Source organism: Arthrobacter sp. HS15c, from assembly GCF_040812005.1.
In the GTDB taxonomy this organism is placed as follows: domain Bacteria; phylum Actinomycetota; class Actinomycetes; order Actinomycetales; family Micrococcaceae; genus Arthrobacter.
Genome location: NZ_JBFOHM010000007.1, coordinates 115,343 through 173,013 on the forward strand (window position 1 = coordinate 115,343; position 57,671 = coordinate 173,013).

53 protein-coding genes and 1 tRNA gene (2 of these 54 running past the window's edge) are annotated in these 57,671 nt (G+C 64.9%); 15 read left to right on the top strand and 39 right to left on the bottom strand.

The genetic code is table 11. The annotated features are described in order from the left end of the window. The 4 genes in view from ABV518_RS13065 to ABV518_RS13080 are tightly spaced (at most 39 nt apart) and all read right to left on the bottom strand, a layout consistent with a single transcriptional unit that may run on beyond the window. Positions 1 to 363: the 5' portion of a rhomboid family intramembrane serine protease gene (locus tag ABV518_RS13065; RefSeq protein ID WP_367767507.1), read on the bottom strand. Its footprint begins 243 nt before the window's first position; 363 of the gene's 606 nt are visible here — the first part of the coding sequence; the start codon lies at positions 361 to 363; the stop codon falls past the left edge of the window. A gap of 9 nt (positions 364 to 372) precedes the next feature. Then, a complete protein-coding gene (ilvA, locus tag ABV518_RS13070) occupies positions 373 to 1,611 on the bottom strand; it encodes a threonine ammonia-lyase (protein ID WP_367767508.1) in 1,239 nt (412 codons plus the stop codon). A 3-nt stretch (positions 1,612 to 1,614) separates the two neighbouring features. Next, positions 1,615 to 2,985 carry an AI-2E family transporter gene (locus tag ABV518_RS13075; protein ID WP_367767509.1) on the bottom strand — a complete coding sequence of 457 codons (1,371 nt, stop codon included), beginning with the start codon at positions 2,983 to 2,985 and terminating at the stop codon, positions 1,615 to 1,617. 39 nt (positions 2,986 to 3,024) lie between these two features. Further along, positions 3,025 to 3,984 carry an aldose 1-epimerase family protein gene (locus ABV518_RS13080; protein WP_367767510.1) on the bottom strand — a complete coding sequence of 320 codons (960 nt, stop codon included), beginning with the start codon at positions 3,982 to 3,984 and terminating at the stop codon, positions 3,025 to 3,027. 139 nt (positions 3,985 to 4,123) lie between these two features. Here ABV518_RS13080 and ABV518_RS13085 point away from each other — a divergent pair, with 139 nt between their 5' ends. From ABV518_RS13085 to galK, 3 genes are read left to right on the top strand one after another with little or no spacing between them, the layout of a single operon-like run. Further along, positions 4,124 to 5,005, top strand: a complete 882-nt coding sequence (locus ABV518_RS13085; protein WP_367767511.1) for a DeoR/GlpR family DNA-binding transcription regulator — start codon at positions 4,124 to 4,126, stop codon at positions 5,003 to 5,005. Then, a complete protein-coding gene (galT, locus tag ABV518_RS13090; protein WP_367767512.1) occupies positions 5,002 to 6,165 on the top strand; it encodes a galactose-1-phosphate uridylyltransferase in 1,164 nt (387 codons plus the stop codon). Before ABV518_RS13085 ends, galT begins: the two co-directional genes overlap by 4 nt. After that, the gene (galK, locus tag ABV518_RS13095) at positions 6,162 to 7,349 is read left to right on the top strand and encodes a galactokinase (RefSeq protein ID WP_367767513.1); all 1,188 of its coding nucleotides are present in this window, start codon (positions 6,162 to 6,164) and stop codon (positions 7,347 to 7,349) included. The genes galT and galK overlap by 4 nt, the downstream gene beginning before the upstream one ends. Before the next feature lie 106 nt (positions 7,350 to 7,455). Here the strand turns inward: galK and ABV518_RS13100 are convergent, their stop codons facing one another. Beyond that, positions 7,456 to 8,376 (bottom strand): Bax inhibitor-1/YccA family protein, encoded by a 921-nt coding sequence (locus tag ABV518_RS13100; protein ID WP_367767514.1) that lies wholly within the window; start codon positions 8,374 to 8,376, stop codon positions 7,456 to 7,458. Between the two features lie 501 nt (positions 8,377 to 8,877). On the opposite strand from ABV518_RS13100, the gene ABV518_RS13105 reads away from it, so the two are divergent. Genes ABV518_RS13105 through ABV518_RS13120 form a run of 4 tightly spaced genes read left to right on the top strand, consistent with a single transcriptional unit; the run spans position 8,878 to position 12,949 of the window. Continuing rightward, entirely contained in the window at positions 8,878 to 10,161 is a 1,284-nt protein-coding gene (locus ABV518_RS13105) for a branched-chain amino acid ABC transporter permease (RefSeq protein WP_207307715.1), read from the top strand. Between the two features lie 9 nt (positions 10,162 to 10,170). Then, positions 10,171 to 11,139 (top strand): branched-chain amino acid ABC transporter permease, encoded by a 969-nt coding sequence (locus ABV518_RS13110; protein WP_367767516.1) that lies wholly within the window; start codon positions 10,171 to 10,173, stop codon positions 11,137 to 11,139. Continuing rightward, on the top strand, positions 11,136 to 12,182 hold the full coding sequence (locus ABV518_RS13115) for an ABC transporter ATP-binding protein (protein ID WP_367767517.1): 1,047 nt from the start codon (positions 11,136 to 11,138) through the stop codon (positions 12,180 to 12,182). Before ABV518_RS13110 ends, ABV518_RS13115 begins: the two co-directional genes overlap by 4 nt. Further along, positions 12,179 to 12,949, top strand: coding sequence for an ABC transporter ATP-binding protein (locus ABV518_RS13120; RefSeq protein WP_131132693.1), 771 nt, complete (start codon positions 12,179 to 12,181; stop codon positions 12,947 to 12,949). Before ABV518_RS13115 ends, ABV518_RS13120 begins: the two co-directional genes overlap by 4 nt. A gap of 162 nt (positions 12,950 to 13,111) precedes the next feature. Here ABV518_RS13120 and ABV518_RS13125 read toward each other — a convergent pair whose 3' ends face one another. From ABV518_RS13125 to ABV518_RS13240, 24 genes are all read right to left on the bottom strand, one after another. Beyond that, positions 13,112 to 14,464: an ABC transporter substrate-binding protein gene (locus ABV518_RS13125; protein ID WP_367767518.1), complete on the bottom strand. Its 1,353-nt coding sequence runs from the start codon at positions 14,462 to 14,464 to the stop codon at positions 13,112 to 13,114. Between the two features lie 224 nt (positions 14,465 to 14,688). Beyond that, positions 14,689 to 14,762: transfer RNA gene (locus ABV518_RS13130), tRNA-Leu, on the bottom strand. A 20-nt stretch (positions 14,763 to 14,782) separates the two neighbouring features. Next, the gene (locus ABV518_RS13135) at positions 14,783 to 15,727 is read right to left on the bottom strand and encodes an N-acetyltransferase (RefSeq protein ID WP_367767519.1); all 945 of its coding nucleotides are present in this window, start codon (positions 15,725 to 15,727) and stop codon (positions 14,783 to 14,785) included. 138 nt (positions 15,728 to 15,865) lie between these two features. Next, positions 15,866 to 17,362 carry an FAD-dependent oxidoreductase gene (locus ABV518_RS13140; protein ID WP_310167542.1) on the bottom strand — a complete coding sequence of 499 codons (1,497 nt, stop codon included), beginning with the start codon at positions 17,360 to 17,362 and terminating at the stop codon, positions 15,866 to 15,868. 49 nt (positions 17,363 to 17,411) lie between these two features. Then, positions 17,412 to 18,785 (bottom strand): S8 family serine peptidase, encoded by a 1,374-nt coding sequence (locus ABV518_RS13145; protein WP_367767520.1) that lies wholly within the window; start codon positions 18,783 to 18,785, stop codon positions 17,412 to 17,414. A gap of 76 nt (positions 18,786 to 18,861) precedes the next feature. After that, entirely contained in the window at positions 18,862 to 19,809 is a 948-nt protein-coding gene (locus ABV518_RS13150) for an exopolyphosphatase (protein WP_367767521.1), read from the bottom strand. Next, entirely contained in the window at positions 19,806 to 20,477 is a 672-nt protein-coding gene (locus tag ABV518_RS13155; RefSeq protein WP_367767522.1) for a DUF501 domain-containing protein, read from the bottom strand. Before ABV518_RS13155 ends, ABV518_RS13150 begins: the two co-directional genes overlap by 4 nt. Positions 20,478 to 20,502: 25 nt before the next feature. Then, entirely contained in the window at positions 20,503 to 21,168 is a 666-nt protein-coding gene (locus ABV518_RS13160) for a septum formation initiator family protein (RefSeq protein WP_367767523.1), read from the bottom strand. A gap of 158 nt (positions 21,169 to 21,326) precedes the next feature. Next, complete coding sequence (gene eno, locus ABV518_RS13165; protein ID WP_131132700.1) at positions 21,327 to 22,607, bottom strand: phosphopyruvate hydratase; 1,281 nt, start codon at positions 22,605 to 22,607, stop codon at positions 21,327 to 21,329. Positions 22,608 to 22,737: 130 nt separating this feature from the next. Next, positions 22,738 to 23,337, bottom strand: a complete 600-nt coding sequence (locus ABV518_RS13170; RefSeq protein ID WP_367767734.1) for a MazG nucleotide pyrophosphohydrolase domain-containing protein — start codon at positions 23,335 to 23,337, stop codon at positions 22,738 to 22,740. Positions 23,338 to 23,401: 64 nt separating this feature from the next. Further along, on the bottom strand, positions 23,402 to 24,544 hold the full coding sequence (locus ABV518_RS13175) for an adenosine deaminase (protein ID WP_367767524.1): 1,143 nt from the start codon (positions 24,542 to 24,544) through the stop codon (positions 23,402 to 23,404). Positions 24,545 to 24,584: 40 nt separating this feature from the next. After that, positions 24,585 to 25,313, bottom strand: coding sequence for a DedA family protein (locus tag ABV518_RS13180; protein WP_367767525.1), 729 nt, complete (start codon positions 25,311 to 25,313; stop codon positions 24,585 to 24,587). A gap of 179 nt (positions 25,314 to 25,492) precedes the next feature. Next, positions 25,493 to 26,152 (bottom strand): DedA family protein, encoded by a 660-nt coding sequence (locus tag ABV518_RS13185; RefSeq protein ID WP_367767526.1) that lies wholly within the window; start codon positions 26,150 to 26,152, stop codon positions 25,493 to 25,495. A 5-nt stretch (positions 26,153 to 26,157) separates the two neighbouring features. Next, positions 26,158 to 27,471, bottom strand: coding sequence for a thymidine phosphorylase (locus ABV518_RS13190; RefSeq protein ID WP_367767527.1), 1,314 nt, complete (start codon positions 27,469 to 27,471; stop codon positions 26,158 to 26,160). A 2-nt stretch (positions 27,472 to 27,473) separates the two neighbouring features. Next, positions 27,474 to 27,887 carry a cytidine deaminase gene (locus tag ABV518_RS13195; protein WP_367767528.1) on the bottom strand — a complete coding sequence of 138 codons (414 nt, stop codon included), beginning with the start codon at positions 27,885 to 27,887 and terminating at the stop codon, positions 27,474 to 27,476. Further along, a complete protein-coding gene (locus ABV518_RS13200) occupies positions 27,884 to 29,212 on the bottom strand; it encodes an ABC transporter permease (RefSeq protein WP_367767529.1) in 1,329 nt (442 codons plus the stop codon). The genes ABV518_RS13195 and ABV518_RS13200 overlap by 4 nt, the downstream gene beginning before the upstream one ends. After that, complete coding sequence (locus tag ABV518_RS13205; RefSeq protein WP_367767530.1) at positions 29,209 to 30,582, bottom strand: ABC transporter permease; 1,374 nt, start codon at positions 30,580 to 30,582, stop codon at positions 29,209 to 29,211. The genes ABV518_RS13200 and ABV518_RS13205 overlap by 4 nt, the downstream gene beginning before the upstream one ends. Then, entirely contained in the window at positions 30,575 to 32,179 is a 1,605-nt protein-coding gene (locus ABV518_RS13210; protein ID WP_367767531.1) for an ABC transporter ATP-binding protein, read from the bottom strand. The genes ABV518_RS13205 and ABV518_RS13210 overlap by 8 nt, the downstream gene beginning before the upstream one ends. 176 nt (positions 32,180 to 32,355) lie before the next feature. Further along, entirely contained in the window at positions 32,356 to 33,462 is a 1,107-nt protein-coding gene (locus ABV518_RS13215) for a BMP family protein (RefSeq protein WP_367767532.1), read from the bottom strand. Between the two features lie 319 nt (positions 33,463 to 33,781). Then, complete coding sequence (locus ABV518_RS13220; RefSeq protein WP_367767533.1) at positions 33,782 to 34,804, bottom strand: NADP-dependent oxidoreductase; 1,023 nt, start codon at positions 34,802 to 34,804, stop codon at positions 33,782 to 33,784. Beyond that, positions 34,801 to 35,232 (bottom strand): organic hydroperoxide resistance protein, encoded by a 432-nt coding sequence (locus ABV518_RS13225; protein ID WP_131132711.1) that lies wholly within the window; start codon positions 35,230 to 35,232, stop codon positions 34,801 to 34,803. Before ABV518_RS13225 ends, ABV518_RS13220 begins: the two co-directional genes overlap by 4 nt. A gap of 46 nt (positions 35,233 to 35,278) precedes the next feature. Next, on the bottom strand, positions 35,279 to 35,713 hold the full coding sequence (locus ABV518_RS13230) for a MarR family winged helix-turn-helix transcriptional regulator (protein ID WP_367767534.1): 435 nt from the start codon (positions 35,711 to 35,713) through the stop codon (positions 35,279 to 35,281). A gap of 127 nt (positions 35,714 to 35,840) precedes the next feature. Then, complete coding sequence (locus tag ABV518_RS13235) at positions 35,841 to 37,049, bottom strand: amidohydrolase (protein ID WP_367767535.1); 1,209 nt, start codon at positions 37,047 to 37,049, stop codon at positions 35,841 to 35,843. Between the two features lie 89 nt (positions 37,050 to 37,138). Continuing rightward, positions 37,139 to 38,272 (bottom strand): mannose-1-phosphate guanylyltransferase, encoded by a 1,134-nt coding sequence (locus ABV518_RS13240; protein ID WP_367767536.1) that lies wholly within the window; start codon positions 38,270 to 38,272, stop codon positions 37,139 to 37,141. A gap of 256 nt (positions 38,273 to 38,528) precedes the next feature. Between ABV518_RS13240 and sdhC the strand changes: the two genes are divergently transcribed. The 6 genes from sdhC to ABV518_RS13270 all read left to right on the top strand — a co-directional run bounded on the left by sdhC (position 38,529) and on the right by ABV518_RS13270 (position 46,982). After that, entirely contained in the window at positions 38,529 to 38,909 is a 381-nt protein-coding gene (gene sdhC, locus ABV518_RS13245) for a succinate dehydrogenase, cytochrome b556 subunit (protein ID WP_082576094.1), read from the top strand. A gap of 3 nt (positions 38,910 to 38,912) precedes the next feature. Continuing rightward, a complete protein-coding gene (locus ABV518_RS13250; RefSeq protein ID WP_367767537.1) occupies positions 38,913 to 39,383 on the top strand; it encodes a succinate dehydrogenase hydrophobic membrane anchor subunit in 471 nt (156 codons plus the stop codon). Between the two features lie 104 nt (positions 39,384 to 39,487). After that, the gene (gene sdhA / locus ABV518_RS13255) at positions 39,488 to 41,287 is read left to right on the top strand and encodes a succinate dehydrogenase flavoprotein subunit (protein WP_367767538.1); all 1,800 of its coding nucleotides are present in this window, start codon (positions 39,488 to 39,490) and stop codon (positions 41,285 to 41,287) included. A 1-nt stretch (position 41,288) separates the two neighbouring features. Continuing rightward, entirely contained in the window at positions 41,289 to 42,071 is a 783-nt protein-coding gene (locus ABV518_RS13260) for a succinate dehydrogenase iron-sulfur subunit (protein ID WP_131132717.1), read from the top strand. A 90-nt stretch (positions 42,072 to 42,161) separates the two neighbouring features. Next, positions 42,162 to 42,932 carry a S9 family peptidase gene (locus ABV518_RS13265; RefSeq protein ID WP_131132718.1) on the top strand — a complete coding sequence of 257 codons (771 nt, stop codon included), beginning with the start codon at positions 42,162 to 42,164 and terminating at the stop codon, positions 42,930 to 42,932. A 129-nt stretch (positions 42,933 to 43,061) separates the two neighbouring features. Then, positions 43,062 to 46,982 carry a galactose oxidase-like domain-containing protein gene (locus ABV518_RS13270; protein WP_367767539.1) on the top strand — a complete coding sequence of 1,307 codons (3,921 nt, stop codon included), beginning with the start codon at positions 43,062 to 43,064 and terminating at the stop codon, positions 46,980 to 46,982. A 10-nt stretch (positions 46,983 to 46,992) separates the two neighbouring features. Here ABV518_RS13270 and ABV518_RS13275 read toward each other — a convergent pair whose 3' ends face one another. From ABV518_RS13275 to ABV518_RS13310, 8 genes are all read right to left on the bottom strand, one after another. Beyond that, positions 46,993 to 48,051, bottom strand: a complete 1,059-nt coding sequence (locus ABV518_RS13275) for a YihY/virulence factor BrkB family protein (protein ID WP_367767540.1) — start codon at positions 48,049 to 48,051, stop codon at positions 46,993 to 46,995. 37 nt (positions 48,052 to 48,088) lie between these two features. Beyond that, positions 48,089 to 48,664 carry a 2'-5' RNA ligase family protein gene (locus tag ABV518_RS13280; RefSeq protein ID WP_367767541.1) on the bottom strand — a complete coding sequence of 192 codons (576 nt, stop codon included), beginning with the start codon at positions 48,662 to 48,664 and terminating at the stop codon, positions 48,089 to 48,091. Positions 48,665 to 48,698: 34 nt separating this feature from the next. Then, entirely contained in the window at positions 48,699 to 49,811 is a 1,113-nt protein-coding gene (trpS, locus tag ABV518_RS13285) for a tryptophan--tRNA ligase (protein WP_367767542.1), read from the bottom strand. Between the two features lie 17 nt (positions 49,812 to 49,828). Beyond that, positions 49,829 to 50,662: an exodeoxyribonuclease III gene (locus ABV518_RS13290; RefSeq protein WP_367767543.1), complete on the bottom strand. Its 834-nt coding sequence runs from the start codon at positions 50,660 to 50,662 to the stop codon at positions 49,829 to 49,831. A gap of 10 nt (positions 50,663 to 50,672) precedes the next feature. Continuing rightward, positions 50,673 to 51,236, bottom strand: a complete 564-nt coding sequence (locus ABV518_RS13295) for a hypothetical protein (protein WP_131132723.1) — start codon at positions 51,234 to 51,236, stop codon at positions 50,673 to 50,675. A 133-nt stretch (positions 51,237 to 51,369) separates the two neighbouring features. Beyond that, complete coding sequence (locus ABV518_RS13300) at positions 51,370 to 52,203, bottom strand: ABC transporter permease (RefSeq protein ID WP_367767545.1); 834 nt, start codon at positions 52,201 to 52,203, stop codon at positions 51,370 to 51,372. Continuing rightward, on the bottom strand, positions 52,200 to 53,051 hold the full coding sequence (locus ABV518_RS13305) for an ABC transporter permease (protein WP_367767546.1): 852 nt from the start codon (positions 53,049 to 53,051) through the stop codon (positions 52,200 to 52,202). The genes ABV518_RS13300 and ABV518_RS13305 overlap by 4 nt, the downstream gene beginning before the upstream one ends. Continuing rightward, complete coding sequence (locus ABV518_RS13310) at positions 53,044 to 53,973, bottom strand: ABC transporter ATP-binding protein (RefSeq protein WP_367767736.1); 930 nt, start codon at positions 53,971 to 53,973, stop codon at positions 53,044 to 53,046. The genes ABV518_RS13305 and ABV518_RS13310 overlap by 8 nt, the downstream gene beginning before the upstream one ends. Positions 53,974 to 54,200: 227 nt before the next feature. Between ABV518_RS13310 and ABV518_RS13315 the strand changes: the two genes are divergently transcribed. Further along, a complete protein-coding gene (locus ABV518_RS13315; protein WP_367767547.1) occupies positions 54,201 to 54,641 on the top strand; it encodes a CHRD domain-containing protein in 441 nt (146 codons plus the stop codon). Positions 54,642 to 54,729: 88 nt separating this feature from the next. Here the strand turns inward: ABV518_RS13315 and ABV518_RS13320 are convergent, their stop codons facing one another. Beyond that, positions 54,730 to 55,623, bottom strand: a complete 894-nt coding sequence (locus ABV518_RS13320; protein WP_367767548.1) for a bifunctional methylenetetrahydrofolate dehydrogenase/methenyltetrahydrofolate cyclohydrolase — start codon at positions 55,621 to 55,623, stop codon at positions 54,730 to 54,732. Between the two features lie 8 nt (positions 55,624 to 55,631). Continuing rightward, a complete protein-coding gene (glyA, locus tag ABV518_RS13325) occupies positions 55,632 to 56,930 on the bottom strand; it encodes a serine hydroxymethyltransferase (RefSeq protein ID WP_367767549.1) in 1,299 nt (432 codons plus the stop codon). A 275-nt stretch (positions 56,931 to 57,205) separates the two neighbouring features. Between glyA and purU the strand changes: the two genes are divergently transcribed. Further along, positions 57,206 to 57,671 carry the 5' portion of a formyltetrahydrofolate deformylase gene (purU, locus tag ABV518_RS13330; protein WP_367767550.1) on the top strand. Its footprint extends 395 nt past the window's final position, so 466 of the gene's 861 nt are visible here — the first part of the coding sequence; the start codon lies at positions 57,206 to 57,208; the stop codon falls past the right edge of the window.

A 57,671-nucleotide genomic window follows, 5' to 3' on the forward strand; every position in this document is an offset into this window, starting at 1 on the left:
GCCGTCGCCGATCAGCCAAACTGTCAGCCCGGAACCCAGCCAGCTGAATGCCAGCGCCGTCACGAACACCCTCAGTCCGGACAGAAATACCAGGAATCCGAAGATGATCAGCGGCAGGGTGTTTGAGAGCAGGTGGTTCAGGCTCGCGTGCAGCAGGGGGAACGTGAAGATGTCCAGGAGCCCGTCCAGGCTCCGCGGCCGCAGTCCGAACGTCCTGTTCAGCGAATGGAGGGTCAGCATATTGACGATCTCGATCACAAACAGGGCGACGACGAATCCGCCCACCACCAGGATCCCGCCCTTGGCGCGGGACGCCGTCGTTTCGCGGCTTCTTGGCCTTCCGTCCCCCAGTGCATCAAGCATGACTGCCCCTTAATGCACCACGATGGGCTGGAAGCCCTCGGCCCGGAGTGCTCCGAGGACCTGCTCGCAGTGCTCATGTCCCTTGGTTTCAAGATTCACGGTGATGGACACGTCTCCCATACTGATGGAGCCGCCTACCCGCGTGTGGTCGAGCCCTGTCACGTTGGCATCGTTCTCGGCGATGATCCTGGCGATGGTGGCCAGGGAACCCGGCCTGTCATCCAGCATCATCCGTACGGTCATGTAACGGCCGGCGGCGGACAGGCCGCGCTGGATGACCTTCAGCATGAGCATGGGGTCGATGTTGCCGCCGGACAGGATTACCGCCGTGGTACCGGGATTCTCGATCTTGCCATCCATCAGGGCGGCAACCCCGACGGCGCCGGCGGGCTCCACCACCAGCTTGGCGCGTTCGAGCAGGAAAATCAGCGCGCGGGCCAGCGAATCTTCGCTGACTGTGACCACATCGTCGACCAGCTCGCGGATGATGCTGAACGGCAGCTGGCCGGGCCGGCCCACGGCGATGCCGTCGGCCATGGTGGAGACCTTCTTCAGCGGAACGAGGGCATCGGCCGCCAGCGACGGCGGGTACGCGGCTGCGTTCTCCGCCTGGACGCCAATGATGCGGATTTCCCGTCCCAGTTCACGGGCACGGGCCTTCACGGCTACCGCGACGCCGGCCAGCAGGCCACCGCCGCCAACGCCCATGAGGATGGTGTCGACGTTGGGGACCTGCTCAAGGATTTCCAGGCCGATGGTGCCCTGGCCTGCCACCACGTCCACGTTATCGAAGGGGTGGACAAAAACGGTTCCGGATTCATTCGCGTAGCGCTGCGCCTCAGCCAGCGCCTCGTCAACATTATGGCCGTGCAGGATCACCTCCGCGCCGTGGCTGCGGGTAGCTGCCAGCTTGGGGAGAGCCACACCCAACGGCATGTAGATGCGTGCCTTGATGCCGAGGCTTTTGGCCGCAACAGCCACACCTTGGGCGTGGTTGCCGGCGGAGGCCGCAACAACCCCGCGCTTCTTTTCCTCCGGGGACAGCCGCGCCATCCGGACATAGGCTCCCCGGACCTTGAATGATCCGGCCCGCTGCAGGTTTTCACACTTGAAAAAGACTTCCCCGCCCACCATGGTGCCGAGGGCACGCGACGATTCCACAGGTGTCCGGGTAATAATCCCCTCAAGCAGCTTCTGCGCCTCCAGGACATCGTCCAGCGTGACGGGAAGGGTTTCGAGGATGTTCACGGACTATTCTCCTTTGACGGATTCTGCTCCGGTGCCCTGGCCTGCGGTGCCGGCCTGGGCCTCCGGATTGTGTGCGTTTGTGCTGGCTGCAGCTTCCTTGCCGCTCCTGGGCTTGCGGCCGGGCAGTCGGACATCCTTGAAGGTGTTGTCCTCGCCGGCGCCAACCGTCACCGGCCCTCCGGGGGTTGCCAGCACTTGTTCATGTTCCCACGTTCTGCCGGCGATGTAGCGAATCGCCGAGTTTGCTACAGCCAGGATGGGGACGGAGAACAGGGCACCGGGGATTCCGGCGAGGTAGGAACCGGCCGCCACGGCCAGGATCACGGCGACGGGATGCAGGGCCACGGCCTTGCCCATCACGAGCGGCTGCAGGATATGGCTTTCCAGCTGCTGGACGAGCAGCACGATTCCCAGCATGACGAGGGCATTGACCCAGCCGTTGGCCACGAGAGCGAGAAGCACAGCCACGGCTCCGGTCACCAGGGCGCCGACAATGGGGATGAAGGAGCCCATGAAGACCAGAACACCCAGCGGGAGCGCCAGCGGAACTCCGATGATGGCGGCACCCACTCCGATTCCCACGGCGTCCACAAAAGCCACGAACATCTGGATACGGGCATAGCTGACCATGGAAGCCCAGCCCTTGCGGCCTGCCCCAAAGGAGGCGGCGCGGGCTTTCCTCGGCAGCAGCCGGACCAGGAACGCCCAGATCCGGTCACCTTCAAGGAGGAAGAAGATCAGGACAAACAACGCGAGGACAAGTCCGGCGGCAAAGTGACCGGCAGTACTCCCAAAAGACAGGGCGCCGCTCAGGATGCTGCTGCTGTTGTTCTGCAGCGCGGCTGTTGCCTCCTGCAGATACTGGTCGATCTGGGCAGCAGAAAGGTGAAGCGGCCCATCCGCAAGCCACCCCTGGATCTGCTGGATCCCCGCCAGTGCCTCGCTCCACAGCTCGCTGAACCCGGCCACAAGCTGCCGTCCCACCAGCGCCAGGGACCCGCCAATGAGCCCGAGGAAGCCCAGGACGGTGATGGCCACGGCGGCGCCGTTCGGAAGGCGGCGGTTCCTGAGCCAGCCGACGATGGGGCTGAGGAGCCCGGCCAGCAGGGCCGCAACCATAACAGGAATGATGAGGAAACTGATCCGGCTGAGGAGCCAGATCAACGCGCCCCCCACCAACAGGATCAGTCCCAGCCGCCACGCCCATGACGCCGCGATGCGGACACCGTAAGGGATGTCGCGGTCCAGTTCGCGGTCCGCCAGCACGCGCAGCGGCGGGACAGCGTCGGGACGGCCTGCAGCGTCTGCCGCGGGCCTGCCTTGCTGTGGGATGGCGGATCGGTGGGTCGGGGTGGCGTCCTCGGCTGGCGTCATAGCCTAATACTTCCCCAGCCGCGGGGTTATGGGAAACCGCTACCCGGCATGTCCCACGGTGGCGTCAATCCCCCAGGCCATGGTGAAGCTGTCACCCGGTGAAAGCCAGCGGAGTCCGTCACCGGAGTTGAACGCATTGGCAGGTCCCGTCATGGGCTCGATCGCCACGGCCCGCGCCCTGCCGGGGAACTCCGTGGTGACGAAGACATGGACGTAGCCGCACGTTTCGTCCTGCCACAGGCTGACCCCGCGGCCGTCCGGGGCGGTCAGCGTGTGGCGGGCCACCCCGCCGTCGAAGGTTAGGTCCGTCAGGGCGACGTCGATGTCCAGGTTTCCCACCCGCCGGCCCGCCCGGAGGTCCGTGTCTGCGCTGACCGGTTCCGCGCTGCGTGGAATCAGCCGCTCATCGGCGACAAGCCGGGTGTCTGCGGACACCGTCAGCAGCAGTTCGTCCAGGTCCGTGTCGCCGAGCCGGAGGTAGGGGTGGGCGCCCAGGACGAAGGGGGCAGGCGCCTTGGAATCATTGGCCAGTGTTTGCCGGACCACCAGGCCGAGGTCCTCGGCCAGCAGGTACTGCACGCGGTGCCGGACCAGGAACGGGTAGCCATGCTGGGGGAAGACCGTCGCTTCGAGGGTGACGGAGTACTGTGATTCGTCCACCAGGCTGTAGGCGGCGTTCCGGAGGAGTCCGTGGCTCGCGTTGTTCCGGGAAACCTCGGTGATGTCCAGTTGCTGTTTCTTGCCGTCGAGGTACCAGGCACCGTCCTCCACCCTGTTGGCCCATGGGGCGAGGGTGATGCCGGCGGCTCCGGGGGAAATCTCACCGTCGCCGTAGGTCTCGGTCAGCTGCACACCGGCCCTGCTGTAGAGCCTCAGGCCGGCGGCCAGCTCGGTAATGACGGCGAGCGCGTCACCGCGCCTGAGCTCGTACTGCCGCCCGCTGGCGTACGCCCGGAACTCGGAGGGGGCGCTGGTATCCGGGATTGAACCATTTGTCATGGGCACCACCGTACATGGCGCTGTGCCAGCAGTCCCAACACCCGGAAATTGTTATCTTTTGTTTGAAACTATTCTTTTTTGAGCGAAGCATGCAACAATTGTGAGGACGACGGCGACGCACGGCAGGAAGGAGGATCTGATGCTCGCGGCACAACGGCAACACCTGATCCTCCAGGAGGTCCACAGCGAGGGAACAGTGCGGGTGGCCACCCTGGCTGCGCGCCTGGACGTCTCCGAAATGACCATCCGCCGGGACATCGATGTCCTCGACGCCGGCGGATTCGTCCTGCGCGTCCATGGCGGAGCGGCCAGGACGGACAGCTTCAGCGCACTGGAACCCGGGTTTGCCAGCAAGTCCACACGGGGGCTGCCCGCCAAGGCTGCCATCGCCGCAGAAGCCCTGAGCCTGGTCCGGCCCGGAATGACTCTGCTTATCTCGGGCGGCACCACCACGTTTGAACTGGCCCGGATGTTGCCGCGGAACTTCGATCTGACCGTAGCCACCAACTCGGTCATGGTGGCCAACTCGCTCGCCGCTGCTGATCCCGCCGGGGAGGACGGGGGCATCCGCACTCTGGTACTCGGCGGGGAACGGACACCATCCGAGGCGCTCGTGGGGCCACTGACCGTCCGGGCAGTCAGCACCATTTCCGCCGATCTTTGCTTTATGGGCGCCCACGGGCTGGATCCCCACGCCGGACTGACGTCGCCCAACCTCCTCGAAACCGAGGTCAACGCCGCCATGGTCAAAGCATCCGGAAAGCTCGTTGTCCTCGCGGATTCCAGCAAGTACGGCCTTATTGGCCTGGCCGGCATATGCCCACTGTCCGCCATCCACACGCTGGTGACGGACAGTGGACTCAGCCCGGCCTCCGAGGCTGCCCTCCGACAAGACATTCCCGAAGTCCGGAAGGTAAGGATTCCAGACGGCCGGGACCGGCCTGCGGAACCAGCCACCGCCCACGCGGACCGCGACACACGGCAATCCCAGCCACCAGCACCCAAAGGAAAAACTCTATGACAGGTATCACCAGCACCAAGCTTTCCGACGGCCGGGAGCTGATCTATTTCGACGACGCAGCAACGCCGAAGCCGCGCACCGCGGAAACCACAACTGACCGCCGGCCCCTGCCGGAGCGTGGCGAGCCAGGCGAAGTACGGTTCGATGCCCTCACGGACGAATGGGTGGCCGTGGCCGCCCACCGACAGGCCCGAACGCACCTGCCGCCTGCGGACCAGTGCCCCATCTGCCCCACCACAGCGAACAATCCCTCAGAGATACCAGCGCGGGACTACGACGTTGTGGTGTTTGAAAACCGGTTCCCCTCCCTGGGACCCGCCGTGGGACCCGTATCGGACGCCCCTGAATGGGGAACCACCGGCCCGGCGTACGGGCGCTGCGAAGTGGTGTCATTCACCCCGGACCATACCGGATCGTTCAGCGGACTGAGCGAGGCCCGGGCGCGGACAGTGGTGGAGGCGTGGGCACACCGCACCGAAGCGCTCAGCAGCCTGGCGGGAATCAAGCAGGTGTTCCCGTTTGAAAACCGTGGTGCTGACATCGGTGTGACCCTTCACCACCCCCACGGGCAGATCTACGCGTACCCGTACGTCACACCCAGGGCAGGGGTCCTCGGCGCCGCGGCACGGAAGTTTTACGATAAGTCGGACGGGCGGCAGACCCTCACGGGGTCGCTGCTGCGGTCCGAACGGGAGGACGGGAGCCGGATGGTGATGGAGGGTGAAAACTTCAGCGCCTACGTTCCCTTCGCCGCCCGCTGGCCGCTCGAGATCCACCTGGTGCCGCACCGGCAGGTGCCCGACCTGGCTGCCCTGAGCGGGGAGGAAAAGGACGAACTGGCGCACGTGTACCTGGATCTGCTCAAACGGCTCGATGCCCTTTACCCCACTCCCACACCGTACATCTCGGCATGGCACCAGGCCCCGCTCGATGACCTCCTGCGCCCTGCCAGCTACCTGCACCTCCAGTTGACGTCACCGCGCCGGGCGGCTGACAAGCTCAAGTACCTGGCAGGATCCGAAGCCGCGATGGGCGCCTTCATCAACGACACCACCCCCGAAAGCGTGGCAGAGCGGCTCCGCGCCGTGACCGTCCCGGAGTCCGCACCCGCCACTACAGCCCTCCCCCTGGGGGCCCTATCTGAAGGAGCACACGCGTGAGCGCCGCACCCGATCCGCTGACAACACAGGCACCGCCCAGCGCGGCGGACCTTGCCGCCCGCTTTGAGCGGGAGTTCGGCAGGCTTCCCGACGGCGTCTGGCAGGCACCGGGCCGCGTCAACCTGATCGGCGAACACACCGACTACAACGAAGGCTTCGTGCTTCCGTTCGCGATCGACAAGACGGCCCGCGTGGCCATCGCAGCCAGGGCGGACTCCGCGATCCGGCTCCTGTCCACCTACGGGGACCAGGGCGTCGTCAGTGCCGACCTCGGCACCTTGGACGCCGCTGCTGCCAAAGGCTGGACGAAGTATCCGCTCGGTGTCATCTGGGCCCTGCAGGAGCGCGGAATCGCAGTTCCGGGCCTGGACCTGCTGCTTGATTCCAATGTCCCCCTCGGCGCCGGCCTTTCCTCATCCCACGCCATCGAGTGCGCGGTCATCTCAGCCCTCAACGACCTGACGGGCGCCGCGCTCGAACCCGAAGAAATGGTCCTCGCCACCCAGCGGGCGGAAAACGACTTCGTTGGCGCCCCCACGGGCATCATGGACCAGTCGGCGTCACTGCGCGGCTCCAAGGGTCACGCAGTGTTCCTTGATTGCCGCGATCAGAGTATCCAGCTGGTTCCCTTTGAAGCCGAGCCTGCCGGCCTGGTGATGCTGGTGATCGACACCAAGGTCTCCCACTCCCATGCCGACGGAGGTTACGCCTCCCGCCGGGCCTCCTGCGAACTGGGTGCCGAGGTCCTGGGCGTCAAGGCGCTCCGCGACGTCCGGGTGGACGATCTCGAAGAAGCCGCCGGGCTTCTGGACGGGGTCACCTACCGGCGTGTACGCCACGTGGTGACCGAAAATGACCGTGTGCTACAGACGGTCGAGCTGCTGGCGAGCGAGGGACCTGGCTCCATCGGCGCCCTGCTGGATGCCAGCCACGCCTCTATGCGGGACGACTTCGAAATCTCCTGTCCGGAACTTGACCTGGCCGTAGCGGCGTCGCGTGCCAACGGGGCGATCGGCGCCCGGATGACCGGCGGCGGCTTTGGCGGGGCGGCCATTGCGCTCACCCCGGTGGACGTAGAGAACCAGGTGCGCGCCGCCGTCGAACGCGCTTTCGCGGAGGCCGGATACAAGGCACCTGACATCTTCACTGTCACTCCGGCCGCCGGAGCAATGCGCCTTTCGTAGGGCGCCTCCAGACACAAGAGGAGAGGGTCCCCGCCGGTGCAATATGCACCAGGCGGGGACCCTCTCCTTTGTGTTGGAATGACGACGGCGGACGCCGGCTTGGGTGCTAGTCGTCGCCGCGCAGGATGGCGAGCAAACGGATGATCTCGACGTAGAGCCACACGAGGGTGACGGTCAGGCCAAACGCTGCGGTCCAGGAGAAGCGCTGCGGAGCGCCGCTCTGGACGCCGGCCTCGATGCTGGTGAAGTCCATGACCAGGGAGAACGCGGCCAGGCCGATGGCAAGGATGCCGATGGCCACGCCAATGATGCCGCTGCGCAGACCGAAGGGCTCAGTGGTCAGGCCCGTCATCATCATGACGAGGTTAACCAGGGAGAACAGGGCATAGCCGGCCAAAGCGATCATAAAGAACTTCATGGCCTTGGGGGTAGCCCGGACCTTGCCGCTCTTGAACAGGAGCAGCGTCACGGTGAAGACGGACAGCGTGCCGATGACAGCCTGGAGCCCAACACCGGGGTACATGGTGTCCAGGACGCGGGTCAGTCCGCCGAGGAAAAGACCCTCGAGGCCTGCATAGGCCAAGATCAGGGCCGGCGACGGCTGCTTCTTGAACGTGTTGACGAGCGCCAGGACGAAGCCGCCCAGGGCGCCGACGATCATCAGCAGGCTCGCGAGTCCCATGCTGACAAACAATGTCACTGCGGCACCGACGAGCAGCACTCCGAGGCAGGCGGCCGTCTTGACGATGACGTCGTCGTAGGTCATCCGGCCGGTGTCCGCGGGACCCGCAGCCGGCTGGTTGTACATCTGCTGCAACTGCTCGTTGGTCATGTTTTGCTGGGCGTAGCCGCCCTGGCCGTCCATGACCTGGCCGGGCGCGCGGCCATACGACTGCTGCCCGTAGGGCTGGCCATAGGGCTGCTGGCCGTAAGGCGCCTGCCCGTAGGGCGCCTGCGGGACAGGCGGCGCCTGCGTTGCTCCACGGAAATTCTTTCCGTTGAAGATCGGGTTTCCGCCAAGTGCCATTGCTGGTGTCCTCCAAGTAAGGGGTCGGTGTTGAACCTTATGATTCACGTTACCAATTTCCACGGACTGGCGCCGCCAAAAGTTCCCCGCCGTTGTGGCCGCAACCCAACTGTGACATGGGGCGTTGCCTTCCGGACACGTCCCCTCGCCAATCGCCGCCAGCCAACTGTTAAGAAATACCGGGGATCAACAAAAGTTTCTTTAGGAATGCTAAAGATGGGCGGGTGCGCCGCTACACAGTTGTTATCCGATCGCGACCCCGCGGCCGCTTTTGGCGGCATTTATTGCGCCCTGGGCGCTGTAACATAAGGCCAAGCCGGGTGACGGAAATCACAGATTGACAGCGTTTCCCGATGTCAGTACCGCATCACTGTCTGTCCCGGCTACGTTCGCAGCGGTTGCAATGGCGCAGCCGAGACCACCCCCAAGTGGAGGTTTTTCAATTTGAGAAGTACATCCAAAGGCCTGCCGCACCGGCGGCGCGCCGGATTGCTGAGAATGATGGGGGCCATCTCTGCGTCCGTCATGGCAATCCTGCTCGTCGTTGCACCGGCATCACTGGCCACTTCCCCGTCACCGACACCATCCCCGTCGAATACGACTTTCCAGAACAACATCAGCGGGTTCCTTCGGGATGACACCCGGGCACCGCTTGCAAATGTTACGGTCACGGCCAAGAGCGGCGACTTCACCGGGACCACGAAGTCGGCTGCGAACGGCTCGTGGAACATCGGAGTCCCCGAACAGGGTACGTATGAAATCGAGCTGGATGAGTCCACCCTGCCGGAAGGGATCAAGCTGGCCGATGGCCAGGAAAACCCCCGCTCAGTGACCTTCAGCCAGACGTCGAACCTTTCAGTCATTTTCGCTTTCGGCAAAGGCATTGTCGTCCAACAGCAGGACTTCGGACAAAACCTCCTGAACCGCCTCGTGGCGGGTCTTAGCTTTGGCCTCTTGCTGGCCTTGGCGGCAGTGGGGCTATCGCTCATATTCGGCACCACCGGCCTGACAAACTTCGCCCATGGCGAGATGGTCACGCTCGGCGCGGTCCTGGTGTTTACGTTCAACGCGGTTGGAATGCCCTTCTGGCTGGCCATCGTTTTGGCGCTGCTTGGCGGCGGCCTCTTTGGCTACGTCCAGGACGCGGGGCTGTGGAAGCCGCTGAGGCACCGTGGCACCGGGCTGGTCCCGATGATGATTGTCAGCATCGGTCTCGCTTTGGCCGTGCGGTACATCATCCAGTTCAACTTCGGTGGCGCCACGCAGCAGCTGCCGTTCGCACAGAGTCCGGAAATCCAACTGGGCCCGGTGTCCATCTCCCCCAACAACCTCTGGTCACTGGTCATCAGTGCCGTCGTCATCGCCATCCTCGGCGTTATCCTGCTCAAGACCCGGCTCGGCAAGGCAACCAGGGCAGTGGCTGACAATCCCGCCCTGGCAGCCGCATCCGGGATCGACGTGGACAACGTCATCCGCATCGTCTGGGTGGCCGGCGGCATGCTGGCGTCCCTGGGCGGCATTCTCTGGGCCTACTACCGCCCCGGCGTCACGTTCGACATGGGGTCACAGCTCCTGCTGCTCATCTTTGCCGGCGTCACCCTCGGCGGCCTCGGAACCGTCTGGGGCGCACTGATCGGGTCCATCATCGTCGGCATCTTCGTCGAGCTGACTACCGTCGTCGGCCTTGCTGCAGACCTCAAATATGTGGGAGCACTTTTCATCATGATTGTTGTCCTCTTGTTCCGGCCCCAGGGCATCCTGGGCCGTCGCGAGCGCGTGGGTTAGGAGACGGACATGGACTTTGGATTCATCCTTGCCAGCGCCTTCGGCGAAATTTTCACTCCAACAACCGCAGCGTACGCACTTGCCGCGCTGGGCCTGGCCGTCCACTTCGGCTACTCCGGGCTGCTGAACTTCGGGCAGGCCGGTTTTATGGCGGTCGGCGCCTACGGCTTCGCCATCTCGACGCTCACCTTTGGTGTCCCGTTCTTTGTGGGGCTGCTCATCGCGGTGGTCTGCTCTGCCATCTTCGCCCTGCTGCTGGGCATACCCACACTCCGGCTGCGGGCCGACTACCTCGCCATTGTCACCATCGCGGCGGCAGAGATCGTCCGCTACATCGTCACCACGAACCAGCTCACCGATGTCACCGGCTCAGCCGACGGACTCGCCGCCTTCGAGATCGGGTTCTACGCCATGAACCCGTTCCCCGAGGGGTCCTACCTGGGGATGAACAATCGCGATTTCTTCATCCGCGTGGTCGCCTGGAGCGTTGTGATCATCTGCTGCCTCCTGGTGTGGCTCCTGATGCGGAGCCCCTGGGGACGCGTCCTCAAGGGCATCCGCGAAGATGAGAACGCGGTCAGGTCCCTGGGAAAGAACGTGTACTCCTACAAAATGCAGGCCCTGATCATCGGCGGTGTCCTTGGCGCCCTGGCAGGCATGGTCTTTACACTCCCCCGCGGGTCGGTGCAGCCAGCCAACTACGGCACCGAACTCACCTTCTTCCTCTACACCTGCCTGCTCCTCGGCGGGCTGGGCACCGTCCTGGGCCCCGTGGTCGGCGCCATGATCTTCTGGGTGGTGCTGTCGCTGACCCAGGGAATCCTCTACGGCCTGATCGAATCCGGGGCAGTCACATGGCTCAACACCGTCCAGGCCGGGCAGTTGCGTTACATCCTCGTAGGCATCGCCCTGATGCTGCTGATGATTTACAGGCCCCAGGGCGTCTTTGGTAATAAAAAGGAGCTGGCGTTCGCATGAGCAAGCACAGCGAAAATCCTGCCGCGGGTTCCGCGGAGGACAACGTCGACTACATGACCGACCAGCGGCCCATCGCCCTCGGCGAAACCGCACCCGGCTGCAAGAAACGCGATCCCATCGTGGTGGCCGAAAACGTCACCCGCAGCTTTGGCGGCATCAACGCCGTGGACGTGGAGTACCTCGAAATCCCGCGCCATAAAATCACGGCGCTGATCGGCCCCAACGGCGCCGGCAAAACAACGCTCTTCAACCTGTTGACCGGCTTCGATACCCCAAACTCCGGGAAGTGGCAGTTCGAAGGCAACAGCCTGGCCGGAGTCTCCTCGTACAAGGTGGCCCGAATGGGCATGGTCCGCACCTTCCAGCTCACCAAGGTGATGGGCAAGCTGACGGTCATGGAGAACATGCGCCTCGGCGCGTCCAACCAGCCCGGCGAAAGCCTGTCCAAAGCCCTCTTCAAGAACATTTGGGGCGTCAGGGAAAAGGAGATCACTGCCCAGGCTGAAGTACTGCTGGAGAAATTCAAGCTGGACGCCAAGAAGGACGACTACGCCGCGTCGTTGTCGGGAGGGCAGCGAAAGCTCCTCGAGATGGCCAGGTCGCTGATGGTGCGTCCCAAGCTGGTGATGCTGGACGAACCAATGGCCGGGGTCAACCCTGCGCTCACCCAGTCACTCCTGGACCACATCAAAAACCTCAAATCCGAGGGGATGACGGTGCTGTTTGTTGAGCATGACATGCACATGGTCCGCCATATCGCCGACTGGGTGGTGGTCATGGCCGAGGGCAAGGTGGTGGCCGAAGGCCCACCCGGCGATGTTATGAAGAACCCCGCAGTCATCGACGCCTATCTCGGCGCCCACCACGACGTTGACCTCGGCGATGCCGAGGGCATCAAGGAGCTCGAGGCTGAACTTGAGGCTGACGAAGAATCGATCGTGGGCACGGAAAATGCCGGCATCATTGCCGTCGATGTTGTGGCGCCGGAACTCAAGCAGGAGGACCGCGAAAAGCCCGGATTCAAAGAAAGGGGCACGGAATGAGCGCCACTAGCACGGCTCCGTCCGCACAGCCAGCACCCACTGATGACGCAGTCGTCACCGTTAAGGACCTTGTGGCCGGATATCTCCCGGGCGTGAACATCCTCAACGGCTGCAGCATCGAAGCCCGCAAGGGTGAACTGATCGGCATCATCGGCCCCAACGGCGCCGGCAAGTCCACGCTGCTCAAGGCCATGTTCGGCCTGGTGAAGGTCCACTCCGGCACTGTTGTGGTGCGCGGGCAGGACATCACCGGGTTGAAAGCCAACAAGCTCGTCACCAAGGGCGTGGGATTTGTACCTCAGAACAACAACGTTTTTGCGGCGTTGACGATTGAGGAAAACATGCAGATGGGCATGTTCCAGCGGCCCAAGGACTTCGCGGAGCGGTTCGACTTTGTCACCAGCCTCTTCCCTGAACTCGGGAAGCGCCGGGCCCAACGTGCGGGCTCACTGTCCGGCGGTGAGCGCCAGATGGTGGCAATGGGCCGGGCACTCATGATGGACCCGGCAGTCCTGCTGCTCGATGAGCCCTCCGCCGGGCTCTCCCCCGTCAAGCAGGATGAAACGTTCCTTCGCGTGCACGAGATCAACCGGGCCGGCGTGTCAGTGATCATGGTGGAACAGAACGCGCGCCGCTGCCTCCAGATCTGTGACCGCGGCTACGTCCTTGACCAGGGACGGGATGCCTACACAGGGACGGGCAGGGAACTCATGAAGGACCCCAAGGTCATCCAGCTCTACCTGGGGACCCTGGCCGACCAGGACTAGTTCCACCCGCCCTGCACAAAAGGGCCGCTGCCGGCGAATGATGCCGGCAGCGGCCTTTTCTGTTCCGGCCGGGCACCGGGGTGGGTCCGGCCAAGCTGTGGACAGCAGGAAGCCCCCGTCCGGTGGATCGGACGGGGGCTTCTTGCTGTCTGCGGAGGCGGCTTACAGCTTGCCGAACTCCGACTTGACCGGCTTGAGGGTGTTCTCGGCGGTGTACTCGTAGATGCCGATGTACGCCTCCGTGGGATCACCGGCGTCGGAGAACGTTACTGGGCCGGACTGGCCGTCATAATCGATGTCCTTGCCGTTCCGGAGGAGAGTGACGCACGACGGGTACGTGGTGCACTTCTCGCCACCCAGCGACACCTCCTTCAGCTTCGCGGCGATGTCCACGCCCTTGACGCTCTTGGCCGACTCTGCGGCCAGGGCAATCAGGTTCACGGCGTCATACGATTCGCCGCCGTAGGTGAAGTCCTTCAGTGCGGGGTCCACCGTCAGAAGTTCCTTGGTGAAGGACTCAGCGGCGAACGTTCCGGGGAACGTGCCGTGCGCCCCGGTCATGGTTCCGGGCTGGAGGACCTTGCTGTAGTCCGACGTGTTGCCGTCCACAAGGAAGAGCTGGCCCGACTTGACGCCCTTGCCCGTGATCAGCGGCAGGATGCTCTTGGCCTCATCAAAGGAGATGAGCACGATGGCGTCCGGCTTGGCTGCCACGACCTTGTCGATCTGGCTGCTGAACTGCGTGTCGCCGGTGTTGTACAGCTCTTCTGCCACAACCTGGCCGCCTGCTGCTTCAAAGGCCGCCTTGACGTTCTTCGCCAGGCCCGTGCCGTAGGCGTCGTTCAGGACGATCATGCCGACCGTCTGGGCGCCACAAGTGGCCATGAAGTTGCCGAGCACCTTGCCCTGGAGCACGTCAGAGGGAGCGGTCCGCCAGTAGAGTCCCTTGTCATCCCAGGTGGTGAAGTCCGGGGACGTGTTGGCCGGCGAGAAGTGGACTACTCCAGCGCCGGTGATCTGGTTGATTACGGTCTTGGATACCGAGGAGGACGCTGCGCCGACAATCGCGTTGACGCCCATGCCGAGCAGCGCCGTGGTGGACTGCGTGGCAATGTCCGTCTTGGTGTCGCCGGAGTCGCGGTGGGTGACCTCAATCGGCTTGCCGAGCACGCCGCCCGCAGCATTGATTTCCTTCTTCGCGAGCTCAACGCCCGCAATTTCGGGCGGCCCGAGGAAGGCGAGGTTGCCGGTGGTCGGCAGCAGCGAGCCGATCTTCAGGGGTTCGGGGCTATTAGTGGTTGAAGCCGGGACGGCTCCGGTGGGAGCAGCGGCGGCTGACTTGCTGGCACCGGCACCGTCTCCCGCCGGGCAGGAGATTGCGCCTGCAGGGGCGGTGGTGGTTTCCGTCGAGCTCGGCGTGGAGGTACCACCACAAGCTGTAGCCAGAAAGGCGACGCCGACGCTAAGCGCTGTGAGCTTTGCGAGACGGGGTGCCGCCGGGGAAAGTGAAATCATTGACAATCTCCTGGATCGAAAGGTGCGAACGGCCTTTGACGCGGATGATCAGGTGTTCCTGATTTAACTTTCAAGCTAGTGCATATCCCAGACGGATATAAGTGACTGAGGTCACATCCTTATAACAGTCGTTGCATATGCGAAATCTCCGGACCGGCGGATCCGTTGAGGTCAAGGACGACACGCGATCCCGCGCAACAAAGAGCAGCGGGTGGAAGAATTTGTGCCCCAGGCGAGACTCGAACTCGCAACACGCGGATTTTAAGTCCGCTGCCTCTGCCAATTGGGCTACTGGGGCGCCCGGTCAATGGTATCCCGTCACAGCCGGTCGAACGGTGCGGCATACCGGAATTTGCCGTGGACCCCGCCGGGCCACACCGCCAGAGGCAGGAGCTGGAAGTTATCGGACCAGACTTCCTCGGGTGGCAGCACACCCAGGGAGGTGGCCGGCACAAAACCGAAGCGCGGATAGTACTCAGTGCTTCCCAGAAGTGCGATGCCGCTCTCCCCCGCCGCATTCGCCCGCGAGATGGTTTCGTTCATCAGGGCGCTCCCGATGCCGTGCCGCTGGAGCCTGGGTGTTACGCCGATCGGCCCCAGCCCCAGCAGCTCATGCCCGTCCGCCCAGCCGCGCGTACTGATCACATGGCCCACCACTTCGCCGTCGAGCACGGCCACAATGCTGAACTCCGGCAGGTACTCCTCGCAGTGGAACAACTGCCGGAGCAATGCCACTTCCACGGGCTCCCCTTCCGCCGGCAGGCCAGTGGCAGGCGAGATGGCAAAAGCATCGGCAGTCAGCGCCAGGATGGCGGCGCGGTCTGCCTCCGTCTCGTTACGCAAGAGCAGCTCCGGCCGGGGCTGGTTCCGGCTTTCCGCCTGCAGCTCGGCCAGGACCTCGACGGCGCGGGCAGCGTCCGCGACCGGTACCAGCAGGTGGTCATGATGGAATCCGGCCAGCACGTTGCAGCTGATATGGGCATCGGTCAGGGCTTTTCCGACGGCGGCGGTCAGGCCCACTGCCTCGAGTTCCGAATGCACCTGCAGGGTGATCCACGCTGCCACGAAATCATAGGCAAGGCCCAGGCGGTCCGCTTCTTCCCTGGGCAGGACGACGGTGAGGCCTTCAGCCTCACGTACGGCGGCTTCGATACCGGCCGCGAGCGGCCTGCCGTGGGGCCACAGGACGTAGACATACTCCCCCTCCCGCAGGACGGGGTGGATCGAGGCCAGCAGGGTCTGGAGGTTCTTTTCACCGGTCATGGTGCCAGTCTAGGAGGGCGGACCGTCCGCGCCGCGAGGGCACTCCGGGGAGGCTGCCCAACGCAAACGGCGGCCATCCCCCACAAGGGGACAGCCGCCGTCGGGCGTTAGAGCTGCAGGCCGGGCGGTACGCTGGCCTTACTTTGCGTCAGCGGTGACTGACTGCTTGGGGTCAACCTTTGTCTTCTCAGCAGTTCCGGGAGCCCCCGGCGTCGGCGCGTCGGCCGGCGAACCCGCAGGCGCAGCAGGTGCGGCAGCGGGCTTGGGAGCCGGGGAGGCTGCTGCCACGAACGCACCACGCGGGTTGTCGAGGTCGATCAGCTGGGTGGTGTCGCGGCCCGCGAAGAAGCTGATGATCCAGTTGAAGATCACGCGGAACTTGCGCTCGAACGTGGGCATCGCCATGCCGTGGTAGCCACGGTGTGCCAGCCAGGCCAGCGGGCCCTTGAGGCCGATGCTTCCGACGAGGTTGATGTTCGCGACACCCTTCCATTCGCCGAAGCCGGCCACGGCACCCAGGTTCTTGTGCTTGTAGTCCTTCAGCGGCTTGTCCCAGCGGGAGGCCCACAGGTTTTTGGCGAGGCGCTTGGCCTGGCGGAGGGCGTGCTGGGCGTTCGGGACGCAGGTGCCGTCCGGCAGGCCACTTCCGGTGAGGTCCGGCACGGCTGCGAGGTCGCCGGCAGCCCAGGCGTTCTCGACGATTCCCTCGTCCCCCGCGATGCGGAGGTCGGGAAGGGTGCGGATGCGGCCGCGCGGCTCGAGCGGGAAGTCGGTGGAGCGGACCATCGGGTTGGCCTGCACGCCGGCAGTCCAGACCAGGGTGTCTGCTTCGAAGTCCTGCGCCGGGGTCTTGTCCGGGAGGTTGATGAGCTTGATGGAGCCCTCGGCGTTGTCCAGCGAAGTGTTCAGGAGGACCTCGATGCCGCGGCTGCGGAGGTGCTCCACAACCCATTCAGCCTGCTTGGCCGTGACCTCGGGCATGATGCGGCCCATGGCTTCGACCAGGACGAAGCGGACTTCCTCCTGGCTGATGCGCGGGTTGTTCTTGACCGCGGCGCGGGCCAGGTCTTCCATCTCGGTGATGCATTCGATGCCGGCAAAGCCGCCGCCCACCACCACGAAGGTCAGTGCCTTGGCGCGTGCCGCAGGATCGGTGATGGTGGAAGCAGCTTCAATGCGCTCCAGCACCTTGTTGCGAAGGGCCACGGCCTCTTCGATGGTCTTCAGGCCGATGCCCTTGTCCGCCAGGCCCTTGATGGGGAAGGTGCGGGTGATGGCGCCAGCGGCCATCACAACGTCGAAGTAGGGAATCTCGAAGTTCTCGCCGCCGTCCGCAGGGGCCACAACGGCGGTGCGGTTGGCGTGGTCGATCGAGGTGACGCGGCCCTGGATCAGTTCAGTCTGCTTGAGGTGCTGGCGGTGGGAGACCACTGCATGGCGGGCCTCGATATTGCCGCCGGCGACCTCGGGGAGGAACGGCTGGTAGGTCATGTAGGGCAGGGGATCCACGAGGGTGACGATGCCACCGGCATTCGCGATCTTCTTCTGCAGTTTGAGTGCTACGTACAGGCCGACGTACCCGCCGCCGACGACGAGTACCCTGGGACGGTCCTGGAGCTCTGGGGTGGTTGCCATGATTTAAGGATACAGCACTTTGTGAAAATCTTCACTAACTACATCCGGGCTACGTTTTACCGCCTGAATCGACGGCGTCGAGGACTCCTGTATCGGGCTCTTCATGGGCGAGGCGGGGATTGCGGGCCGCCCGCCTCAGCTGGATGGCGGCTGCCGCAATGATCACGATGAACAGCACTGCGAAGCCGATGACGACGGCGGCGCCGAAGGCAGTGTCACGCTGAGACGGAGCCTCAGCAGCGGGCACTGTGGCCTCGGGCAGGGTGGGCACGGCGCTGGGAATGTCTGTGGTGGGGACCGGGGCAGGCGTTGACAGGTTTCCGCGGCGATGGACCCGGATCCAGTCCGAGATGGAGCCCAGCGGGTTGCTGCCGGCCTCCGGAACGGAATCCTTCAGCGCGGCTTCGGCATTGAGGACGCCGAAGCCGTAGAGCGGGTCCTTGCCCGGTGCGCCGGCATCCTTGGCAGTGGTGACGATGCGGTTGATGACCTGCTTGGCGCTCATCTCCGGCCACTTTGACCGGATCAGTGCCGCGACACCGGCCACGATGGGCGTGGCTCCGGACGTGCCGGCCCATTCGGCGTAGCCGCCGCCGGGCAGCCCGCCGAGCAGGTTTTCTGCCGGGGCGGCGACGCCGATGCTGATTCCCTGCGAGGACGAATCGACGCTCGCCACACCTTTGCGGTCCAGCCCGGCAACAGTCAGAACGCCAGGAATCGTGGCAGGGGCACCCACCTGGATGTTGCCGCCCACCCGGTTGCCGGCGGCGGCCACAATGACCACGTCCTTCTGCTCGGCGTACAGGAATGCCGCATCCCAGCTCTGTGGCCACTGGGGCGTGGTGCTGCCCAGCGAAATGTTGATGACCTTGGCACCGTTGTCCACGGCCCAGCGGACCGCTTCCGGGATCTGGTCCTGGTCGCTCTTCCCGGCCGGGTTCGCCGAACCCAGCCACGTCGAGACAGACAGGATCTGCGCTTCGGGGGCCACCCCCACCATGCCGTCAGGTCCTGCGCCGGACGGGGCCGGGCTGGGACTGGCCGTGGCGCTTGCCGGCTGGTGGCCGCGGCCGGCCAGCATGGTGGCCACCAGCGTGCCGTGTTCCGGTTTGCCGCCGATGCTCTTCTGCCCGTCCGGACTTCCGGATCCCGAGGCATCGAATCCGCCGGCGACGGCCCCTTTGAGGTCCGGATGCTGTCCGTCCACGCCGCTGTCGATCACGGCAACCTTCACGCCGGCGCCCTTGGAGACCTCCCAGGCCTTCGTGATGCCGGATTCGGCAAGCCAGTACTGCTTGTCACGGTCCGCGTCAGCTTGTGCCGCGGGCGCCACGGCGAGGCCTGTGACGAGGCTTCCTCCGGCCAGGGTCATCGCCAGGAGAGCGGAGGCGGTCCGGCGGAGCCGGGCTGTTGCTCTGGTCATTTGGGGTCCCCTGGTCGGTGGCATGAACTCGGGCCGCTCGCAGCGTCTGACTGACACTGCCGGGCTGGTGTGCCGCTCAGCTGATGCTCAGGGCAATACCGTCAAGAATATCGTGTTCGCTGGCGGTGGCCGTGACGATCCGGCCGCCGCTGAGCCCGCCGAGCCGTTCCAGGATGCGCCGCCACACCAGGCCGCCGGCGCCGATTACGTCCACCCGGCCCGGATGCATGTAGGGCAGTGCGGCCCGCTCCGCCCTGGGCATTTCCAACAGGTCGGTGGCGGCCAGGCGGATGTCGTCGATGGACAGCTCGGTGCCGTGGATGGAATCCGGGGAGTACTCCGGGAGGCGCATTGCGTGGGCAGTGATGGTGGTGATCGATCCGGCCACCCCGACGACGGCGGTGGCACGTTCGAGCGGAACGTCCAGGCCCGCACTGGTGATGGCGGCGTCGACGTCGGCTTCCGCGGCGGCGATCTGTTCGGCCGTCGGCGGGTCCTGCCGGAGGTGGCGTTCGGTCAGCCTGACGCAGCCGACGTCGACCGATCTGGCCGCGGTGACGCCGTCAGCGGTGCCGAGCACAAACTCGGTGCTTCCGCCGCCCAGGTCAACCACCAGCACCTGGTTCCCGTCAAGGATGGGCAGGACGCTGCTCGCGCCGGCGAAGGACAGCGCTGCTTCTTCGTCGCCGGTGATGACTTCGGGTTCGACGCCAAGGAGGTTGCGGATTCCGTCCACGAAGACCTGGCGGTTGCGGGCATCCCTGCTGGCGGAGGTGGCCACGAACCGCACCTTGGCGGCGCCGTGCTCGCGGATCAGGCGGGCATAGTCCGCCGTGGCTGCGAAGGTCCGTTCCAGCGCGGCAGGGGCGAGTTCACCGGTGGCGTCCACGCCCTCACCCAGTCGCACCACGCGCATTTCACGGACCACGTCGGTAAGCTTCGCCGACCCGTTGCTGCGGTCGATATCGGCGATCAGCAGGCGGATGGAGTTCGTGCCGCAGTCGATGGCGGCGACGCGGCTCATAACGCCGCCTCCGCAGTGCCTGCGGACTTCCGGACCGGCGCGGGCCGGCCAACGATGCCGGGCAGCCCCTGGGGTCCGTGCCTGCTCAGGTCCCTGGACGGGGCCTCTCCCGCAGTGTCCCAGGCGCCGTCGCAATAGCAGCGCTCAGCCGTCCACCATTCGCTGATGTCCGCGATGGCCTCATCACCGAGCGGGTTAACTCCCGGGCCGGCCGCCAGCGAGTGCCCCACCAGGACGTGCAGACATTTGACGCGGGTTGGCATGCCGCCGGCGGAGATGCCGTCGATCTCAGGGACGGCGCCCACTCCCGAGCGCTCCCCGATGGCCGCCCTGGCCGCCAGGTACTCGTCGTGTGCGGACCGGTAGGCTGCGGCGAGGGGTTCATCCGCGGCCAGCCGCTCATTCATGTCGTTCATGAGCCCGGCTGCCTCCAGCCGGGAGACGGCCGAGGTGATCACCGGATGCGTCAGGTAGAACGTGGTGGGGAACGGTGTGCCGTTGGCAAGCCGCGGGGCGGTGGCTGCGACGAGCGGGTTGCCGCAGACGCAGCGCGCCGGGATCTCCACAACATCGCGGACGGGCCGTCCCAGCTGGCGGCTGAGTACTTCGAGATCGTGTGCTGATGGCTGGCGGGACTCCTCCGGCGCAGTTGCCGTGTTTTCTTCCACTGGCGCGGCCATCCTTCCTATCGGTTCAGTCTGTGGCCGCACGCCTGATGGACTCCCACAGGGAATCCACCCACGGCAGATCGGCGGGGTCTTGTGCTGCAACACCGGACTGGCTGCTGCTGGTACCGGCCGGCAGGTCGCTGCCGAATACCCAGTAGCCGGTCTCACCCGGCATAACCATGTTAATGCGGTCGCGGGCCTGCTGCTTCACGTAGTTGGGGTCCTGCCACCGTGACACCTGTTGCCGGAGGCTGTCCTGCTGCGCCTGGCTCGCCGCGATATCGGCATTGAGGGCGTCGATTTCCGCCTTTTTGTCGAAGAAGATCTTCACCGTGGGGGCCAGCATGATGGTGATCGCAATCATCACCACCGCCAGCGCAAGCATCCGGCCGGAGAAGGCCTTGGCGGGAACCGGGTGGCCGTCGTCGAGGGCGTTGTCGTGGACGGCGTTCCTGGCGGGGCCGCCTTTCTGCGTCCCGTTCTTGGTGGAAGCGGCGGCGCCGCTCCCCCGTGTCTTGGCGGCCGGCGTCGTGGTGGCCGGTTTGGGCCCGCCGGAGCCTTTTGACGCGGCGGCTTTGTCCTTGGCACCGCCGAAATCGGCCCGGATGACGTCGGCGGCTTCCTTGGATGGCTCCGGTGTGGCGTTCGGCCTGTTGGCGGCCCTGGGAACTTTGGGACGGCGGGTAGCCATGACACTCCTGAAACGTGCGGCCTGCCTGGGCAGCAACTGTCTGCGCTGAATTAACCGCGTCCGGACAAAGCCGTGCAGGCTAAACAGCTTGGCGAAAACAAAAAACCGGCGGCTATGGTCTTTCAACCATAGCCACCGGTCAGTTGTTTGCGCGGCTACTAGCCCTTGAAACGCGGGAACGCGCTGCGGCCGGCGTAGCGTGCGGCGTCGTCGAGTTCCTCTTCGATGCGCAGCAGCTGGTTGTACTTGGCAACACGCTCGGAACGGGCCGGGGCGCCGGTCTTGATCTGGCCGGCGTTGGTGGCCACCGAGATGTCGGCGATGGTGGTGTCCTCGGTCTCGCCGGAGCGGTGTGAGGTGATGGTGGTGTAACCGGCACGCTGGGCCAGGCTGACGGCGTCCAGGGTTTCGGTCAGTGAACCGATCTGGTTGACCTTCACCAGCAGCGAGTTGGCGGTCTTGGTGTCGATGCCGCGCTGCAGGATGGACGGGTTGGTGACGAAAAGGTCATCGCCAACGAGCTGGACCTTGTCGCCGATGGTGTCGGTGAGGGTCTTCCAGCCTTCCCAGTCGTTTTCATCCAGCGGGTCCTCGATGGAAACCAGCGGGTAGTCGGCGACGAGTTCGGCGTAGTAGGCGCTCATCTCGGTGGCGGAAAGCGCCTTGCCTTCGAACTGGTAGGCGCCGTCCGTGAAGAACTCGGAGGAGGCAACGTCCAGGGCCAGGGCGATGTCCTTACCCGGGGTGTAGCCGGCGTTCTTGATGGCTTCCTGGATCAGGTCCAGCGCTGCACGGTTGGACGGCAGGTTCGGCGCGAAGCCGCCTTCGTCGCCGAGGCCGGTGGAGAGGCCCTTTTCCTGCAGGACAGCCTTGAGCGCGTGGTAAACCTCAACGCCCCAGCGGAGGCCCTCGGAGAAGGTCTCGGCGCCCAGCGGGACAACCATGAATTCCTGGATGTCGACGTCGGAGTCAGCGTGCGAGCCGCCGTTGAGGATGTTCATCAGCGGAACGGGCAGCACGTGGGCGTTCGGGCCGCCCAGGTACTTGTACAGCGGCAGGTCGGCGGAAGCGGCGGCTGCGTTGGCCACGGCGAGGGAGACGCCGAGGATGGCGTTGGCGCCCAGCTTGGCCTTGTTGGGGGTGCCGTCCAGGTCGATCATGGCCTGGTCGATGCTGCGCTGGTCGGTGGCGTCGAAGCCGGTCAGGGCCGGAGCGATCTGGTCGATGACAGCGTCAACGGCCTTCTGCACACCCTTGCCGAGGTAACGGCCCTTGTCTCCGTCGCGGAGCTCAACGGCTTCGTGCTCGCCGGTGGAGGCACCGGAGGGAACTGCCGCGCGGCCGATCTGGCCATCGGAAAGCAGAACTTCAACTTCTACGGTCGGGTTGCCACGGGAATCGAGGATCTCGCGGGCGTGGATGGCATCGATAAGCGCCATGAATATGCTCCTTATGGGCGATAACTGGGAGTCTGATAGCGGAAAACTAGCGGAAAAATCGACGTCCTCGTCAGGGACAAGCGTAGTCGAGAGTGGTGGAGGTTACGGAAACCTATCCATCCCCCGGACGTCATGATGGCGCGGCAGTGCCTTCGTAGGCGGCCTGGTACCGCCGGACGGCACCCCGGAGGGCGCGTTCGGCGTCGAATCCTTTACTGCGTGCAGAGCCGACGACGGCGAGCAGCAGCTCGCCCAGATCTTCCTCGGTTTCGACAAGCTCAACCATCGGAGGCTCCGGTGATTGAGCCTGTCGAAATCCGGCGCGCTCGGCCCGGTCCAGGGCCTTCTGGGCCTTGGCCAGGGCGGGAAGCGCGTGCGGAATCCCCTCAAAGGGATCCTTGCGCTCCGGCCGTTCGGTCCTTTTGACGGCATCCCACTTCTGCACGATCTCCTCGACCGTGGCCGGGAAGCTTTCCTGCAGGGAGCCGTCCGGCCGGAAGACGTGCGGATTGCGCCGGACCATCTTGGCACTCAGGCCGCGCGCGACGTCGTCGAACGCGAAGCTTCCCCGTTCCTCGGCGAGCCGGGCGTGCAGCACCACCTGGAGCAGTACGTCGCCCAGCTCGCCCTGGAGTTCGGCGTCGTCGGCACCGGTCTCGATGGTCTCGGCAACCTCGAAGGCCTCCTCCAGGAGGTACTCCACCAGGGACTCATGGGTGAGGGCGCCCATCCAGGGGCAGTGCTCCCGGAGTGCGGCGATCACGCCGATGAGCTCCGGCACGGGTGCCGGCTGGTCAGCCAAGGTTGGCGTAGGCGTCGTTGATGTATTCCACCAGCGCTTCCTTCTCCTCCAGCGGCAGGAAGGACGCCTCGGCGGCGTTGAGGGTGAGCTCGAGGAGGTCGTCGAGGTCGTAGTCGAAGGTTTCCACGAGGAGTTCGAACTCATCGGTCAGGGTGACGCCGCTCATCAACCGGTTGTCGGTGTTGATGGTGACGTTGAAGCCCAGCTGGTAGAGCATGTCCAGCGGGTGGCTTTCGATGCCCTCGCCGAATCCTGCGATCGCTCCGGTCTGGAGGTTGGAGGAGGGGCAGATCTCCAGGGCGATGCCGCGGTCCCGGATCCAGCTGGAGAGGTCACCCAGGGTTACCAGTCCGATGCTGTCCTCGTCGCTCTCGGCGTCTTCGTCGTCGAACTCCACCATGATGTCTTCGGCGATGCGGACACCGTGGCCCAGGCGCAGCGCCCGCCCGTCAACCAGCGCCGACTGGATGCTTTCGAGCCCGGCAGCCTCGCCGGCGTGCACCGTCGCGGGGAAGTTCTGCTCAGCCAGGTAGGTGAAGGCGTCCTTGAAGCGGGACGGCAGGAAACCGTCCTCTGCGCCGGCGATATCGAAGCCCACGGCACCCTTGTTGCGGTGGCGCACGGCAAGTTCGGCAATCTCCTGGCCGCGGTCTGCATGCCGCATGGCGGTAATCAGCTGGCCCACCTGGATCTCGCGTCCGGTCTCGGCGACGGCGTCAACGCCCGCCTCGAGGCCTTCCTGCACGGCCTCCACCACTTCGTCCAGGGACAGGCCCTTCTGGAGGTGCTGTTCGGGTGCCCAGCGGACCTCGCCGTACACCACGCCGTCGTCGGCGAGGTCTTCCACGAATTCCTTGGCGACGCGGAACAGTCCTTCCTTGGTCTGCATCACGGCGACCGTGTGGTCGAACGTCTCCAGGTAGCGGACCAGCGAGCCGGAGTCAGCGGACTCACGGAACCATTCGCCCAGCGCCACGGGATCGGTTGAGGGAAGCGTGTGGCCGACGGCCTGGGCCAGTTCGATGATGGTGGCCGGCCGGAGACCACCATCCAGGTGGTCGTGGAGGGAGACCTTGGGAAGGCTCTTCAGGTCGAAATCGATGGCAGGGGCAGCGTCAACAATAGGCTCAGTCACGGTTCCAACCTTAGGGTCGGCGGACGCGCAAAGCCAGCCGCTATTTTGCGGCCGGATCGCCCTCGCCGGCAGCTGAGGTAAGAAGGGGTGCCGTCCCCGTGCGGGGAGGCAGCGCGCCTTCATGACCGCCGTCAAGCCATTCATCCACGACTTCGGCGTCCTTGCGGGCGAGGTGCTTGTGCCACCAGCGCAGGAGGTGGTCGATCGCGATGCCCAGGACGATCGCGAACACCACGGCAATGCCTGCGCTCAGGAGCGGGTTGTGATGGAGCCAGGGGAAGGAGCTGGCCAGCAGGCCGATACCGATCGAGTAGCCCACCCACGTGACGCAGGCGAAAGCGTCCAGCAGGAAGAAGCGTCGGTGCGCAAAGCCTGTGCTTCCGGCCACGTAGTTCACGGCCACGCGGCCCCAGGGGATGTAGCGGGCGGTGAAGATGAGGACGGCGCCCCGCTTTTCCAGTTCGTACCTCGCCCAGCCGAAGGCCTTCTGCACCTTGGGGCGGCGCATCCACTTCCAGCGGGTCAGGCCGATCCTGCGTCCCAGCAGGAAAGCCATGTTGTCCCCGGCGATGGCGCCCACCAGGGCGGTGGCGCCGAGGATCCACAGGTTGGGCTCTCCGCTGTGGCGGGAAAACGCCGCGAGCGCGACGATGAGGGTCTCGCTCGGGACCACCATCGCGAAGCCGTCCACAAAGAAAAACACCAGCAATACCGGGTAAATCCACCACTGGCCCGCTGCATGGAGCACGGCCTCATTAATAAACTCCACGCGGGTCTTGCTCCTAGACGAAAAATGACGCAGCCAAAAGTGACGGAAATCGCTCTTCAGTGTCCCACGGCCAAGGCGTCGTTCGCTACGCCCCGGCCGTGGAAGTACGCTTCCAAATCTAGCGGTGAGGACGGCGTTCCGTCGTCGTCCTGCGGGCTGATATCTGCAGGGGCAACACGTCAGTCCTTGGGCTGAGTCCCGCCGTCGGCCGAGGCTTCCGGATCCTTCATCCGTTCAACCACCGGCACCCGTCCCCGGATGCGGTTGATGACCAGGTCAACAACAATGCCAAGCGCCACAGCACAGACGATGGCGATGACCGCGCCCAGGAAGTGGTTGTTCTCGAACCACTGCCCGAAAAACAGGCCGATCCCCACCGAATAGCTGGCCCACAGGGTGGCGGAAAGCACGGTGAGCCCGATGAACCGCAGCCGCGGATAATGCGTCACTCCGGCCGTGAGGTTCACGGCCACCCGGCCGATCGGGATGAACCGCGCCACCAGGATGAGCGACGCCGGCCGTTTCCGCAGTTCCCCTCCGGCCCACCGGAAGGCGCTCTGCATGCGGGGGCCCCGCATCCAGGACCAGCGGCGTGTTCCTACCCTCCGCCCGATGGCGTAGGCGATGTTGTCGCCAGAGAAGGCCCCCAAGGCTGCAACCAGCATCAGCAGCCAGGGGTTGGGAACGTCCGCGGTGGCAGCCACCGCGGCCAGTCCCACCACCACGGATTCACTGGGTATGGGCGGAAAGAAGCCGTCAATGAGGCAGCAGGCCAGGACCAGGAACAGCACCCAGGGCTGCCCGGCGGCAGCGAGGATGAAATCGTTGATGGCCTGCATTGTCTTTATGCTATTCGGTCGATGATGAGCTGCTGCGCGGGACGCGATCCTTCCGGAGCGATGAGCACCGCGTGCTCCAGGGCTTCCTTGGCACGGGCGAACTTTTCGGGAGTGTCCGTGAGGAGCGTCATCAGGGGTTCACCGGCGCGGACCACGGCGCCTGGTTTGGCGTGCATCCGCACGCCCGCTCCGGCCTGGACGCGGTCTTCCTTGCGGGCCCGGCCGGCGCCGAGGCGCCAGGCCGCGACGCCCACCGACAGTGCGTCGAGCTCAACGAGCACGCCGTCCGCCGGTGCATAGATGACCTCGGATTCCCTGGCCACCGGCAGCTTGGCCCGCGGATCCCCGCCCTGCGCCTGGATCATGCGGTTCCAGAGGTCCATGGCCCGGCCGTCCTTCAGCGCCGCCCGGGGATCGGCGTTGTGGATGCCGGCGCACGCCAGCATTTCCTCTGCCAGCCGGACGGTGAGTTCGACGACGTCCTCCGGACCGCCACCGGCCAGGACCTCCACGGATTCTTCCACCTCGATGGCGTTGCCCGCGGTGAGGCCCAGGGGCGTGCTCATGTTGGTCAGCAGGGCAACAGTGTTGACGCCGGCATCCTTCCCGAGGGCCACCATGGTCTCGGCCAGTTCCCGGGCCCGTGCCTCGTCCTTCATAAACGCGCCACTGCCCACCTTGACGTCGAGGACCAGCGAGCCTGTGCCTTCGGCGATCTTTTTGCTCATGATCGACGAGGCGATCAGGGGAATCGCTTCCACGGTGCCGGTGACGTCCCGCAAGGCGTAGAGCTTCTTGTCCGCCGGCGCCAGCCCGGCACCGGCCGCGCAGATCACGGCGCCTACGTCCTGCAACTGGGCCATCATCTCCTCGTTGCTCAGGTCCGCACGCCAGCCGGGGATCGACTCCAGTTTGTCCAGCGTTCCGCCGGTGTGGCCCAGCCCGCGGCCGGACAGCTGCGGCACGGCAACGCCAAAGACGGCAACGAGCGGTGCCAGCGGCAGGGTGATCTTGTCCCCCACTCCCCCGGTGGAGTGCTTGTCGGACGTGGCCTTCACGCCGCCGTCGGGACGCCGAAGGCCGGAGAAGTCCATCCGATCCCCCGAGGCGATCATGGCCGCCGTCCAGCGGGAGATCTCCGCCCGGTCCATGCCGTTGAGCAGGATGGCCATGTTCAGCGCCGCCATCTGCTCATCGGCGATCGCACCGCGGGTGTAGGCGTCAATGGTCCAGTCGATCTGTTCGGCGCTCAGTACGCCTTTGTCCCGCTTGATGCGGATGATGTCGACGGCGTCGAACGCGTCAGCTCCTTGTGTCACCTTCAGTCCTCCAGGTTTTGGGGGCCAAATGCATCGGGCAGCACCTGGTCCATTGTCTTGATGCCTTGGGTGGTCATCAGCTCCATGCCGGGAGCGCGGAATTCGTAGAGCAGCTGGCGGCAGCGGCCGCACGGCATCAGGACCTGGCCGGCCGCGTCCACGCAGTAGAAGGCGCGAAGCAGGCCGCCGCCCGTCATGTGCAGGTTGCCCACCAGCGTGCACTCGGCGCAGAGCGTGAGGCCGTAGCTGGCGTTTTCTACGTTGCAGCCGCTGACGATCCGCCCGTCGTCGGTGAGGGCCGCGGCCCCCACCGGAAACTTCGAGTACGGCGCATAGGCATTCCTCATGGCGTCTAGGGCGGCCGCCTCGAGTTCCTGCCAGTCAACTGCTGCTGCGTTTCCCTGCACGGCCGTCAACCCTTGACGTACGGGATGCCGCTGGCGGCGGGCGGCCTGGATCGGCCCACAAGCCCTGCGACTGCGAACACGGTCACCAGGTAGGGCAGCATGGCCATGAACTGGCTGGGCACCGGGGTTCCGATGATGGTCACGATGCTCTGCAGGTTGTCGGCGAAGCCGAACAGCAGGGCGGCAAAGAAGGCGCCAATGGGGTTCCACCGGCCGAAGATCAGTGCGGCCAGGGCGATGAACCCGCGTCCTCCGGAGATCTCCTTGGTAAAGCTGTCGATCGCCACGAGTGTGAAGAACGATCCGCCGATGCCGGCGATGGCGCCGCCGAGGGTGACGTTCCAGAAGCGGGTGGCGTTGACCTTGATGCCCATGGTGTCGGCCGCCTGCGGGTGTTCGCCCACAGCGCGGACCCTCAGGCCCCATTTGGTCTTGAACAGGCCCAGCCAGACCACGATGACGGCGACGTACATCAGGTAGCCCACGAGGGTCTGCTTGAACAGGATGGGCCCGATGATGGGGATGCCGGACAGGAGCGGAATTTCGATGTTGTCCAGGCTCGGCGGTGAATTGAACTGTGCCTTGTTGGCCTGCATGACGGTGCTGAACAGGAAGCCGGTGAGTCCGGACATCAGCACGTTCAGGACAACGCCCACAATGATCTGGTTGACCAGGTATTTGATGCTGAAGACGGCCAGGACCATGGAGACGACGGCGCCCGCCACTGCCGCAGCGAGCAGGCCCAGGAACGGGTTCCTGGTCATGGTCGCCACCATGGCGGCGGTGAAGGCACCGCCGAGGAGCTGTCCCTCGATGGCGATGTTCACCACGCCGACGCGCTCGCACAGGACACCGGAAAGGGACCCGAACACCAGCGGCACGGCAAGGGTGACTGATCCGGCGATGAGGCCCGCGAGCGAAATGCTGGGGGTGCGCGCCCCGCCTACCACCCAGATCAGGAAGGCCGCAACGAAGAGCACGGTGAAGGTGATGGGCAGCCACGCCGGTGCGGCCTGGTCCTTCGTCTTGAGGAACACTGCATAGGCTGCGAGCCCCAGCAGGATCACGGAGAGCACAATGCCGCCAAGGAACGCGGGAACTTCAACGGCGGGGAGCTGGAAGAAGTCACTGTCGGCGGAAATGCCAAACTCGGCGGTCTGGTTGGGTCCCATGAGGCCAAAAAAGACAAAGGCCACGACGCCTAGGAGCCCCAGCAATACGGGGGTCTTCCAGGTCACGGGCTTGGCTGATGTGGCCAGGCCACTGCCAGTGTCGGGCCGCGGGCTGCCCGGGCCTTTGTTGCCGGGCAGGGGTGACGTTGCTGTTGTGCTCATGCTGCACCTCCGGTGGCTGCGGCTTTCCGGGACGTTCCGGCGGCTGCCGGCTTCCTGCGGCGCGGATTCAGCCCGAAGACTGCCCGCACCAGCGGCGGGGCCGCGATGAAGAGGACGATCAGGGACTGGACCACCAGGACGATGTCGATGGGGGTGCCCGTCTGGATCTGCATCTGGACGGCTCCGGCGCGGAAGGCGCCGAACAGCAGGCCGGCAGCGAAGGTGCCCCACGGCGTCGAACGTCCCAGCAATGCAACGGTGATGGCGTCAAAGCCGTACGTCGCGGCAACACCGTCCGTGAGGACCTTTTCCGTGCCCGCCACCTGGGCGACGCCGGACATTCCAGCGAGTGCGCCGGCGATGGCCATCACCAGGATGGTGGAGCGCGATACGTTGATGCCGGCGGTCTGGGCGGCCTTGGGATTGGCACCGACAGCCCGGAATTCAAAGCCGACCGTGGACCGGCTGAGCAGCCACCAGACGAGGACCGTGGCGGCGATGGCCAGTACGAACCCAAGGTGCAGCCGGTACTGCGTGCCGAGGATCTGCGGGTAGACGGCCGTGGGGTCCAGGATGGGCGAAATCGGGTTCGAATCCCCCGGGCGCTGGAACGCCGGCGTGTTCAGCAGGTACCGCAGGAAGTACAGCGCGATGTAGTTGAACATGATGGTGAGGATGACCTCGTGCGCGCCGGTCCGCGCCTTGAGGAGCCCCACCAGGCCGCCCCAGATCGCGCCGCCGACGATGCCGGCGACGAGGACCAGTAGGAGGTGCAGCCCCAACGGGAGGTCCAGGGCGAAACCCACCCAGGCGGCGAGGATGCCCGCCATGATGATCTGGCCCTGGGCACCGATGTTGAACAGCCCCGCCCGGAACGCCAGGGCCACGCCGAGTCCCGCTGTGATGAGCGGTGTGGCGATGGTCAGGGTTTCCATGAACGGCGCGAACTGGACGGCCACGCTGGAGCCGCGGGGGTTGAAGATCGACCCTTGGAACAGTGCGATGTAGGAGCCGGTGGCAGCGTTCCACACAGCGGTCAGGAAGTCCGCAGGCCGGGCAAAAAGATAGGTGGAGGTTTTTCCCACCTGTTCGTCGGTGCTGGCGATCAGGAGCCCGCCAATGACCAGGGCCAGGAAGACGGCCAGGACCGAAACCATGCCGCTGCCGGTGAAGATCTTGCGGAAAAGGGTGTCCGGACCGCCTGGCAGCTTGCCGCTCTGCGCTGTGGCTGGAACGGCCGAGGGCTCCATGGCTCCTCCGGCCGTATCCAGGGCGACGACGGCGGCCGTCTCTTCGGCTGCGGGGGCTGCCCCGCGGGGTTTGTCACGATGCAGGTCAGCCGCGTGTTTGCGGGGATCCTTCTCAGACATGGTCGCCTCCTTCGGCGCTGGCGGTGGAGGTCCGTGGGGCACCCGGTGTGTCCGGGCCTGGGCGGGTCTTTTCCGCGCTGCCTGCAGGCGCAGCGTCCTCCGGCGCGATCCCGGCCATCATCAGGCCCAGGACGTCGCGGCCGGTTCCGGCGGGCACGATGCCCACGAGCTTGCCTTTGTAGAGGACAGCAATCCGGTCAGCCAGTTCCATGACCTCGTCAAGTTCGGTGGACACGATGAGAACGGGCGTGCCATGGTCCCGTTCGGCCACGATCCGCTTGTGCAGGAATTCGATGGACCCGACGTCCACGCCACGGGTGGGCTGGGAGGCAATGAAGAGACGCAGCGGCCGGGAGAGCTCCCGTGCCATCACGACTTTCTGCTGGTTGCCGCCGGACAGGGTGCCGGCAGCCAGCAGGCCCGAGGGCGTGCGGACGTCGAACTCATCGATCCGCGTCCTGGCGTTCTCCAGGACTTTGGCCGGGCTCATGCTGATGCCTCTGGCGAACGGCTGTTGGTCGTAGCGGTCAAGAATCAGGTTTTCGGCGATCGAGAACGTGCCGATGAGGCCGTCAACGGACCGGTCTTCCGGGACGAAGCCGACTCCGGAGTTGAGCACGTCCTTGACGCTGCGGCCAACGAGTTCCTCGCCGTCCAGGAGGATGGAGCCATGGACGCGGTCCTGCAGGCCAAGGATCGCCTCGGTCAGTTCGGTCTGGCCGTTGCCCTGCACTCCTGCGACGGCCAGGATTTCGCCTCGTGCAATGTCGAAGCTGATGCCGTCCACCACGTGCTGGCCGGTGGGCGAAACGACCGTGAGGCCGCTGACCTGGAACGTTTTCTCCTGGGGTTTGGCCGGGGCTTTGTCCAGGGTGAGGCTGACGGCGCGGCCAACCATCAGGGAGGCGAGTTCGTTGGTGGACGCCTCCGGGCTGGCAGTTCCCACCACCTTGCCGCGCCGGATCACGGTGATGGTGTCCGATACGGCTTTTACCTCGCGCAGTTTGTGCGAGATGAAAACAATCGAGGTGCCGCTGGATTTGAGCTGGCGCATGATGTCCAGCAGCTCATCGGTGTCCTGGGGTGTAAGCACCGCCGTCGGCTCATCGAGGATGAGGACCCGGGCATCGCGGACCAGTGCCTTGATGATTTCGACCCGCTGCTGCACGCCCACCGGGAGGTCCTCCACCAGGGCATCGGGGTCGACGTCGAACCCGTAGCGGTCGGAGATCTCCTTGATCTTGCGGCGGGTGTCGTCCAGGTTCAGGAAGCCGCCGGCCTTGGTGGACTCGGCCCCAAGGGCCACATTCTCGGCCACGGTAAACACGGGCACGAGCATAAAGTGCTGGTGCACCATGCCGATGCCGGCGGCCATGGCGTCGCCGGGGCCCCGGAAGGAGACCGGCTTGTCGTCTATGAGGATTTCGCCCTCGGTGGGCTCGTACAGCCCGTACAGCACATTCATCAGCGTGGATTTTCCGGCGCCGTTCTCGCCCAACAGACAGTGGATCTGTCCGGGTTCAACCACCACGTCAATGTGATCGTTGGCGAGCAGGGAGCCGAAGCGTTTGGTGATCCCTCTGAGTTCAAGTTTCAAAACTCTGACCAATCTCGAAGCGTCCGTATACCGACCGGACGGGTAGGTGGCTGCAGCACCAGCCTAGTCCTGCAGTCGTGGGTTGAGCGGGCTCATTGACGTCAAACGGGCGCCAATAAAAAGCGCCACCGCCCGGCCAGTCGATGACCATCCGGGGGTGGCGCTTAGTGGGATGACTAAGCCTTGGGGCTTGCCGCCGACTCGACCTTGATCTTGCCGTCCACGATGTCCTTCTTGAGCTGGTCCAGCTCGGACTTCAGATCGGCCGGGACCTGGGAGTCGAAGCTGTGGAAGGGGGCCAGCTGGACGCCGTCGTTCGCCAGCGTGCCGACGTACGGCGTGTTGGTGAATTTGCCGTCCGCGTCCTCCTTCACTACGGTCTCAACAGCTTCGCCCATCAGCTTCATGACTGACGAAAGCATGATGTCCTTATATTCGGGAGCCGTGAGGAAGCCGTCGGAGTCAACCCAGATGAGTTTGACGTCCTTGCCGGCCGCTTTCGCTTCGTTCAGCGCTGCGCCGGCGCCCTTGCCCACCGGACCGGCCACGGGCATCACGATGTCTGCGCCCTGGTCCAGGAAGTTCTGGGTGAGCTGCTTGCCAACGTCCTGTTTGGTGAAGTCGCCGGTGAAGCTGCCGTCCTGTGACGCCTTGTCCCAGCCAAGGACCTTGACGTCCTTGCCTTTTTTCTCGTTGTAGTACTTCACGCCGTCGGCGTAGCCGTCCATGAAGATGGTCACGGTGGGGATCTTGATGCCGCCGAACGTGGCCACGGTACCGGTCTTGGTGGATCCGGCCGCGAGGTACCCTGCCAGGAATGCAGCCTGGGCGGTGTCATAGATGATCGGCTTGACGTTGGCGATCGCCGGGTTGTAGCCGAAGTCGATGATCGCGAAGTGGCTGTCCGGGTTTGCAGTCGCCTGGGCCTGGGTGGCGTCACCAAGGAGGAAGCCAACTGTGATGGTGAGGTCGCACCCAGCGGTGACCATGGCACGGAGGTTCGGCTCAAAGTCGTTGTTGGTCTGGGATTCAACCTGGTTGACCTTAATGCCCAGGTCCTTCTCAGTTTTCTTGAGGCCCTCGTACGATGACTGGTTGAACGACTGGTCGTCGAATCCGCCGGAGTCGGAGACGATGCAGCCGGTGTAGTCACGGGCCGTCGCGCTCGGGCTGCCCGCTTCGGGAGGTGCACCGCAACCGGCCAACAGGAGTGCGGTAGCACCCACGGTGGCCACGCTTGCAACTGAACCGCGCTTGAGGTGTGCACGCAGTGATGACTTCAAGATTCCTCCAGGATGAAGAGAGATGCGCTACGACGTGAATTCAATGAGTGTCTGTTTCAACCCTGAAATTCTGTTTTCACTGACGGTCCGCAGCACTGCGCCGAAGCGCTCTGATAAGACCTACTTTAGTGTCCTGCGCCACATCAAATAGCAGATCGCGGCCCGAATCCGAAGATTGTTGAGATTTTGTTACCAAGCAGTAGGAACTGCCGCGCCGCAGCCCCCGAAGCCCGCGGGTTAAGCGCTAACGAACACTTGGGGCCCCTGCGAAAAGGGGGCCCCAAGTGTTCATTCGCGCTGTTCTTTTGGGGTCGTGTGCTTAGAGGCGGACCAGCATCTTGCCGGTGTTGGCGCCCTCGAGCAGGTCCATGAATGCCTGCGGGGCGTTCTCCAGGCCGTCCACCACCGTTTCGTCGTACTGGAGGCTTCGATCGGCGAGCCAGCCAGCAGCCTTTTCGGCGAATTCGCCCATGAGGTGCCAGTAGCTGCCCACGAGGAACCCGCGCAGGGTCAGCTGCTTGCCAATGGCCAGCATGAGGTTCCGCGGGGCTGGCGCGGGCTCGGTGGCGTTGTACTGGGCGATGGCGCCGCACATGGCCACGCGGCCGCCCACGTTGAGGACCGCCAGTGCGGCTTCCAGGTGTTCGCCGCCCACGTTGTCGAAGTAGACGTCAATGCCGGCGGGTCCTGCGGCCTTGGCAAGCTGCTCGCGCACGGGCCCGTCGTTGTAGTTGAAGGCTGCGTCGAAGCCCAGCTCCAGGAGCCGTGCAACCTTGTCCGGCGTGCCTGCGCTCCCGATGACCCGGGAGGCACCCATCGCCTTGGCGATCTGGCCCACGAGCGAGCCCACGGCTCCCGCCGCACCGGAGACGAATACGGCGTCCCCGGGTTTGAACTCGGCCACTTTCAGCAGGCCGGCGTACGCGGTGAGGCCGGTCATGCCCAGCGCTCCGAGGAACGCCGACGCCGGCGCGAGGTCCGTGCGGGCAACCGAGGTCGCCGCTGCGTCCAGCACAGCGTATTCCCGCCACCCGAGTTGATGGACGACGGCGTCCCCCACCCTGCGCCCTTCGGCCCTGGACGCAATGACCTCACCCACGGCCCCGCCGTCGAGCGCTGCATCCAGTGCGAAGGGTGCTGAGTAGGACTTGACGTCGTTCATGCGGCCGCGCATGTAGGGGTCCACGGAGATGAAGAGGTTGCGGACCAGGATCTGGCCATCCTGAAGCTCCGGCAGCGGTGACTCTGCCAGCCGGAAGTTTTCGGGAACGGGGCGTCCGGTGGGGCGCGACGCCAGGCGGATTTCACGGGTGGACGTGGGCAGTGCCGTTATTGTGCTCATGCTGCAAACTCCAGGATCTTGATGTCCACGGTCATGTTTCCGCGGGTGGCGTTGGAATAGGGGCAGATCTGGTGGGCTTTGGCCACCAGGGATTCGGCGGTGGCGAGGTCCAGGGCCGGGACGGCAATTTCGAGTTCGGCCGCGAGGCCGTAGCCCACGCCGTCAGCCAGGGCACCGAAGTGGATCTTGGCTGCCACCGCTGAGTCGGTGAGGTCGGCACGTTCCTTGCGCCCGACAAGGCGCAGTGCCGAGTGGAAGCACGCGGCGTAGCCGGCGGCGAAGAGTTGCTCCGGATTTGTGCCCTGTCCATTGCCGCCCAGTTCCACGGGGCTGGCCAGGCTGACATCCAGCTTCCCGTCGTTGGTGCGTGCGTTGCCGTCGCGGCCTTCGCCGGAAGCCAGGGCCTCGGCTGTGTAGAGAGTCTTCATGTGTGGTCCGTCCTGTTGAATGTGGATACCGGAAATTTGTGGGTGGTCAGTGCGAACGGTGGAGTGCTTCCGTGAGCCTGCCCAGGGTGGCTCGAAGCTGTTCAAGCTCCTCGGCTGACAGCCCGGCGGCGTCGGCAAGATGCTGGGGAATCCCGGTCGCCCTGCCGCTGAGTTCCCGCCCGGCCGGTGTCAGGTGGATGGCTACACGTCGTTCGTCTTCGCCGGACCGGCGCCGCTCCACGAACCCCAGCGTTTCAAGGCGCTTGAGCAGGGGCGACAGGGTGCCGGAGTCGAGGCCGAGCTCCTCCCCCAGGTCCTTAACTCCTCTCGGCTCGGACTCCCACAGGACCAGCATCACCAGGTACTGCGGATACGTCAGGCCGAGGTCATCCAGGATGGGCCGGTAGACCGCGGTTGCCGCACGGGAGGCGGAGTACAGGGCAAAGCACACCTGGCGGTCGAGGCGGGGGGCTTCAGTCATAACCTAAACGATAGTGCACAATTCGGTTGTACACAACTTAATTTGCTTAAAAGAAGCGCGAGCTGGCAGCTAATACCCTCAAAATGAGGATTTAAGGGTATTAGGTGCCAGTTCGCGCCGGAGGGTGTTAGGGGGTGTTGAGATCGCGGATGGTCCGGAGCGCTGCGGCCGTCAGGACCTGGATGCCGAAGCCGAGGGCCCGTTCGTCCAGGATGTAGTCGCCGCGGTGAAGGTCGTACTCTTCTCCGCCGGGAGTCTTTGTGCCGAGACGCATCATGGCACCGGGCAGTTCCGCCAGGAACCAGGCGAAGTCCTCCCCGCCCATGGACTGCGGGGTCAGCACCACGGCGCCTTCGCCGATTTCAGCGCGGGCGGCTGCTTCAATGAGGGCGGTTTCGTGTTCGGAGTTGACCACCGGCGGCACGCCACGGGTGTGCTCCAGGCGGACATCCACGCCGTAGGGCGCGGCCACCTGGTGGACAACCTCGTCCAGGAGCTCCCCCGCACTGTGCCACGCGTCGCGGTCGAGGCAGCGCATCGTTCCGGCCATGTAGCCGCTGCCGGGAATGGCATTGGGTGCGGATCCGGCGGAGATCTGCCCCCAGACCACGGAGACTCCACTGCGGACGTCGACGCGGCGGGACAGCACGGCGGGCACGTTCACCGCTATCTGCGACAGGGCAAAAACGAGGTCTTCGGTCAGGTGCGGGCGGGACGTGTGCCCGCCCCGGCCGGACAGCTCGATCCGGATGGTGTCCGACGCCGAGGTGATGGCACCGATGCGCGTTCCGATCTTTCCGACGTCGATACGCGGGTCACAGTGCAGCGCAAGGATGCGGGGGACGCCCTCGAGGACCCCCTGCTCGATGCACGAATGCGCACCGCCCGGCATCGTCTCCTCCGCCGGCTGGAAGATGATGCGGACGCGGCCGCGCAGCGGAGTTTCCTGATGCATGCGGTGCAGCACCAGGGCGATGCCCAGCATGGTGGTGGTGTGGACGTCGTGTCCGCAGGCATGGGTAACGCCGTGGTTCTTGGACGCGAACGGCAGGCCCGTCTCTTCGATGATGGGCAGGGCATCGATGTCACCGCGCAGGGCAGTGGCAATGGGGCCTTCACCGATGTCCACCGTCAAACCCGTGCCGTCCAGCCGCTTGGGCTCGAGACCGGCAGCTTCGAGCCGTTCCACGAGCCGGTCAGTGGTGCGGAATTCCTTGAAGGACAGCTCCGGGTGCGCGTGAAGGTCACGGCGGAAGTCGATCAGTTCCGGAAGGAGCGGCTCCAGCCATGGCCCCACCAATGCGGTGGGCTGGGCTTCAGTAGTGTAATTGCGCACAGATTTACTCTAGCGAGCGTCCACGGAATAGCGGCATCACCGGCGGCGCGTTACGGATTACTCGTCCCGGCATTGCCCGGTCAACCGCGCTACAGGACGTCGGTGTCGCCACTGGCCTTGAGCGCATCGACGGCACCTTTGACCCGCTGGGCGTGCTGCTTCGTGGTCACCAAAAGGGCATCCCCGGTATCGACAATGACAACGTCCTTGATACCAATCAGGGCAATGACCCGCTTGGTGTCAGAGACCACTACGCCGCTGGCATTTTCGGTGAACACTCGGGCGCCTTCACCGATAACCGTGACGTCGTCCACTTCGCGGGCACTGTTGAGCCGGCCCACGGAAGCGAAGTCGCCGACGTCGTCCCATCCGAACGTGCCGGGAACAACGGCGACGTCGCCGGCTGCGGCGGCAGGTTCGGCCACTGCGTAGTCGATGGCGATCTTGGGCAGGGTGGGCCACACGCGTGCCGTGACGGCATCACGGTCGGGAGTGTCCCAGGCCTGGGCGATCTCCTGCAGGCCGTTGAAGAGCTCCGGCTGGTTGGCTTCAAGGTGCTTGAGCATCAGGGCAACCGGGGCCACGAACATGCCGGCGTTCCATACATACTCGCCGCTGTCCACGTACTGCTGGGCAACTTCCTCGTCCGGCTTCTCGACGAACTCCACCACAGCCTGGGCACTGGGAGCGCCCTCAATGCGGAGTTCATGTCCGGCACGGATGTAGCCAAAACCGGTGGACGGGTGGGTGGGCTTGATGCCGATGGTCACGATCTTGCCGGCCGCTGCCGTGTAAATGGCCTCGCGGACTGCATCCTGGAAAAGGTGGTCCGGGCTGATGACCTGGTCGGCGGCGAAGGAGCCCATGATGGTGTCCGGATCCCGCTCATGCAGGATGGCGGCCGCCAGTCCGATGGCGGCGCCGGAATCCTTCGGCTCGCTTTCCAGGACAAGGTCGGAATCCTGGAGCTCAGGCAACTGGCGGCACACGGCGGCGCGGTGCGCCGTGCCCGTGACCACGAGGACGTTTTTGCCCGCGAGTGGCTCCAGCCGGTCATACGTGGCACGAAGCAACGTACTGCCCGACCCGGTGAGGTCGTGAAGGAACTTGGGAGCTGCTGCACGTGACAGGGGCCAGAGGCGGGTCCCCACCCCACCTGCCGGAATCACCGCAATAAAGCGGCTAAGGGGTGAATCCGGGCTTGTCACTTTGTCTGTACTCATCACCGCTTACTTTAGCCGACCCGCCCCGAAGGTCCCTTCAAACGACGCCGGGCACGCCCCAATCTGCCGGATCGTGTGTCGTTCGTCTCAAAACAACCGGAAATCCGCGGCAGGGCGAGTCACCAAGGAGTTCCTAAATTGAATAAGCTGTGAGCGAAGCCTAGATTTAGGCCTGAGCTACGAGTGCTCTCGCAGCAGGCGTTCCCCCCGCGTGGATCTCATGCCAGCGCCGCTGTGTTGCAGGGAGGTTTATTCAGTGCCGACAAAACCAGCTGGCACCTTGTACCGCGGCCGTGAAGGCATGTGGTCCTGGGTAGGACACCGCATTACCGGTGTTGTGATCTTTTTCTTCTTGTTGGTCCATGTGCTGGACACCTCATTGGTACGTGTGTCCCCCGAGGCCTACACGGCTGTCATCGGTGCCTACAAGAATCCCCTGATGGCCCTGGGTGAAACGGGCCTGGTCGCCGCGATTGTTTTCCACGCCTTTAACGGCCTGCGGATCATCGCCGTCGACTTCTGGAAGAAGGGCGCCAAGTACCAGCGCCAGATGCTGTGGACGGTCCTGGCCCTCTGGGTAGTCGTTATGGTCGGTTTCTCCATCCGCCACCTTTCCCTCGCCCTTGGAGGTCACTAAGCCATGACTGCAACTCAGATCCAGAGCCCGCGCAGCGGCAAGATCTCCCCGCAGTACCGCCGCAGCGGCGCATCGAAGGGGAACTTCGAAATGGCTGCATGGCTGTTCATGCGGCTCTCCGGCGTGGTCCTGGTTGTCCTGATCTTCGGGCACCTCTTTGTGAACCTGCTGGTGGGCGACGGCATCCACGCCATCGACTTCGGTTTCGTGGCCGGCAAGTGGGCCGACCCGTTCTGGCAGTTCTGGGACCTGGCCATGCTGTGGCTCGCCATGCTGCACGGCACCAACGGCGTCCGGACCATCATCAACGACTACGCCGAGAAGGACTCCAGCCGCTTCTGGCTCAAGGCAGTCCTCTACGCAGCAACCGCCGTCATCATCATCCTGGGCACCCTGGTGATCTTCACCTTCAACCCGTGCCCGCTGGACGTCAACGGCGTGCCGCTGCCGGGTGGTTTCTGCCCCGCTGCGTAACAGCAACATCCATGGGCCCGCGGCTAGCCGCGGGCTGCGTTTTGCGGAGCAGGCAACGCCTGCCCGTTGTTTTATAGAGAATTTTGAGAGAAAGAGCGTCTGGTATGCAGGTCCATAAGTACGACGTCGTCATCGTCGGTGCCGGTGGCGCTGGCATGCGCGCCGCGATCGAATCCGGTCAGCGCGCCCGCACAGCAGTACTGACCAAGCTCTACCCCACCCGCTCCCACACCGGTGCGGCGCAGGGTGGCATGTGTGCAGCCCTTGCCAATGTCGAGGAAGACAACTGGGAATGGCACACCTTCGACACCATCAAGGGCGGCGACTACCTGGTTGACCAGGACGCCGCCGAGGTCATGGCCAAAGAGGCCATCGACGCCGTGCTGGACCTGGAAAAGATGGGCCTGCCGTTCAACCGCACGCCCGAGGGCCGCATCGACCAGCGCCGCTTCGGCGGCCACACCCGTGACCACGGCAAGGCTCCCGTCCGCCGGGCGTGCTACGCCGCTGACCGCACGGGCCACATGATCCTGCAGACGCTGTACCAAAACTGCGTCAAGCACAACGTGGAGTTCTACAACGAGTACTACGTCCTGGATCTCCTAACGGTCGAAGAGGACGCGGTCCGCGAGGACGGCACGCCGTACAAGCAGAAGCGTGTTGCCGGTGTTGTGTCCTACGACCTCGCCTCCGGTGAACTGCACGTCTTCCAGGCCAAGTCCGTGGTGTTCGCCTCCGGCGGCGCGGGAAAGGTCTTCAAGACCACATCCAACGCCCACACCCTGACCGGCGACGGCATGGGCATCGCGTTCCGCCGCGGCATCCCCCTGGAGGACATGGAGTTCTTCCAGTTCCACCCGACAGGCCTTGCCGGCCTCGGTATCCTGCTTTCCGAGGCAGCCCGCGGTGAAGGTGCCATCCTGCGCAACTCCGAGGGTGAGCGCTTTATGGAGCGCTACGCCCCCACCATCAAGGACCTCGCACCCCGCGACATCGTGGCCCGCTCCATGGCCAACGAAGTCCGTGAAGGCCGCGGCTGTGGCCCGAACAAGGACTACGTCCTGTTGGACCTGACCCACCTGGAGCCCGCGCACATCGACGCGAAGCTGCCGGATATCACCGAGTTCGCCCGCACCTACCTGGGTGTGGAGCCGTACACGGAGCCCGTTCCGGTGTTCCCGACTGCGCACTACGCCATGGGCGGCATCCCCACGAACATCACTACCGAGGTCCTGCAGGACAACGACACCGTGGTGCCGGGCCTCTACGCCGCCGGTGAAGTGGCGTGTGTTTCCGTCCACGGCTCCAACCGTCTGGGCACAAACTCGCTGCTGGACATCAACGTGTTCGGAAAGCGCGCCGGCATCGCCGCCGCTGAGTACGCGAAGACGGCTGACTTCGTGGACCTCCCGGAGGACCCCGAGGCGTACACCATCGAACTGCTGGACATTGCCCGCAACGGCAACGGCGACGAGAAGGTGGCCGTGATCCGCAAGGAACTCCAGGACACCATGGACGCCAACATGCAGGTGTTCCGCACCGCTGACACGCTGAACCAGGTTCTGCGGGACATCGAGTCCTTCGAAGCCCGCTACAAGAACATCAGTGTCCAGGACAAGGGCAAGCGCTTCAACCTGGACCTGCTCGAAGCCGTTGAACTCGGTTTCCTGCTGGAGCTGGCCAAGGTCATGACCGTGGCTGCCCTGCACCGTGAGGAATCCCGCGGCGGACACTTCCGCGAGGACTTCCCGGACCGGAACGACGAAAAATTCATGAAGCACTCCATGGCGTACAAGGACGACCACGCCCCGGCTGACGGCTCTGCAGAGGCAATCGCCGGCATCCGCCTGGCCACCAAACCGGTTGTCTTTACCCGCTACGAGCCGATGGTGAGGAAGTACTAAGATGTCCGCCGAACTTGCTGAGCCAGCCTCAAAGATCGAACTGCCCGCACACATCGGTGGCGGCGGCGAGATCCCCACATTCGACGTCCACCTCCGCGTGCGCCGCTACAACCCCGAGGTGTCCGAGGACGCCACCTGGGACGACTTCCATGTCACCATGTACGGCACCGACCGTGTGCTGGATGCCCTGCACAAGGTCAAGTGGGAGATCGACGGCAGCGTTTCGTTCCGCCGCTCCTGCGCCCACGGCGTCTGCGGCTCCGATGCCATGCGCATCAACGGCCGTAACCGCCTCGCCTGCAAGACCCTCCTGAAGGACCTGGACACCTCCAAGCCCATCACGGTCGAGCCGATCAAGGGCCTGCCGGTGGAGAAGGACCTGATCGTGGACATGGAGCCGTTCTTCCAGTCCTTCCGCGAGGTCATGCCGTTCCTGATCAACAAGGGCCACGAGCCCACCAAGGAACGCCTGCAGTCCGCCGAGGACCGTGAGCGCTTCGACGACACCACCAAGTGCATCCTGTGCGCCGCGTGCACGTCCTCCTGCCCGGTGTTCTGGACCGACGGCCAGTACTTCGGCCCGGCCGCGATCGTGAACGCCCACCGCTTCATCTTCGATTCCCGTGATGACGCCGGCGACATGCGACTGGAGATCCTGAACGACAAGGAAGGCGTGTGGCGCTGCCGCACCACCTTCAACTGCTCCGAAGCATGCCCCCGCGGCATCCAGGTGACCCAGGCCATCGCCGAGGTCAAGCAGGCAATTCTTTCCCGCAAGATCTAGTTCCGGTTAAAGCACGACGGCGTCATTCACTGAGGTGCGAATGGCGCCGTCGTTGTTTTAACCCACGCAGCCACAACGAAAGGGGACGCCATGTCCCGCTCCGAAAAAGTCAGCTTCGAAGGTTCCACCGGCGAACTCCTCTCAGGCATCATTGACGTCCCGGAGGGGCCCGTGCGGGGCTGGGGAGTGTTTTCCCACGGCTTTACGCTGGGCAAGGACAGCCCCTCGGCCTCACGGATGTGCAAGGCCCTGGCTGACACCGGAATCGGCATGCTCCGCTTCGACAACCTGGGGCTGGGCGACTCCGCGGGCTACTGGTCGGAAGGCTCCTTCAGCCACAAGGTGGCCGACACGGTCAAGGCCGCCGAGTTCATGCGCGCCCAGGGCAAGGCCATCTCCCTGCTCGTGGGCCACTCCTTCGGCGGTGCCGCCGTGCTTTCCGCGGCGCGCCAGATTCCGGAGCTCGACGCCGTCGCAACAGTAGGTGCCCCGTTCTCACCCAAGCACGTGGCACACGTCTTCGACGCCGCCCTGGACAAAATCCTCAGCGAAGGCAGCGCCGAAGTGGACCTCGGCGGGAAACGCGTGGAGATCCGCAGGCACTTCGTGGAGGACCTGGAAAATGCCGACCTCACGGACTGCATCCGGCAGCTGCACAAGCCGCTGATGGTGCTGCACTCCCCCACCGACAACACGGTGGGGATCGAGAACGCGAGCTCCATCTTCCAGACGGCCCGCCACCCCCGGAACTTCGTGTCCCTTGAGGGCAGCGACCACCTCCTGACCGGCAAGGGTCAGGCGGCCCGTGCGGCCAGGATCATCGCTGCCTGGGCCGACCAGTATCTCGACGCCGGGAAGTAGCGGCCTCAAAAGGTGCTGGCGGCGCCGCCGCGGTACCCCTAACTTGTCCCCCTACTTAGTCCCAGCTTCTTTACATTCTGCTGTGTGAGGGCCAAGTTCAAGGGATAGCCGTGAGTTTGCGAGGACACCATGCAGCGCAGCCCTTTGACCCGACCGTCCCACATGGCCACTGCGCTGGTGATCAGCCTGTTTGCCTTCGCGTGCAGCGTGGTCCTGCCGCCGCCGGCCAGTGCTGCGGGACTCGCCATGGACAAGGTGGTGAGCAGGCACCAGTCAGCCCCGTCGACGAGTATCGTGTCCCCGGCCTTCACCACCACCCAGCCCGGCGAACTTGTCCTCGCCTTTGTGTCAGCGGACGGTCCCGCGGTCAGCCGGGGCCAGCAGTTCACCGCTGTCACGGGCGGCGGCCTGACCTGGCGGCTCAGGCAACGGACCAACCTCCAGTACGGAACGGCTGAGATCTGGCAGGCGGTGGCCAGCGGGATCCTCACCAACGCCAGAGTCACAGCCAACCACCCGGGTAACTACCAGGCTTCCATGACGGTTGCCACCTTCACGGGGGCGGACATCACCTCCGACGGCGCCGTGTCCGGCGCCAGCGGTCCCACAGGCGCACCCTCTGCGGCGCTGACGACGACCCGGAACGGTTCATGGGTCTGGGGTGTGGGCAACGATTGGAGCAGGGCCGTAGCCAGGGCAGTGGGCCCCGGCCAGATCATGGTGGACGAATACACTTCCAGCCACGGTGACACCTTCTGGACCCAACGTCAGACGCTGCCCGCGGCGTCGCCGTCGTCTGTCACCATCAACGACACAGCCCCCACGAATGACATGTGGAACCTGTCATTGATCGAAGTCCGTGCCGCCAGCGGCAGTGCCGACACTACACCGCCGGCCCTCTCCGGCGTGTCGGCCGGAACCCCCGGCCAGACCGGGGCCACAGTGACCTGGACAAGCGACGAACCATCCACCAGCCAGGTTGAATACGGCACCACAACGTCCTACGGATCCAGCACCGTCCAGGACTCAGCGCTGACCACCTCCCACACCCAAGCACTGTCCGGGCTTACCGCCGGCACGCTGTACCACTACCGGGTGAAATCCGCCGATTCATCCGGTAACCTCGCGATCTCCCCCGATGCCACTTTCACCACCGCCACCCCCGCACCCGACACCACCCCACCGACTGTCTCCGTCACCGCCCCGGCGAACGGTGCCACAGTTTCCGGACAAATATCAGTGACGGCAACAGCCGCCGACAACGTGGGCGTGGCCGGTGTCCAGTTCACTTTAGACGGCGCCAATCTGCAGGCCGAGGACACCGTTGCCCCTTATTCGCTGACATGGAATACCGCCACAGCGAGTGCAGGCGCACATAACATTGCAGCCAGGGCAAGGGACGCCGCAGGAAACGTGACCACCTCGGCCAGCGTGTCCGTTACGGTCAACAATGCCGGGCAGGACCCTGCCGTCGTTGGATCCTGGGGCCCGTTGCAGCCGTGGCCCCAGGTGTCCATCCATGCGGTCCTCACCCACACAGGCAAAATCCTGACCTTTGAGGGCGACTTTTCCCAGCGCGGCGAGCAGTACCTGCTTGATCCAGTGACCGGAACCTACGAGCAACTTCCCGCCGCGCCCGTGGACCTGTTCTGCGCGGGACAAATCGCCCTTGCCGACGGCCGCGTCATGGTGGTCGGCGGCACATCGACCACGGGGGGCCTCGGCATCCGCGACATCACGGCCTTCAACCCGGTGACAAAAACGTGGCAGCCACTCGCGCCCATGCACTACGCCCGCTGGTACGCAACCGGGACCACGCTGGGGGACGGCAAGGTCCTGGTCACCTCGGGCGCCAACTTGAACTCGACGGACATCATCCAAATCCCGGAGCTGTACGACACCAGGACCAATACGTGGAGCGACTTGACCACCGCTACGCGCAATATCCCGTATTACCCCTTTATGTACCAGCTCCCTGACGGGCGGGTACTTCAGGCCGGAGCTTCCGAACGGGCAACCTCGACCATCGCCCTTAATGTCGCCACTCAGCAGTGGACCACCATCGATGGCCGCATTATCGACGGCGCCTCCATCACCAACTACGCACCTGGAAAGTTCATGAAAGCAGGGTCGGCTGCCGACAGTGGCTTTACGGGCCCCTCGTCGAACACCGCCTTCACGCTGGACCTGAATGCCGGAAACCCCATCTGGCAGCCGACTTCCCCAATGCAGTATCCGCGCAGCTTCATGAACCTCACCAATCTGCCGAATGGCTCCGTGCTGGCCGTAGGAGGGGGAACGGAAAAATCCAGTTTTGATGACAGCAAGGCCGTCAAAGCCGCTGAAATCTGGGATCCGGCTACTGGGCTGTGGCGGACCGTGGCAGAGATGGCGGTACCACGGCTGTATCATTCCACGTCGCTTCTGCTCCCGGATGGCAGGGTCTTTGTTTCCGGCGGCGGTGGAGACGCAGGTGTAACTGACCAGAACAACTACCAGATTTACTCGCCGCCATACTTGTTCAAGGGTCCCCGGCCGGCCATAACCTCCGTACCCGGCACCGTCCAGTACAACGCCAACGTGCTGGTGGAAACGCCCGACGCCGGCTCAATACAATCGGTCTCCCTGATCAGGACGGGCGCGGTGACGCACGCTTTCGACCAAAACGAACGTGCGCTGTCGCTGTCATTCACGCAGGCGCCCGGGGGGCTGAGCGTGCAGATGCCTGCGAATGGCAACTACGCACCTCCAGGGCATTACATGTTGTCCATTGTGAACAGCAACGGAGTTCCATCCGTTGCCTCCATGGTCCGGTTTCCTGCACCCTTCGAGGACACCGTGGCCCCGACCGCACCTGCCGGGCTGTCCGCAGCAGGGTCCACTGGGCTGGTGGACCTGACGTGGGAAGCATCGTCCGACAATATCGGCGTCGCCAAGTACACGATTTACCGCTCAGGCACAGCCGGATTTACCGCGGGTCCCGCCACCCAGGTTGCCCAGGTCGCGGGGACCGCCACGTCCTACCGGGACTCCGGTCTCGCGGCCGGCACCTACTTCTATCGAGTCAAAGCCGAGGACGCCGCCTCCAACCAGAGTCCGCCGTCGAACGAAGCAAACGGCCAGGCGTCCGGTGATACAACGCCGCCCACCGCTCCGGCGGGCCTTACCGCAACGGCAGGGACCGGCCAGATTTCGCTGGCGTGGACTGCCAGCTCCGACAACGTGGGAGTGGCACGGTACAACATCTCCCGGAACGGCGCGGCGCTGACCAACGTCACCGGCACCTCCTATGTCGATAGTGCAGTGACAGCCGGCACCCAGTACACCTACACGGTTACCGCCCAGGATGCCGCCGGCAATGTCAGCGGGGACTCGAACACCGCCACCGCAACGGCCGCTGCCGGCCCCAAGACCGTTACCGTGGACAGGATCGTTACCAGGCACCAAGGTACTAATTCCTCAACGGTGGCCGTGACTGGCCTGACCACCACGGCAACCAATCAGCTCTTGCTGGCCTTCATCAGCTCCGATGGGCCCAGTGGCGGCGGAACCGCTTCCATCCGCTCGGTGGCCGGTGCGGGCCTCACCTGGACGCTGCGCCAACGCGCCAACACGCAAGCCGGCACTGCGGAAATCTGGCAGGCTGTTTCGCCCGCACCCCTGACCAATGCCACTGTCACGGCCACACAGAACTCTGGCACCTGGCAGTCGTCCATGTCGGTGGTTGCGTTCCTGAACGCCGACACAGCCAACGGTGCCGTGGCCGGTGCCAGCGCCGCCTCCGGGGCGCCCACGGCCAGCCTCACCACTACCCGTGCCGGCTCGTGGGTCTGGGGAGTGGGTACGGACTGGGCGTCCCCCACTGCCCGCACCGTCGGTCCGAACCAGACTTTGGTGGACCAGTTCCTCGCTCCTGCTGGGGATACCTACTGGCTGCAGCGACAGAACGCTCCGACGGCGGCAACGGGCACACTGGTCACCATCAACGACACTGCACCAACCAACGACATGTGGAACCTGGCTGTGATCGAGGTACTCCCGGCGCCGTAGTCCGCCGGAGTCAGGGCCGCCTGGCCCGGCCAATACCTCGACGCCGGGACGTAGCGGCCGCGCCGGCGTGGTCTCCGGGCCTCTCCACCGGCACCTTGCCCGGCTGGACCTGGCGTGAACCCCACCCGGCTTTGTCATGCTCCGCGGGGGCGCTTCTGAGGTCTTCGTCGCGGATGGCGGACCAGCCAGCGGAAACCAGGTAGACCTGGCTGACCAGGTTGAACCAGATCAGCAGCCCGATGATGATGGCGAACGGCGCCAGGATAGGGTTGCGGCTGGCTCCGGCCAGGAGCTCGGTGCTGAACACCTGCAGGACCGTGGTGCCGAACGCCGCAAGGATGGTGCCTTCCAGCAAAGCCTGCCTGGACAGCTTCAAACCCCCGGCGAGACGGAACATGATGACCGCCGTGACCCAGTTCAGTGCAAGCGGCACACCGATCTTGATCAGCGTGGTCAGCGGGCCCGCCACGGCGTCGTCCAGCTGGAGGAAATCGGTGGCCCAGCCGGCGGCGGTGCCGAAGACCAGCGAGGCTCCGGCACTGATCACCAGCGCGGCCCCCAGGAGCAGGAGGGTGCCGGCGTCGCGCAGTTTCAGGACGACTACGTTGATCTTCAGGGGCGGGAGCTGCATCACTCCGCGCAGGCCGTCGCGGAGCCCGGCAATCCACCCCAGCGAGGTGATCACGGTGACCACTGCGGCGATGGCAGCCGTCCACCCCAGGCCGTCCGGGTTCAGCAGGTCCTGCGGATCCACCAGTCCTTCGCCGCCGCCCACCTTGAGCAGGCCGGGCGCGCTCTGCGCGACGCTTCCGATGATGGTGTCCAGGAGGGCTGGCTGGTCGCGCAGCACCAGCCCCGCAACCGAGAAGCCGGTGGCCAGCAGGCCGGTGATGGAGAAGAACATGTTGAAGCCGATGCCCGCACTCATCAGCGGGCCGTGCTGGAGGTTGTAGTGCTGCCATGCCCGCATGGGCCGGAACGCGTTCAGCCGGGCGAGGAGCCACTGGAACATTGCCAGCAGACTGGCCGCCGGGCCGCCGTCGGACCTCCTGGCTTTGCCCCACTCCATCCGCTTCTGGATGACCGCGAGCTTCAGCTTGCCACGCTCAGTGGGAAGCGGCTGCTCCGCCGGAGTTGGCGGCTGCGTCCGCAGCCCAGACGCCGGCTTCGTTGTCAGTTTCGGTCCCAAAGTCCAGCTCTTCCCGTAGCTGCCAGATGCCGTCAGCATCGTGCTCGTAAAGTCCCATGCTAACCACAGGGAACGTTGCCCTATAGTCCTTAAGCACCGTTTCGGCCTCGTCGAGGCTTTCGGGGGCAACATCGTGGGCGACCGTCACATGCGGGTGGTAGGAGAACGGCAGGTCCCGCTGGAGCGGTCCGGTCTGGAGCTTTTCGTGCAGGTCCACGCAGGAGTCGAAACCGTCCTCCACGTTGATGAAAACCACCGGGGACACGGGCCGGAAGGTTCCCGTCCCCGCAATGGTCACCATGAAGGGCGCCTGGGCTTTGGCGACCTCACGGACGTGCTCCCGCGTTGCCTCCCAGTCAAGGGTGGGAGTGGTGGTGATCAGGGTGATGTGGGCAGGGATCACCCCCGCCATGGGATCACCGAACGAGGCGCGCCAGCGTTGAAGTTCTTCCGCGATGGCAGGGGGGAATCCCAGAATGACGCCTACGCTCATTCCTTCACTGACATTGCTGGAGGCCGACATCGGGTTAGCGGACTCCCGGGGAGCCGCCGTAGGGAAGGAACCCCACCTTGGCATAGACGTCGCTGAGGGTGGCCGCGGCGATTTCCCGGGCCTTGTCCGCGCCGTGGGCCAGCAGCCTGTCCAGTTCGGCGGGGTCCGACAAAAGCTCGTTGGCGCGGTCGCGGATGGGGGTGAGGTGCCCTACCACCGCTTCTGCCAGGTCCACCTTGAGGTGGCCGTACATCTTTCCCTGGTAGGCCTCCACAAGCTGCTCCACGCTCTGGCCGGTCACTCCGGCGAAGATTGTGAGGAGGTTGGAGACACCGGGCTTGGTTTCGCGGTCGAAGCGGATTTCCGTCTCGGTGTCGGTGACGGCGGACTTGATCCGCTTGGCCGTGACCTTGGGTTCGTCGAGGAGGTTGATCAGGCCCGCCGGCGATTCGGCCGATTTGGACATCTTCGCGGTGGGGTTCTGCAGGTCGTAGATCTTCGCGGACTCCTTCTGGATGAAGGGCTGCGGAACGGTGAACGTCTCGCCGAAGCGGGAGTTGAAGCGGGTGGCGAGGTCGCGGCTCAGCTCGACGTGCTGGCGCTGGTCCTCGCCCACCGGGACGCCCTGCGGCTGGTACAGGAGGATGTCGGCCGCCTGCAGGATGGGGTAGGTGAACAGGCCCACGCTGGCGAAATCGGTGCCCTGCTTCTGCGCCTTGTCCTTGAACTGGGTCATCCGGGACGCCTCACCGAAGCCTGTGATGCAGTTCAGGACCCAGGCGAGCTGCGCGTGTTCCGGCACCTGGGACTGGACGAACAGGGTGCACTTGTGGACGTCCACGCCGCCGGCGATGTACTGGGCCGCGGTGATCCTCGTGCGCCGGGCCAGTTCGGCCGGATCCTGGGGGACGGTGATGGCGTGCAGGTCCGGGATGAAGAACACGGCGTCGTATTCGTCCTGCATCCGGACCCAGTTCACCAGGGCGCCAAGGTAGTTGCCCAGGTGCAGCGAGTCCGCGGACGGCTGCATGCCGGACAGGATGCGGTGCCGCACGCCGGTAGCGGGCTGGCTGGCATTTGCCTGCGCGGCGACGGCGTCAGTTGCCGGCGATGCGGCGGGGCCGGTGACTGTAGGGGAGGTGGTCATTCGTTGTGGCCTTAAATCTAGAGCCGGTAGTCCACTACCAGCGGTGCATGGTCAGAGAAGCGGGTGTCCCATGACGGCGCCCGGTCAACGACTGCGGAGAATGCGGACGCAGCAAGTTCCGGCGTGGCCAGGTGGTAGTCGATCCGCCAGCCAGTGTCATTGTCGAAGGCCTGGCCGCGCTGCGACCACCAGGTGTAGGGGCCGTCGACGCTGCCTGCCAGGCCACGGTGGACGTCCTTCCAGCCGATCTCTTCACCGAAGAAGCGGTCAAAGTACGCCCGTTCCTCGGGCAGGAAGCCGGCCTTTTTGACGTTGCCCTTCCAGTTCCGGATGTCCAGCTCGGTGTGGCCCACGTTCAGGTCGCCCACCACCAGGGCGTGGTCGCTGTGCTTGGTCAGTTCCGGCAGCCGGGTGGTCATGGCGTCCAGGAAACGGTACTTGTCCACCTGTTTGGGGGTTCCGGCTTCGCCGGAGTGCACGTAGGCGCTGGCAACGGTCAGCTGCACCGCGTTACCCGCAGCGTCGGTCAGCCGGAAATCGGATTCGACCCAGCGGCCGGCGGTGGCGAAGTAGTCGTCCCCGATGCCGTTGCGCGTTTCCAGCGGTTCTTCGCGGGAGGCAATGGCGACGCCGGCGCGGCCCTTGGCCTCGGCTTCAGCGTGCAGGATGTGCCAGCCGTCGCCCAGCAACTGGCGGACGATCGCGTCCGGCGCGCGGACCTCCTGGAGGCAAAGGATGTCCACCTCGCGGGGCTCCAGCCACTCCGCCATGCCATTCCTGTAGGCAGCGCGGAGGCCGTTGACGTTGACTGATGCGATGCGAAGGTGGTCCTTCTTCAATGCCGAGCTCACCCGCTCCACTCTAGTCGATGACCGTTCCAGTGACCGGGTCCCCCGTGCCGCCCGAGGAGCGGATCATGTCCCGGGCATTGGTGGCGGTAATTTCGATGGTCTCCAGGGCACGGCTGATGGTGTCCAGATCCGCGGCGTCACCCTTGGCCCGCTCCTGCTCTACCACCCGGACCTGCACCTGAACGATCTTGAAGGAGTGGTCCAGCTTGAGGTCGCGGACTTCGTCCGCTTCGGAGCGCTCGTAGACCACCCGGGTGCCGCCATGGTCCGCAGAGGACGACGACGGCGCGCGGCCGGCTGCGCTGTTGAAGGCATTCTGGGCTTCAGTCAGCTTGGCGCCGGCCTTCTTAGCGGCCTTCTGGATGCTGAAGACCACAAACGCTGCCAGTGCGAGCCAGAAGGCGGCGATGATCGCAACAACCCAGCCGACGACGTCGTTCTGGTTGGCTGCAAAGATGACCGCGACAACAAAGGCGATGACAAAGATCATCATGCCCGGGCCACTGATCCGCAGCATGGAGAAGCCGCCCTTGGCCGGTTTGGACGCAGAGTGAGGGTTACCCAGAGATTGCATTCCTATATTGTCTCAAACGCCGCGGCACGCTCCGGTACCTTCCACCCCCGGCGAACATCCTCAACTAAGTAGCAGCAGATGTCGTTATGAGCCCTCATAACGACATCTGCTGCTACTTAGTTGGGGTGGGGCGCTACTTCAGGAACAGCTTGCGGAGTCGGACGGTGGTGAGCAGCATTCCCAGCGCCGTCATCAGCAGGTAGTAGCCGACGTGGATGGCGGTGGCCGGAGTGAAGGCGCCGACGCTGATCTGGCGCAGCAGCTCCACGCCGTGCCAAAGCGGCATGGCCTGGATGAGCCACTGGATGTATTGCGGGTAGACGCTGAGCGGGTAGAACGTGGCGCTGAACAGGAACATCGGCAGCATGATGAAGTTGATCCAGTCCATCTGCTGGAAGGTCTTCAGGAAGCTGGTAATCCCCATCCCCAGGCTGGCGAAGCCGAAGGCGATCAGCACGGAGGCCGGGATCATCAGGATGGCCCACGGAGTGGTGATCAGCCCCATCAGGCCCATCACCGCCGTGAATCCGGTGGCGTAGAGCAGCCCGCGCAGCAGGGCCAGGAAGATCTCGCCCAGGGCCACATCCAGCGGCCCCAGGGAGGTGTAGAGCATGCCCTGGTAGAGCTTGGCGAAGTTCATCTTGAAAAAGACGTTCCATGTGGAGTCGTACACCGCGCCGTTCATGGCGGAGACGGCCAGCAGTGCCGGAGCGATATAGGCCGCGTAGCTGATCTCCGTCCCGTCGGGTCCCTGCACGGCGCCCACGATGGCGCCCAGGCCCACCCCCATGGAAATCAGGAACAGCACGGGCTCGAAGAACCCGGACAGCATCACCAGCCAGTTGGTGCTTTTGGTTGCCATGAGGCCCCGGGAGATCACGGCTTTGGCATTACGCGAATAGAGCGGCCCGAATGTCCTGTTCCGGGCTTCGTCTGCCACGGCGTGGCTGCCAGTGACAGTGCTCATTGCCCCATCCTTTTAACGAACTGTTGTTTGGTGAGGATCCAGCCCAGCGCCGCAAGCGCCACCAGCACCACGAGGTGCACCACCGTGAGGACCGGCGGTTCCTGGTAGCCGTAGCTGAAAACGCGGCCGAGTTCGGTGCCGTGCCAGATGGGCGAGATCCAGCCAATCCAGCGGACTGCCAACGGAAGGCTGTCCAGCGGGAAGAACGTGCCCGAGAAGAGGAACAGCGGCATCACGATAAACCGCATTACCAGGGCGAACTGTCCCTTGTCCTCCTTGATGGACGCCGAGTAAGCCATCAGCGGCAGGCCGAAGGACAACCCCGCCAAGGTGGCCACAACGATGCCCGCCCAGCCCCAGCCGGAGGGAGAGGCATTGAACAACGCCACGGCTGCGAAGTAGATGGCGGACTGCAGCAACAGCCGCACCGTCACCGCAATGATGCGGCCGGCCGCGATCTGCTCCGGGGTAAGCGGCGACGCGTGCGGCCCATAAAAGGTCCGGCGCCACTTGAAGCCGCCCATCACCGGGAAGGTGAACTCGTTGGCGGCGGTCATGACGGCCGCGGACACCAGAAGAGCCGGGGCAATGAAGGCCAGATAGCTGACACCTCCAAAGGCGCCTGCGTCCTCGGCATCCACCAGTGTTGCCATTCCCACTCCCATGGCGAAGAGGTAGGCCACCGGCTGGCCCACGCTGTACATCAGCATGGACCAGCCGTACCCCCACATCACCCGGAGTATCTGCTCCGCGTAGTAGAAGGCGCCCCAGCGCCGGGCCCTGGCGGCGGAGACTTCCGGCGAATGGGCGCGGGCCGCTGTCGCGGTCAGGGCAGCATCCTCAGTCAACGAGGCTCCTGCCGGTCAGGCGGAGGAAAACGTCCTCCAGCGAGGACCTGCGCACGAGTGACGTCAGCGGCCGCAGGCCGCGGGAAGTGACCTCCTCAAGGGCGGCTTCGCCGTCGTGCGCGTAAATGAGCACCCGGTCCGGCAGCGCTTCGAGGCGTTCACCGATCCCCTGCAGTTCCGCGCCGATGGTGCCGTTGCGCTCCGATCCGAAGCGCATCTCCAGCACCTCGCGGGTGGAATGCTCCCGGATTAGCTGCGCCGGCGTTCCTTCGGCCATGATCCGGCCCTTGTCCACCACGATCAGCCTGTCGCACAGCTGCTCGGCTTCATCCATGTAGTGCGTGGTCAGGATTAGCGTGACGCCCTGTTCCTTGAGCCGGAACAGCCGGTCCCACAGGATGTGCCGTGCCTGCGGGTCCAGCCCGGTGGTGGGTTCGTCCAGCAGCAGGATCCGCGGCTCGTTGATGAGGGAGCGGGCGATGGTGAGGCGCCGTTTCATGCCGCCGGAGAGCGCATCGACCTTGGATTTCGCCTTGTCAGTGAGCTGCGCGAACTCCAGCAGCTCGTCGGCCTTCGGCTTGAGGTAGCTCATCGGCAGGCCGAAATAGCGGCCGTAGACCAGGAGGTTGTCCCGGACCCGAAGCTCCTCGTCCAGGTTGTCCTGCTGCGGCACCACGCCCAGGTGCGCGCGGACCTCGGGCCCGTGGCTGTCGGGGTCCAGGCCCATGATGCTGAGGTCCCCGGAAGTGCGCTGGGTGACCCCGCCGATCATTTTCATGGTGGTGGATTTCCCGGCGCCGTTGGGGCCGAGCAGCCCGAAGGACTCGCCTGCCGGAACGCTGAAGGAAATCCCGTCGACGGCGGCCACATCACCATAGGTCTTGCGGAGGTCTTTCGCGGCGATCACGGTGTGCTGCTTGATCGGCTGGCCGGCGGAGGGGTTGGAGGACACGATGGCTCTATTCTGCACCCTCCGCAGACTAGTTCAGCCCTCCGGAATGTGAAAGAGGACTTGCACTTGGACGGCAAGAACGTTCGACGGCGGCACCGCCTGCCAGCCCAATCGTGGGCTATTGTGCGGGCTGGGGCCCCGGCGTAGCGTGACTTTCACTGGAGGGTGGAACAAAAATCTCTAGTTGAGGACGCATCATGAAAAGTTCCGGGTTGAGGACCGCCGCGGTGGTAGCCGCCATCGTCTCCCTCCTGGGGATCACCGCCCCTGCCGAGGCAAAACCGGGAGGCGTGCCCGCCATTCCGCTGAACACCGGCCAGGAGGCCGACTCCGTCAGTACCGGGGCCGGCGGCTCGTTCAGCTACACGATAGACGGCACCGAGCTCTGCTATACGCTGACGGCCCGCGCCCTGTCCGCCCCGGCCACGGCGGCCCACATCCACATCGGACCCCGCAATGTGGCCGGTCCGGTAGTCGTTCCGCTGCAGGTGGTCAGCGGCACCGACTGGACGGTTGATACCTGCACCACGGCGAGTGCGGCCGCGCTGTCCGCCATCGAGGCCAGCCCGGGCGCCTATTACATCAACGTGCACAACGCCCTTTTCCCGGGCGGCGAGATCCGCGGCCAGCTGAAGTAGCCGCGGCTTAACAGACAACGCCCGACGCCGGCACGCCCTTGAGTGAAAGGTGCGCGCCGCCGTCGGGCGTTGCTTTTTTGCCTCGGTGCTAAACGATTCCCGCCTGGCGTTCCGCCGCTTCGACCACGTTGGTCATCAGCAACGCCACGGTCATGGGACCGACGCCGCCGGGGTTCGGCGAAATCCAGCCAGCTACCTCGGCAGCGGCGGGATCGATGTCGCCGTGGACCTTGCTCTTACCCGTCTCAGGGTCACTTTCACGGGTGACGCCGACATCGAGCAGGGCCGCGCCCGGCTTGACGTCCGCGGCCTTGACAATGTGCTTGACACCCGCTGCGCCCACAATGACGTCCGCCTGCCGCAGCAGCTCCGAGAGGTTCTTGGTGCCGGTGTGCGTCAGGGTCACGGTGGCGTTCACGGCCCGCCGGGTGAGCAGCAGGCCGATCGAGCGGCCGATCGTGACGCCGCGGCCAACAACCACGACATGCTTGCCGGCGAGGCTGTAGCCGTTGCGCTCCAGGAGCTCGATGACGCCGCGGGGCGTGCACGGCAGCGGCGAGGTAATTTCGCCGTTGACGTTGAGCACCAGCCGGCCAAGGTTGGTCGGGTGCAGGCCGTCGGCATCTTTGGCGGGGTCGATCCGCTCAAGGATGGCGTCGGTGTCCAGGTGCTTGGGCAATGGCAGCTGCACAATGTAACCATGGCAGGCGGGGTCCGCATTGAGGTCGTCAATAAGGGCCTCAACCTGGGCCTGGGTGGCATCCGCCGGAAGCTCGCGCTGGATCGAGTTCATCCCGATCTCCACAGACTGCTTGTGCTTCATGGACACATACAGCTGCGAGGCCGGGTCCGCGCCCACCAGCACGGTGGCGATGCCGGGAGTGATGCCGCGGGCCTTGAGGGCCGCGACACGCTCGGTCAGCTCGGATTTGATGGCTGCAGCTGCTGCCTTGCCGTCAAGGATCTTCGCGGTCTGCGCCATGGACGGGGTTACCACTGCTCGTGCTGCGGGTAGAGCGGGAAGTCGGCGGCGAGCTTGTCCACGCGGGACTGCAGGGCCTCGACGTCGGTGGCGGAGCCGGCCTTCAGCGCGGTGGCGATGATCTCGGCGACCTCGGTGAACTCGTCGGCGCCGAAGCCGCGGGTGGCCAGGGCCGGGGTGCCGATGCGCAGGCCGGAGGTGACCATCGGCGGGCGGGGGTCGAACGGCACAGCGTTGCGGTTCACGGTGATGCCTACGGAGTGCAGGAGGTCCTCGGCCTGCTGGCCGTCCAGCTGCGAGTTGCGCAGGTCAACGAGGACCAGGTGCACGTCGGTGCCGCCGGTGAGGACGGAGACGCCGGCTTCGGCGACATCGGCCTGGTTGAGGCGGTCGGCGATGATCTTGGCGCCTTCGAGGACACGCTCCTGGCGTTCCTTGAATTCCTCGGTGCCGGCGATCTTGAACGCAACGGCCTTGGCCGCAATGACGTGCATGAGCGGGCCGCCCTGCTGGCCCGGGAAGACGTTGGAGTTGAGCTTCTTGGCCCATTCCTGCTTGGCCAGGATCACGCCGGAACGGGGGCCAGCGAGGGTCTTGTGCACGGTGGAGGTGACGACGTCGGAGTACGGCACCGGGCTCGGGTGCAGGCCTGCTGCCACCAGTCCGGCGAAGTGTGCCATGTCGGTCCAGAGCAGCGCGCCCACTTCATCGGCGATGGAGCGGAAAGCGGCGAAGTCCAGGTGGCGCGGGTAGGCGGACCAGCCGGCGATGATGACCTGGGGCTTCTCGGCGATGGCCTGCTCGCGCAGCTTGTCCATGTCGATCCGGAAGTTGTCTTCCTCGACCTGGTAGGCGGCGACGTTGTAGAGCTTGCCGGAGAAGTTAAGCTTCATGCCGTGGGTCAGGTGGCCGCCGTGGGCCAGGGACAGGCCCAGGATCTTGTCACCGGGGGTGATCATGGCGGACAGCGCAGCGGCGTTGGCCTGCGCACCGGAGTGCGGCTGGACGTTGGCGTACTCGGCGCCGAAGAGGGCCTTCACGCGGTCGATGGCCAACTGCTCGGCGATGTCCACGTATTCGCAGCCGCCGTAGTAGCGGCGGCCCGGGTAGCCTTCGGCGTACTTGTTGGTCAGGACGGAGCCCTGGGCTTCCATCACGGCGCGCGGGGCGAAGTTTTCGGAAGCGATCATTTCCAGGGTGCCGCGCTGGCGGCCAAGTTCCTGGTCGAGGACTGCTGCGATTTCGGGATCGAGCTCGGCCAGCGACTGGTTGCTGACTGCGGCTGTTGTGGTGGCGGTAGTAGTCACGAAAAACTCCTGGCTAGGGATACGGGCACTGCTAAAGGTCAGGCTACCGGCTGGCGCACGCCCCCGCCCCTTGATGACAGGGCGTGAAAGTGCGCAGGATGGTACTGCTCCCCCATCAGGGTTTGCAGCACTGTCCGGCAAGACATGACCCTCGGCCCAGGCGTACGATCCGTGGTCTTCGTGATTGCCGCTCCCTGGTGGTTAGCCACCCAACGCCAGTTGCGACCCCACAAGACTACCAAAGACGCCCGGCGGGCGCGGGTAGGCTGGTAGGCGTGAGTGATGAGCAGCTGAACCAAGCGTATGTAGTAACCCTGTCCTGCCCGGACCGCCCCGGAATCGTGCACGCCGTGGCGGGTGCCCTGCTGGTGGCGGGATGCAACATTACGGACTCCCAGCAGTACGGCAGCCCTGCCACCGGGAACTTCTTTATGCGCGTTGAGGTCACGACGGCGGCCGGCAAGGCCGAGCTCAAGGCGGCACTGGAGCCGGTGGTCGAGGCCTTCGGAATGCAGTGGAGCCTCAACGCCGTGGGCCAGAAAGTGCGCACCCTGCTGATGGCCAGCACATCGGCGCACTGCCTGAACGACATCCTGTTCCAGCAGCGCTCCGGCACGCTGCCCATCGAGATCCCCGCCATTGTCTCCAACCACCGGGACCTCGCCGGGCTCGCCGAGTTCTACGGAATCCCGTTCCACTACATTCCGGTCACGCCCGACACCAAAGCCCAGGCCGAGGACA

Coding starts and splice junctions, on each gene's coding strand:
- galT (WP_367767512.1), top strand. CDS start 5,002: ATGACAGGTATCACCAGCACCAAGCTTTCCGACGGCCGGGAGCTGATC.
- ABV518_RS13260 (WP_131132717.1), top strand. CDS start 41,289: ATGTCCGCCGAACTTGCTGAGCCAGCCTCAAAGATCGAACTGCCCGCA.
- sdhA (WP_367767538.1), top strand. CDS start 39,488: ATGCAGGTCCATAAGTACGACGTCGTCATCGTCGGTGCCGGTGGCGCT.
- ABV518_RS13250 (WP_367767537.1), top strand. CDS start 38,913: ATGACTGCAACTCAGATCCAGAGCCCGCGCAGCGGCAAGATCTCCCCG.
- ABV518_RS13225 (WP_131132711.1), bottom strand. CDS start 35,232: ATGAAGACTCTCTACACAGCCGAGGCCCTGGCTTCCGGCGAAGGCCGC.
- ABV518_RS13265 (WP_131132718.1), top strand. CDS start 42,162: ATGTCCCGCTCCGAAAAAGTCAGCTTCGAAGGTTCCACCGGCGAACTC.
- ABV518_RS13125 (WP_367767518.1), bottom strand. CDS start 14,464: ATGATTTCACTTTCCCCGGCGGCACCCCGTCTCGCAAAGCTCACAGCG.
- ABV518_RS13160 (WP_367767523.1), bottom strand. CDS start 21,168: ATGGCTACCCGCCGTCCCAAAGTTCCCAGGGCCGCCAACAGGCCGAAC.
- ABV518_RS13105 (WP_207307715.1), top strand. CDS start 8,878: ATGGGGGCCATCTCTGCGTCCGTCATGGCAATCCTGCTCGTCGTTGCA.
- trpS (WP_367767542.1), bottom strand. CDS start 49,811: ATGACCACCTCCCCTACAGTCACCGGCCCCGCCGCATCGCCGGCAACT.
- ABV518_RS13220 (WP_367767533.1), bottom strand. CDS start 34,804: ATGAGCACAATAACGGCACTGCCCACGTCCACCCGTGAAATCCGCCTG.
- ABV518_RS13270 (WP_367767539.1), top strand. CDS start 43,062: ATGCAGCGCAGCCCTTTGACCCGACCGTCCCACATGGCCACTGCGCTG.
- ABV518_RS13320 (WP_367767548.1), bottom strand. CDS start 55,623: ATGGCGCAGACCGCGAAGATCCTTGACGGCAAGGCAGCAGCTGCAGCC.
- ABV518_RS13295 (WP_131132723.1), bottom strand. CDS start 51,236: ATGCAATCTCTGGGTAACCCTCACTCTGCGTCCAAACCGGCCAAGGGC.
- ABV518_RS13200 (WP_367767529.1), bottom strand. CDS start 29,212: ATGAGCACAACAGCAACGTCACCCCTGCCCGGCAACAAAGGCCCGGGC.
- ABV518_RS13275 (WP_367767540.1), bottom strand. CDS start 48,051: ATGGAGTGGGGCAAAGCCAGGAGGTCCGACGGCGGCCCGGCGGCCAGT.
- ABV518_RS13315 (WP_367767547.1), top strand. CDS start 54,201: ATGAAAAGTTCCGGGTTGAGGACCGCCGCGGTGGTAGCCGCCATCGTC.
- ABV518_RS13205 (WP_367767530.1), bottom strand. CDS start 30,582: ATGTCTGAGAAGGATCCCCGCAAACACGCGGCTGACCTGCATCGTGAC.
- ABV518_RS13300 (WP_367767545.1), bottom strand. CDS start 52,203: ATGAGCACTGTCACTGGCAGCCACGCCGTGGCAGACGAAGCCCGGAAC.
- ABV518_RS13140 (WP_310167542.1), bottom strand. CDS start 17,362: ATGGCAACCACCCCAGAGCTCCAGGACCGTCCCAGGGTACTCGTCGTC.
- ABV518_RS13115 (WP_367767517.1), top strand. CDS start 11,136: ATGAGCAAGCACAGCGAAAATCCTGCCGCGGGTTCCGCGGAGGACAAC.
- ABV518_RS13185 (WP_367767526.1), bottom strand. CDS start 26,152: ATGCAGGCCATCAACGATTTCATCCTCGCTGCCGCCGGGCAGCCCTGG.
- ABV518_RS13135 (WP_367767519.1), bottom strand. CDS start 15,727: ATGACCGGTGAAAAGAACCTCCAGACCCTGCTGGCCTCGATCCACCCC.
- eno (WP_131132700.1), bottom strand. CDS start 22,607: ATGGCGCTTATCGATGCCATCCACGCCCGCGAGATCCTCGATTCCCGT.
- ABV518_RS13075 (WP_367767509.1), bottom strand. CDS start 2,985: ATGACGCCAGCCGAGGACGCCACCCCGACCCACCGATCCGCCATCCCA.
- ABV518_RS13100 (WP_367767514.1), bottom strand. CDS start 8,376: ATGGCACTTGGCGGAAACCCGATCTTCAACGGAAAGAATTTCCGTGGA.
- ABV518_RS13280 (WP_367767541.1), bottom strand. CDS start 48,664: ATGAGCGTAGGCGTCATTCTGGGATTCCCCCCTGCCATCGCGGAAGAA.
- ABV518_RS13230 (WP_367767534.1), bottom strand. CDS start 35,713: ATGACTGAAGCCCCCCGCCTCGACCGCCAGGTGTGCTTTGCCCTGTAC.
- ABV518_RS13120 (WP_131132693.1), top strand. CDS start 12,179: ATGAGCGCCACTAGCACGGCTCCGTCCGCACAGCCAGCACCCACTGAT.
- ABV518_RS13240 (WP_367767536.1), bottom strand. CDS start 38,272: ATGAGTACAGACAAAGTGACAAGCCCGGATTCACCCCTTAGCCGCTTT.
- ABV518_RS13150 (WP_367767521.1), bottom strand. CDS start 19,809: ATGAGCCGCGTCGCCGCCATCGACTGCGGCACGAACTCCATCCGCCTG.
- ABV518_RS13110 (WP_367767516.1), top strand. CDS start 10,171: ATGGACTTTGGATTCATCCTTGCCAGCGCCTTCGGCGAAATTTTCACT.
- ABV518_RS13085 (WP_367767511.1), top strand. CDS start 4,124: ATGCTCGCGGCACAACGGCAACACCTGATCCTCCAGGAGGTCCACAGC.
- ABV518_RS13145 (WP_367767520.1), bottom strand. CDS start 18,785: ATGACCAGAGCAACAGCCCGGCTCCGCCGGACCGCCTCCGCTCTCCTG.
- ABV518_RS13080 (WP_367767510.1), bottom strand. CDS start 3,984: ATGACAAATGGTTCAATCCCGGATACCAGCGCCCCCTCCGAGTTCCGG.
- ABV518_RS13170 (WP_367767734.1), bottom strand. CDS start 23,337: ATGGGCGCCCTCACCCATGAGTCCCTGGTGGAGTACCTCCTGGAGGAG.